This is a genomic window from Sphingomonas sp. (genome assembly GCF_035714405.1).
Classification (GTDB): domain Bacteria; phylum Pseudomonadota; class Alphaproteobacteria; order Sphingomonadales; family Sphingomonadaceae; genus Sphingomonas.
In genome coordinates, this window is record NZ_DASTMA010000007.1 from 1 (window position 1) to 48,563 (window position 48,563).

The following is a 48,563-nucleotide window of genomic DNA, read 5'->3' on the forward strand; positions in this document are numbered from 1 at the left end:
CGAATCCAAGAAGCTGTACTGCGTATATGTCGCGGTCGGCCAGAAGCGCTCGACCGTCGCGCAGCTCGTCAAGACGCTCGAAGAGAATGGCGCGATGGATTATTCCATCGTCGTCGCCGCGACCGCGTCCGAGCCGGCGCCGCTGCAGTTCCTCGCGCCCTATACCGGCACCGCGATGAGCGAGTATTTCCGTGACAACGGCATGCACGCGCTGATCGTGTTCGACGATCTGTCGAAGCAGGCCGTCGCCTATCGCCAGATGTCCTTGCTGCTCCGCCGTCCCCCGGGCCGTGAAGCGTATCCCGGCGACGTGTTCTATCTCCACTCGCGCCTGCTGGAGCGTGCGGCCAAGATGTCGGACGCGAACGGCGGCGGATCGCTCACCGCCCTGCCGATCATCGAGACGCAGGCGGGCGACGTGTCGGCCTACATCCCGACCAACGTGATCTCCATCACCGACGGCCAGATCTTCCTCGAGACCGACCTGTTCTTCGCGGGCATCCGCCCGGCGATCAACGTCGGGCTGTCGGTGAGCCGCGTCGGTTCGGCGGCGCAGACCAAGGCGATGAAGAAGGTGTCGGGCTCGATCAAGCTCGAGCTGGCGCAGTATCGCGAGATGGCGGCGTTCGCGCAGTTCGGCTCCGACCTCGACGCCTCGACCCAGCGCCTGCTGGCGCGCGGCGCGCGACTGACCGAGCTGTTGAAGCAGCCGCAGTTCAACCCGCTGCCGTTCGAGGAGCAGACCGCGTCGATCTTCGCCGGCACCAACGGCTATCTGGATGCGGTGCCGGTGCAGGACGTGACCCGCTATGAAGCGGCGATGCTCGCCGACCTGCGCGCGAACCATGCCGACGTGCTGACCGCGATCCGCGACAGCCGCGACCTGGGCGACGAGCCGAAGGGCAAGCTGAAGTCCGCGCTGGACAGCTTCGCGAAGACGTTTGCGTAAACACCTCCGTCACCCCGGCCTTGAGCCGGGGTCCAACTCTCTCAGGCGCAACGCTCGCGGTGAGATGGATGCCGGCTCAAGGCCGGCATGACGGAATAAGGAACAGGAATGGCATCCCTCAAGGCCCTCAAGATCCGCATCGGCTCGGTGAAGTCGACGCAGAAGATCACCAAGGCGATGAAGATGGTCGCCGCCGCCAAGCTGCGCCGTGCGCAGGACGCGGCGGTCGCCGGGCGCCCCTATGCCGAGCGGCTGGAAGGGGTCGTGTCGTCGCTCGCTTCGCGCGTGACGGTGAGCGAGAGCAGCCCCAAGCTGCTGGCCGGCACCGGCCGTGATCAGGTTCACCTGCTCGTCGTCGCCACCTCCGAGCGTGGCCTCGCGGGCGCGTTCAACACCAACATCGTCCGCGCCGCGCGCCGCCGTGCCGAGGAGCTGATCGGCCAGGGCAAGACGGTGAAGTTCTACCTCGCCGGCAAGAAGGGCCGCGTACTGCGCCGCTTCTACCCGAACGGCATCCTCCACGATGCCGACCAGTCCGGGATCAAGACCCCCGGCTTCGCCGACGCGCGCACGGTCGCCGAGGATCTCGTCCGCCGCTATGAAGCGGGCGAGTTCGACGTCGCGCAGCTGTTCTACGGCAAGTTCGTCTCGGCGCTTGTGCAGGAGCCGACCAGCCAGCAGATCATGCCGGTCGCGGTCGGCGCCGGCGGTGCGACCCCCGCGGCGGCCAACGACGCCGCGGTCGAGTACGAGCCCGACGAGGAGCAGATCCTGGCCGATCTCTTGCCCCGCAACGTCGCCATCCAGCTGTTCCGCGCGATGCAGGAGAACCAGGCGAGCTTCTTCGGCGCCCAGATGAACGCGATGGACAACGCCACCCGCAACGCCGGCGACATGATCAAGCGCCTCTCCATCCAGTACAACCGCACCCGCCAGGCCGCGATCACGACCGAGCTGGTCGAAATCATCTCGGGCGCCGAAGCGCTCTAAAGACACCGAAAGCAGGAAGCAGAACATGGCAACCCTCGCCGACGACATCCGCCCGGTCCAGGACACGGGCCGCACCAACAATATCGGCCGCATCGCGCAGGTGATCGGCGCGGTGGTGGACGTGCATTTCGACCAGAATCTGCCGGCGATCCTGTCGGCGCTCGAGACCGACAACAACGGCAACAAGCTGGTGCTGGAGGTCGCGCAGCATCTGGGCGAGAACACCGTGCGCACGATTGCGATGGACGCGACGGACGGGCTGACTCGCGGTCAGACGGTGCGCGACACCGGGTCGCAGATCACCGTGCCGGTCGGGCCGATGACGCTGGGCCGCATCCTCAACGTCGTCGGCGAGCCGATCGACGAACGCGGGCCGGTCAACACCACCCTGCGCGCGCCGATCCACGCGCAGGCGCCGGCGTTCATCGACCAGTCGACCGAGAGCGCGATCCTGGTCACCGGCATCAAGGTGATCGACCTGCTGGCGCCCTATGCGCGCGGCGGCAAGATCGGCCTGTTCGGCGGTGCCGGCGTCGGCAAGACGGTGCTGATCCAGGAGCTGATCAACAACATCGCAAAGGGCCATGGCGGCGTGTCGGTGTTCGCCGGCGTCGGCGAGCGCACCCGCGAGGGCAACGACCTGTATCACGAGTTCCTCGACGCAGGCGTCATCGCCAAAGACGCCGACGGCAACGCGACGCCGGAGGGCTCCAAGGTGGCGCTGGTGTTCGGCCAGATGAACGAGCCGCCCGGCGCGCGCGCCCGCGTCGCGCTGTCCGGCCTGACCATCGCGGAATATTTCCGCGATACCGAAGGTCAGGACGTGCTGTTCTTCGTCGACAACATCTTCCGCTTCACGCAGGCCGGCGCGGAAGTGTCGGCGCTGCTCGGCCGCATCCCATCGGCGGTGGGCTATCAGCCGACGCTGTCGACCGACATGGGTCAGTTGCAGGAGCGGATCACGTCGACCAACAAGGGTTCGATCACCTCGGTGCAGGCGATCTACGTCCCCGCCGACGATCTCACCGACCCGGCACCGGCGACTTCGTTCGCCCATCTGGACGCGACGACGACGCTGAGCCGCGCGATTTCGGAGCTGGGCATCTATCCGGCCGTCGACCCGCTCGATTCCACCAGCCGCGTGCTGGAGCCGCGCACGGTCGGCCAGGAGCATTACGAGACCGCGCGCGCGGTGCAGCAGACGTTGCAGCGTTACAAGTCGCTGCAGGACATCATCGCGATCCTGGGGATGGACGAGCTGTCCGAGGAGGACAAGCTGACCGTTACCCGCGCCCGCAAGATCCAGCGCTTCCTTAGCCAGCCCTTCCACGTCGCGGAGGTCTTCACCGGCATCCCCGGCAAGTTCGTGCAGATCGAGGACACGATCCGCTCGTTCAAGGCGGTGGTCAACGGCGAATACGACCACCTGCCCGAGAGCGCCTTCTACATGGTCGGCGGCATCGACGAGGCGGTCGCCAAGGCCGAGAAGATGGCGCAGGAGGCGTAGTTGCCTGCCTTCTCCCCTTGCGGGAGAAGGATAGCGTAGCTTGCCAGCTCGCTGGCTAGCGAAGCTTGGATGAGGGGTGGCAAGCCTTGGCTCGCGCGGCGCATCGCGCCGCACCCCTCACCCTTCCGCCGACTGCGTCGGCTCCCTCCCTCTCCCGCAAGGGGAGAGGGGAAGAGGAAAAAGAGATGCTCCACTTCGAACTCGTCACTCCCGAACGCCTGGTCCGCTCGGAAGAGGTGTACATGGTCACCGTGCCGGGCGCCGAAGGTGACTTCGGTGTGCTGGAGGGGCATGCGCCCGTCATGTCGACGATTCGTGACGGCGAGCTGCTCGTGTTCCGCACGCAAGGGTCCGCGCCCGATGCGGTGGCAATCCGGGGCGGCTTCGCGGAAGTTTCCGCGCGTGGCCTGACGGTGCTGGCCGAACAGGTCGGCTGAGCGTCCCCCTCCCGCTTGCGGGAGGGGCTAGGGGAGGGGTTGTTCCCCCGCCACTAAACTCGGGACATGCCTTCCGCCCACCCTTCCCGCAAGCGGGAGGGGAGTTCACCGTTGACTCGACTCCGCACCCTCGCCAAGGCTCACCCGCGTCGATGCGGGCTTGCCCGTATGGGCTTGCGCGGGAGAGTGCTCCTTTCAGGAGCCGCCGAAGGAGCAACCACCCCGGAATCTCTCAGGCACCAGGGACCGCGCCGGTCAACGACACTCTGGAAAGCGTCCGCCCGCGAGGGCAGGCCACCGAAGGTGTAAGCCCCGGCCTTTGGCCCGGGTCAAAGCTCTCAGGTTCCGTGACAGAGGGGGTTATCGGTCTGCAGCGGAACTTCGCCGCGGGCCGCCCTTTGGAGTGTGGCGATGAGCGAAGCGGTTCACAACGGTGCCAGCGACGATACCCACGCCCGTGGGCAGCATTTCCGCAACGATCCGGAGGAGGAGGGCGCAGAGCCCGCGATCCAGCAGCTGCCGCTCGACGCCTGGCACCGGGCGCGCGGCGGCCGCATGGTCGCGTTCGCCGGCTATGAGATGCCCGTCCAATATGAAGGCATCATGGCCGAGCATCTGTGGTGCCGCGAGCATGCCGGCCTGTTCGACGTCAGTCACATGGGCCAGCTGGTCTTCACCGGCGAGGAGGCGGACACCGCGCTGGAAGCGGTGCTGCCGGGCGACGTGAAGGGGCTCGCCGACGGCCGGATGCGCTATTCGCTGCTGTTGGGCGAGGGTGGAGGCATCCTCGACGACCTGATGGTCACCCGGCGCGGGGAGGAGCTGTACATGGTCGTCAACGGCGCGACCAAGTACGACGACATCGGCCACTTGCTCGACGCGCTGCCCGACAGCGTGACGATGAACCTCCAGGACGAGCAGGCGCTGCTGGCTTTGCAGGGACCAAAAGCGGTCGATGCGCTGTCCCGCCTCGTGCCCGGCGTCGCGGGCCTCGTGTTCATGACCGCCGGCGCGTTCGAGTGGAACGGCGCGCCGCTGTGGATCAGCCGCTCCGGCTATACCGGCGAGGACGGGTTCGAGATCTCGCTGCCCGCCGAGCACGCCGTTGCTTTCGCCGACGCACTGGCCGCCGAGTCGGAGGTCAAACCGATCGGGCTGGGCGCGCGCGACTCGCTGCGGCTGGAGGCGGGGCTGCCGCTGTACGGCCACGACCTCGACCCGGAGACGACGCCAGTGATGGCCGACCTCGGCTTCGCGCTCGCCAAGCGGCGGCGCGGGGCGAAGGATTTCCCGGGCGCCGAGCGCATCGTCATGGAGCGCGAGCAGGGCCCGATCGCCAAACGCGTCGGCCTGCTGGTCGAGGGCCGCCAGCCCGTGCGCGAGGGTGCCGGGGTCATCGACGAGGACGGCAGCGAGGTCGGTAAGGTGACCAGCGGCGGCTTCGCGCCAACGCTCGGGGCACCGATCGCAATGGCCTATGTCCCGCTCGCGCTGGCCGTGCCCGGCACCCGCGTCACGCTCGCCCAGCGCGGCAAGGTCCACCACGCGACCGTGACGCCGATGCCCTTCGTTCCCCACCGCTATGTCCGTGCAGGAGCCCCGAAATGAGCCGCTATTTCACGCAAGACCATGAATGGATCGATGTCGATGGCGACACCGGCACCGTCGGCATCTCCGAATATGCGCAGAGCCAGCTCGGCGATGTCGTCTTCGTCGACGTGCCGCTGGAGGGCCGCGAGCTGACCAAGGGCGACGAGGCGGCGACGGTTGAATCCGTCAAGGCCGCGTCCGACGTCTACTCACCGGCGTCCGGGACCGTGATCGAGGGCAATGCCGCGCTCGCCGACACGCCCGACCTGGTCAACGCGGACGCAGAAGGCGACGGTTGGTTCTATCGGATCACCCTCTCGGACCCCAGCGAGCTCGAGGAACTGATGGACGAGACCGCCTATGAGGCGTTCGTCGCCAAGCTCTAATCTGCTCCCCTCCCTGCAAGGGAGGGGCTGGGGGTGGGTCGATCCACGCGAGATGGTCGGCCCAGCTTCCACCCACCCCCGACCCCTCCCTTGCAGGGAGGGGAGGAGTCCATGATGCGCTACCTGCCCCTGACCGGCCACGATCGCGAGGATATGCTCGCCACAATCGGCGTCCCCTCGATCGACGAGCTGTTCGTCGACGTGCCGGAGGCCGCGCGCCTCGACGGTCCGATCCATGGGCTGCCGCTGCACGCCAGCGAGCTTGCCGTCGAGCGCCACATGACCGCGCTCGCCCGCAAGAACATGGTCGCGGGCGAGGTCCCGTTCTTCCTCGGCTGCGGCGCGTATCGCCATCATGTCCCCGCCAGCGTCGATCACCTGATCCAGCGCGGCGAGTTCCTGACCGCCTACACGCCCTATCAGCCCGAGATCGCGCAGGGCACGCTGCAGATGCTGTTCGAGTTCCAGACGCAGGTCGCGCGCCTGCTCGGGACCGACGTGGCGAACGCCAGCATGTATGATGGCTCGACCGCTTGCTGGGAGGCGATCGGCATGGCGCGGCGGATCACGCGGCGTGGCAAGGCGATCCTGTCGTCGGGGCTGCACCCGCATTACGTCCAGGTCGCCAAGACGATGGCTAAGTACACCGGCGATCAGCTCGACACCGCGACGCCCGCGCTGACCGCTGAGACCGATCACGACCGGCTACTCGCGGCGATCGACGACGACACCAGCTGCGTCGTCGTCCAGTACCCGGACATCCTTGGCCGCTTCGCCGACCTGCAACCGCTCGCCGACGCCTGCCATGCCAAAAAGGCGCTGCTGATCGCCGTGGTAACCGAGCCGGTCGCGATGGGCGCGCTCAAGGCGCCTGGCGAGATGGACGCCGATATTGTTGTCGGCGAGGGCCAGTCGATCGGCGTCGGACTGCAGTTCGGCGGCCCCTATGTCGGGCTGTTCGGTTGCAAGGAGAAGTACGTCCGTCAGATGCCCGGCCGGCTATGCGGGCAGACAGTGGACGCCGACGGGCGGCGCGGCTTCGTGCTGACGCTGTCCACCCGCGAGCAGCATATCCGCCGCGAGAAGGCGACCAGCAACATCTGCACCAACTCCGGCCTGTGTGCGCTGGCCTTCAGCATCCACATGACGCTGCTGGGAGAGGCGGGGCTGCGCCGGCTCGCCGGGCTGAACCATGCCGGCGCGGTGAGCGCGGCGGACCGGCTGGCGCAAGTGCCCGGCGTACGGCTGGTCAACGACACCTTCTTCAACGAATTCACGCTCGACCTGGGCCGCGAGGCACGGCCGATCGTGCGCGAGCTCGCCGACAAGGGCGTGTTAGCGGGCGTGTCGCTGGGGCGACTCTATCCGGGCGAGACGGCGCTGGAGAACGGGCTGGTGGTGGCGGTGACCGAGACCACCACGCCGGAGGATGTCGAGGCGCTGGCGACGGCGCTCGAGGAGGCGCTGGCGTGATGTGCCATTCCTCAGCCCCGGCTCCTGCATCTTCCCCGGCGAACGCCGGGGCCCAGTTGCCGCGCACCATCCAGCAGGGCGCAGACCTCTCCAACGCAGCAGCCCGAAACTGGGCCCCGGCGTTCGCCGGGGAAGACGTAATTCTGCAGGGAATTCACTGATGGCCATCAATCAGAGCGGCTGGCGCCCGGAGCGCCTCTCCACCGGCGACACGGCCGCCCCCACCTTCACCGGCAACAAGGCGCTGATGCTCGAGGAGCCGCTGATCTTCGAGATCGGCACCGAACGCACCACCGGCGTCGACTTCGCCGAGGGCGACGTCCACCACGACCGGCTCGGCGGCCTGACCCGCAAGACCCCGATCGGCCTGCCCGGCCTGTCGGAGCCGGAGACGGTGCGCCACTATACGCGCCTCAGCCGCGAAAATTATGCCATCGACCTCGGCCTGTTCCCGCTCGGCTCGTGCACCATGAAGCACAACCCCCGGCTCAACGAGCGCATGGCACGGCTGCCCGGCTTTGCCGACGTCCACCCGCTGCAGCCGGTCGATACCGTGCAGGGCGCGCTCGGCGTCATCAACGAGCTCGCGCATTGGCTGATCGCGCTGACCGGCATGCACGGCGTCGCGATGAGCCCCAAGGCGGGCGCGCATGGCGAGCTGTGCGGCATCCTGGCGATCAAGGCGGCGCTGGAGGCGCGCGGCGAGGGCCACCGCAAGGTCATCCTCGTCCCCGAGTCCGCGCACGGCACCAACCCCGCGACCGCCGCCTTCGCCGGCTTCAGCGTCGAGGACATTCCCGCGACGAAGGACGGCCGCGTCGACACCGACGCGCTGAAGGCGCGGCTCGGCCCGGATGTGGCGGGGGTGATGATCACCAATCCCAACACCTGCGGGCTGTTCGAGCGCGACATGAAGGCGATCAGCGACGCCGTCCACGCGGTCGGCGGCTATGTCTATTGCGACGGCGCCAACTTCAACGCCATCGTCGGCCGTGTGCGCCCGGGCGATCTCGGCATCGATGCGATGCACATCAACCTGCACAAGACCTTTTCCACCCCGCATGGCGGCGGCGGCCCCGGTTCCGGCCCGGTGGTGATGTCCGAGGCGCTGAGCCCGTTCGCGCCGCTCCCCTATACCGCGCGCACTCCGGACGGGCACATCCACCTGATCGAGGAGGAACGAGCCGAGGCGTTCTCGGAGGAGCACTTCGGCGGGGCGCTGCAAAGCTTCGGCCGCATGACCGCGTTTCACGGCCAGATGGGGATGTTCACCCGCGCGTTGACCTACATCCTCAGCCACGGCGCGGACGGCCTGCGGCAGGTGGCGGAGGACGCGGTGCTCAACGCCAATTACGTCCTGCGCTCGCTGGAGGATGTGCTCGACGCGCCGTTCGGCCATGCCGGGCCGTGCATGCACGAGGCGCTGTTCTCCGATGACGGCCTGCCGAACGGCTTCTCGACGATCGACATCGCCAAGGGGCTGATCGATGAGGGCTTTCACCCGATGACGGTGTATTTCCCGCTCGTCGTCCACGGCGCGATGCTGGTGGAGCCGACCGAGACCGAGTCCAAGGCGGCACTCGACCAGTTCATCGGCGCGCTCCGCTCTGTCGCGGAACGCGCCAAGGCGGGCGACGCCAGCCTGAAGACCGCACCGCACTTCGCGCCCAGGAGCCGCCTGGACGAGACGCTCGCGGCGCGTAAGCCGGTGCTGGTGTGGAAGGAGCCGGTGCCGGTGGCCGAGGCGGCGGAATAGCGCGATGTGGGACCAGCTGTTCGGCGTGACCAACCTGGCCGCGCTGGTCGGCTGGGCGGTGTTGCTGTTCGGCCCTGTGCGCTGGCGGCCGGTGATCCGCTACGCCGTCGTCGGCTTCCTGTGCGCCGTGTACGTCCTGCTGTTCACGGGGCTGCTGAGCGGCTGGCTCGATCCGGTGCGCGATGCACCCTCCCAGCCGTTCGTGTATTCGGTTGCTGGCCTGCGCGATCAGTTCGCCAGCGACGGCGGCATCGTCGTCGGCTGGACGCACTATCTGGCGTTCGACCTGTTCGTCGGCTGCTGGATCGCCGACAAGGCGGACGCGCGGGGGGTTGGACGGCTGGCGCAGGCGCCCGTGCTGCTGGCGACGTTCTTGGCCGGGCCGTTGGGGCTGCTGCTGTGGTTCGTGATCCAGCGAGCCCGGCCTGAACCTCGGGGCTGAATGTCCGCTAATGGTGGAAGCGGACGTTCGTTTAAGGTACCTGCATGCGCTCAATCGGATGAGAGGACCGCGTCAACCGCTCGACGCCACTCAGGCCACGTTTCCGGGTCGATCGGCATGCCCGAAGACCAACCTGTTCGGTCTAGATCAACTAGCAGATCGGTAATGCTCGCGCCGCTTGATCGTGACCGCCCCTCCAGGAAGGCGCGCACCGCGTCAAAAGCGGTAAGTTCATCGAGCGTACGAAGGTTCAAGCCGACCCAATCTGCTGCTGGATCTGCACCACGGGCGGCGTGAAGCCGCGCATGATCTGTGGTTTCGATCATACGTCGCCACGCGTTCAGGACGTCCTGCAGAAGACCGGCGACAACTTCGACCGGCACCAGTCCCTTGCCTTTTACCAGCCCCAGCGCGACGTGCGGACGCTTCTCCACGTCGGTGGTGATGTCCAGAATAATCCGATCGTCCGCAATCACCTCAATCGTGGAGTAAGGCCGATCAATGTCACCAAACAGCTGCAAGGAGAGCGGTCCCATAGGCTGCTCTTCCTAGAGCGCTGACGAACATTCGCAATGGGTCCGGCGAACGTTCGTTATTGGGCGTTAGCGGGCATTTGGCGGTGTTCTGCAACGCCAAAGCCGTGCCCGACCCCTGCCTTTTGAAGCAGGGCGGCCGCGCCTCACCCCACGCTCAACCCCACGTCGAGATTACCCCGCGTCGCGTTCGAATACGGGCACACCTCGTGTGCCGCCTGCATCAGCTTCTCGGCGTCGGCGCGGTCGACCCCGGGCAGCATCGCGGTCAGGTTGGCGGTGATGCCATAGCCGCCTTCTTCGCGCGGGCCGAAGCCGACCTCCGCCGTCACCGTCGCGTCGGCGGGCACCTTGACGCCGACCTTGCCGCTGACCGCCTTCATCGCGCCCAGGAAGCAGGCGGAATAGCCGGCCGCGAACAGCTTCTCCGGATTGGCGCCCGTGCCGCCGGGGCCGCCCATCTCCTTGGGCACCACCAGCTTGACGTCGACCGAGCCGTCGTCGGAGCGCGCCGCGCCGTCGCGCCCGCCGGTCGCGGTGGCGGTCGTCCTGTAGATCACGTTCACTGCCATGGGTCTTCTCCTGTCACTTCGCCGCCGGCGCTTCCTCCAGCAGCGGCCACTTGATGCCGAGCTGCTCGAGATAGGTGCCGTATTTGGCCGGGTCGTAATAGTAACGCGCTAGCGCCGGCTTGTGCCGCGCCATGATCTCGGCGTTGATCTCGGTCGCGGGGCGATCCGTCGCGGCGATCATCGGCACATATTTCTGCGTCTTCGTCTGCACGTCGGTGAAATAGGCCTTTGCCGCCGTGCGCAGCTGCGGCTTGGTGAAGAGGTCGAGCGTCGTCATCGCCACCACCTTGGCGCCCGCGACCACGCCCTTGTGCGCGATCGGCGTCGCCATCGCGATCGCGTTGGACCAGTTGTGGCCGGGCAGCTCGGGGATGTTGGCGGGATAGCCGATCGTGATCGTCGGCACGACCCAGCTCACGTCGCCGATATCGTCCGACCCGCCGCTCTTGGGCTCGTCGAGCGGCGCGGTCAGCTCCGACAGCTTGACCGCCAGGCCCTCGCGCTTCTCCGCGCCGACATTCCTCTGGACGATCTTCGCGAAGGCCTGCTCGTCCGCCGTCCACTTCGGCAGGCCGACGGCGCGGATGTTGGCGTAAGCCGCTTCCGCCATCGGCCGGTTAAAATGGCGCGGTGCCGCGGTGCCGAGGATGCGGCGGCTGACGGTGGTGCCGGTCATCGCCGCCGCGCCTTCGGCCATGCGGTTGCCGAGCGCGAAATTGTCGGCGATCCGCTTGAAGTCCTGCTCGCGGAAATAATACCAAACGGCGGCCTCGGACGGGACGACGTTGGGTTGGTCGCCGCCATCGGTGATGACATAGTGCGAACGCTGTTCGGTGCGCAGATGCTCGCGCTGCATGTTCCAGCCGGTGTTCATCAGCTCCACTGCGTCGAGCGCCGACTTGCCCCGCCACGGCGCGCCGGCGGAATGCGCGCTTTCGCCCTTGAAGCGATATTCGACCGAGACGAGCCCGGTGCCGGACGGGCGGCCCCAGCTGGTGCCGAGATTGTCGCCGACATGGGTGAAGATCACCGCGTCCACGTCCTTGAACACGCCGTCGCGGACCATGAACGCCTTGCCCGCGACCAGCTCCTCCGCAACGCCGGGCCAGAGCAGGATGGTGCCCGCGATGCCGGCGCGCTGCATCTGCTCCTTGACCGCGAGTGCGGCGACGATGTTGACCGCCTGGCCGCTGTTATGCCCCTCGCCATGACCAGGCCCGCCTTCGACCATCGGTTTGCGATAGGGGACGCCCGGCATCTGCGACGCTTTGGGGATGCCGTCGATGTCGCTGCCCAGCGCCACCACCGGTCCGCCCGTCTTGTTGGTCCAGCGCGCGGTCCAGCCGGTCGGCAGGCCGGCGACGTTGCGCTCGACGGTGAAGCCCTCGCGCTCCAGCAGCGCCGTCAGGTAGCGCGCGGTCTCATGCTCCTGAAAGCCGAGTTCGGCGAAGGAAAACAGGCTGTCGTTGATCTCCTGCGCCAGCTTGGCGCGCGCGTCGACGCCCGCGACGGCGCGGCCCTTCACGTCCTGAGCCGCCGCAGCCCCCGCCAGCAGCAGCGCCGCCAGTCCGATGATCCTTCGCATGATGCTCCCCCTATGAGTCGGCCGGATAAGGCGACTTACCGCCCTCCGAAATGAAGCGGTCGATCCGCGCGTCGAGCACCGGCAGCGGCACCGAGCCGAGGCTGAGCACGGTATCGTGGAAGGCACGGATGTCGAACTTCGCACCCAGCGCGCGTTCCGCCTTCACGCGGGCACGCTGGATCGCGAGCTGGCCAAGATAGTAGCTGAGCGCCTGGCCGGGCCAGCCGATATAGCGATCGACCTCGGTCTCGATCTCGTGCGCGCTCAGTGCGGTATTGTCGTGGAAGTATCGCTGAGCTCGCTCCCGGCTCCAGCCCTGCGCGTGGATGCCGGTGTCGATCACCAGCCGCGCCGCGCGCCACATCTGATAGCTGAGCATGCCGAACCGCTCGTAGGGGTCACGGTAATAGCCCATCTCGTCGCCGAGCCGCTCGGTGTAGAGTGCCCAGCCTTCTCCGTATGCCGAGATGTAGCTATTCCGCCGGAACGCGGGCAGCTCCCGGTTCTCGGCCGCGAGCGGGATCTGGAAGGCGTGGCCGGGCGCGCTCTCGTGCAGCGTCAGCGCCGGCAGCTGGAACAACGGCCGCGACGGCAGGTCATAGGTGTTGACGAGATATTGCCCCGGCCCGCCGCGCCCGGCGGTGTAATAGGGCGCGATCTCCGGCGGCACCGGGACCACCGCGAAGCGCTGGCGGGGCAGGCGGCCGAACCAGCGTGGGGCGAGTTCGTCGAAGCGTTTGGACAGCCAGGCCGCTTCCTTGAGCAGCGCGTCGGGTGTCTTCGCATAGAAGCGCGAGTCCGTGCGCAGGAACCTCAGGAACGCCGGCAGGTCGCCCTTGAAGCCCGCGTCCGCCTTGGCCCGCTCCATCTCGGCGCGGATCTTTGCCACCTCGGACAGGCCGAGCCTGTGGATCTGCGCGGGCGTCAGGTCAGTGGTCGTGTAGACGCGGATGCGGCTCTGATAATAGGCGTTGCCGTCGGGATAGCTGCTCGCGTCGAGCCGGGTGCGCAGACCGGGGAAGTAGGTCGAGCGCAGGAAGGCGAGCAGCCGCCGGTGTGCGGGGATGACCGTGGCGGCGATCACGCGATTCGCCTCTGCTTGCAAAGCTGCTCGGGTCGCGGGCGACAGCGTCGACGGCAGCTTGGCAAAGGGTTGGTAGTAGACCGTCGCCATCGGCTCGGTGGCGTCGGCGATCGCCGCGACCGGCTTGTCGCGCCCCCGCATGACGATGGCCGGGGGCACGAAGCCGCGCGCGAGGCCGGCGCGCAGGTTGGCGATCTGCTGGTCGATATAGCGGCCCTGCTCGCCCAGTTGACTCAGATAGGCGCCGTAATCCGCCTCGCCGGTCGCGAACGAGCCCCGCGCGGCATATTGCAGGTCCGACCAGAAGGCGCTGTCGCCGTTGACCGGCTTCTCCCACTCGCGAAAGCGCTGGTCGTCCAACAGCGCGGCGATCTGCTGGCGATAGACCAGCACGTTCTCGCGCGCCTGTGGCGACAACGACGCCGGGCGGATCGCGTCGAGCTGCCGCAGCACCGCCGTCCAGCGCGCGGTGCGCCGATCCTGCGCGGCGGCCGACACGTCGGGCAGGTGCGCGTCGACCTTGCGCGCGCCGTCATCTGCCAGCCCCTCCGCCACGCGCCACTGCCATTCGGCGCGCCAGATCGCGTCGAAGCGCGCGTCCTCGGCCGGCGCGGCGGCGACCAGGACCAGTGCAGCGAGCGGCAGGAGGGGGCGCATGAGGGGCAGCGTAGCGGGCCGGAGCAGGGGCGGCTAGACGATGCCGTCGGCGCTGGCCTGACGGACCTCCTCGCGACGACGGCGATGCTCGCGCCAGACGATGAACAGGCCCGAGCCGACGATCAGCGGCGCGCCGACGAGCGTGGCTGCGACCGGCAGCGTTCCATAAGCCGCCCAGCCGAGCAGCATCGCCCACAGCAGCGAGGTATAGTCCATCGGCACCACGACGGAGACGGGTCCGCGCGCGAGACTGCCGGTCATCGCCAGCTGCGCCACGCCGCCCAAAGCGCCGATCCCAGCAAGGATCGCCCAGGTCAGCGGCGGATGGAGGTCGGCATTGGCCAGGTAGAAGGGCAGCAGCACGGCGCTGGACAGGGCCGAGAACCAGAACACCGTCGTCTTCGGCGCCTCGGTGCGGCCGATCTGGCGTAGCAGGATCGTGACCAGGGCGGTGCAGAAGGCGGCGGTCAGCCCCAGCGCCGCGCCCGCGAGCGGCATGTGATCCCCCGAAGGCTGCGCCACGATCAAGACGCCCGCAAATCCGATCCCGACCGCCGCCCAGCGCCGCCAGCCGGTCGGCTCGCGCAGCACAAGTGCGCCCAGCACGGTGGCGAAGATCGGCATGGAGAAGCCGATCGTCGTCGACTCGGCTAGCGGCAGCATGAGGATGGCCGAGAAGGTTAGCGCCATTGCGACCAACCCCACCACACAGCGTAGCAGATGCGCTGGCATCCGTTCCGTCCGGAGACTCGCAAAGCCAGGGCCTGCCGCCACCACGCCGGCAACCAGCACCGCCGCGCCGAACTGCCGCGCGAAAAGGATCTCGGCGAACGCCGCGCCGCCCTGCTCGGCCAGCTTGATGAACAGGTTCATCAGCGAGAACAAGGCCGCCGCCGTGAGCCTGAGCGCGATGGCAGGAAGGAGGCGGTCTTCGTTCAAACGGCCTCCGTCATGCTGAACTTGTTTCAGCATCCATGCGGACCGCGGGCGTCACGCTCGACGCTGATGGACGCGCATGGACCCTGAAACAAGTTCAGGGTGACGAAGGAGGGAACAAGCGACTATCCGACACCCATGATCAAACGCGCACTTCCCGTCACCCGCGAACAGGATTTCGCTGCCTGGTATCAGGCCGTCATTGCCGAGGGTGACCTCGCCGAGGAATCGGGCGTACGCGGCTGCATGGTCATCCGGCCGTGGGGCTATGGCATCTGGGAGCGCATCCAGCGCCTGCTAGACGACCGCATCAAGGCGACCGGGCACGAGAATTGCTATTTCCCGCTCTTCATCCCGCTCTCCTATTTCGAGAAGGAAGCCGAGCATGTCGAGGGATTCGCGAAGGAAATGGCGGTTGTCACCCATCATCGGCTGATTGGTGACGGCAAGGGCGGGCTGGTGCCCGATCCGAGCGCCAAGCTGGAGGAGCCGCTGGTCGTGCGTCCGACCTCCGAAACCGTGATCGGCGCCGCGTTCGCGCGCTGGGTACAGTCGTGGCGGGACCTGCCGGTTCTGATCAACCAATGGGCCAATGTCGTCCGCTGGGAGATGCGCACCCGCATGTTTCTGCGCACGTCCGAATTCCTTTGGCAGGAGGGGCATACCGCGCACGCTTCCGCCGAAGAGGCGCGAGAAGAAACGCTCAAGATGCTGGAAGTGTACCGTTCCTTTGCGGAGGACTGCCTGGCGCTGCACGTCATAGCCGGCGAGAAGCCGGAGAATGAGCGGTTTCCGGGCGCGGTCGCGACCTACTCGATCGAGGCGATGATGGGCGACGGCAAGGCGCTGCAGGCGGGCACCTCGCACTTCCTGGGCACCAACTTCGCATCGGCGCAGAACATCCGCTTCCAGAATGCGGAAGGCGGCCTGGAAGTGGCCAACACGACCAGCTGGGGCGTGTCGACGCGCATGATCGGTGGCGTCATCATGGTCCATGGCGACGACGACGGCTTACGCTGCCCGCCCGCGATCGCGCCGTGGCAGGCGGTGATCGTGCCGATGCTGCGCGACCAGCCGGAGGACGCGGCGATCGTCAGCTATTGCAGGGCTTTGCAGGCAGAACTTGCCGCCGCCTTCGCACTCGGCGAGCCGATCCGCGCGCTACTCGATCTGAAGCCCGCAAAGGCCGCGACCAAGCGGTGGGGCTGGGTCAAGAAGGGCGCGCCGATTATCGTCGAGGTCGGCGGCCGCGACGTGGCGGGCGGCAACGTCTCGGTCGTGCGCCGCGACGAACTCTACCGCCCCGACGGCAAGCTCGACAGCCGTGTGCAGCCCCGTGCCGATTTCGTGGCCGGTGCAGGCGCGCTGCTGGAGGCGATCCAGGCGGCGCTGCACGCGCAGTCGGTCGAGAATGTCCGCGCCAACATCGTACCGCTCAGCGACTGGGCGGCGGTGGAGGCGAGCTTCGCCGAGGACCAGAAGAACCCCGGCTGGGTCGATGTCGCCTGGTCCAGGCCGACCGGCGCGGCGCTCGACGCGGTGGTCGAACGGCTGAAGGCGCTCAAGCTCACCATCCGCAACGCGCCGCGCGGGCAGACCGGGCAGCCGGACGCGCCGTGCATCTTCACCGGCGAGACGGCCGTGGAGCGGGTGCTGATCGGGCGCGCCTATTGATGCGCCGGCAGGCGCCCGGGGGAGACGCGCCGCGCTTCTTCCGGCGCGGGCGGCTGAGCGTCCGCGCGACGCTGCTGCTGCGCATCCTCGGCGTGCTGCTGTTGGTCGGGGTCGCGCTCGGCGGCCACTGGTTCGACCGCGCGGGGCTGCGCGACAATAGCGACGGCCATGTCTCCTTCCTCGACGTGGTGTATTTCACCACCATCACCGTGACGACGGTCGGGTATGGCGACATCGTGCCGGTGTCCGATCGGGCGCGGATGTTCGACACCTTTGTCGTCACGCCGATCCGCATCTTCGTGTTTCTGATCTTTCTGGGCTCGGCCTATAGCTTCATGCTGCGGCAAGGATTGGAGCGGTGGCGGATGAGCCATGTTCAGCGACGTTTGCAGGGCCACACGATCGTCTGCGGCTATGGCGCGACGGGAGAGGCTGCGGTCGGCGAACTGCTCGCGCGCGGCACCTCCCCCGACTGCATCGTCGTGGTCGATCGGGACCCTCAGCGGCTGCGGGTCGTCGAGGGGCTGGGGGTCGCAACGGTCGAGGGCGACGCGACCCACAATGCGGTGCTGGAGAGCGCCGGTGTCCGCAACGCCGCCGCCGCGATCGTCACCGCCGGACGCGACGACACGGCGGTGCTGGTCATGCTGACGGTCCGGCGGCTGGCGCCGGCGGTGCGGGTGAGCTGTGCCATCGCCGAGGTCGAGAACGAGATCATCGCGCGCGATGCTGGGGCGGACGTGATCGTCAACCCGATCTCCTTTGGCGGGCAGCTGCTCGCGGGCTCCACCAAGGGGCCGCATCTAGCCGACTATGTCGCCGATCTGGTAACGCGCGGCGGCCGCGCCGACCTTCACGAGCGCCCCGTCGCGCCGCACGAGGTCGGCCGCTCGCCCGCCGAGGTGACGACTGGACAGGTGCTGCGCCTGTATCGCGACGACGAATGCGTGATGCTGGACGATCCGGCGGCTGCGAAGCTGGAGCCCGGCGACGTGCTGATCGAGGTGGTCGGGGTGCGGCGCTAGGAAGGAGGAAAGCTTTCGCTCCACCAACGGGCGAAAGCCTCGCGCTCCGCCGCCGTCATCTTCAGCCCCAGCTTCGATCGCCGTTGCAGCGGGTCGTCGACCGTCCGCGCCCACTCGCGGTCGTGCATCCACCGCGCCTCGACTTCGGTCAGCCCAGCGCCGAACGCCTGACCCATGTCCGCCTCGCAGCGCACATCGGCCAGCATGGCGTGCAATGCAGAACCATAGGCGTGCGCCATCCGCGCCGATCGGGCCTGGCCAAGGAACGGCCACCGTGTCCGCACGCTCGCCAAGAACGAGTCGAACGCCTCGATGTCTCCGCCCGGGAAAGGGCGCTTGCGGGTCAGGTGTCGGGCCTCCAGCCCTAACGATGGGCCGAGCCGCCCGACCGTCTCCTCCGCCAGATGCCGCGCGGTGGTGATCTTGCCCCCGAACACGCTCAGCAACGCCGGGCCGTTCTCGTCCAGCTCCAGCACATAGTCGCGGCTGATCACCTGCGCCGCGCTCGCGCCATCGTCGTACAACGGGCGCACCCCGGACCAGGTCGCGACCACGTCGTCCGGCCCGATCTGCCGCACGAAATGCCGGTTCGCCGCGTCGCAGAGATAGGCGATCTCGCCGGCGTCGATCACCGCCTCCTCCGGCCGGTCTACGGCCACGTCGGTCGTGCCGATCTCCGTCATCCCCTGCCACGGAATGGCGAAGACGATGCGCTTGTCGGGCTGTTGCAGCATATAGGCGTGGTCGCCCGCATACAGCGGGGGCACGACGATATGGCTGCCCTTGACCAGCCGCACATGGCCCGCCGCGTTGACGCCGAGCCTGCCGAGCGCCTCGCCGACCCACGGCCCCCCCGCGTTGACCAGCGCCCGCGCCGTCACCGTCCGGCCGTCGGACAGATGCGCGCGCCACAGCCCGCTCTCGCGCCTTGCGCTCTCCAGCGTGGTGTAGGTCGCGATCTCCGCGCCGCCGGCCGCCGCGTCGATCGCGTTGGCGAGCGTCAGCCGGGCGTCGTCGACCTGCGCGTCCGAATAGACGAAACCCCGCGCACCACCCTTCAACGGGTCGGTGAACGCCGTGTCCGTGGCGCGCAGCCCCCGCGAACGTGGCAGCGTCATGCGGCCCGCGAGCAGATCGTAGAGCAGCAGCCCGGCACGAACCATCCACCAGGGGCGTACCGCATGTTCGTGCGGCAGCACGAACAGCATCGGCCGGATCAGGTGGGGTGCGGCCTTGAGCAACCGCTCCCGCTCGCGCAACGCCTCCGCCACCAGCCGGAAGTCGTACTGCTCCAGGTATCGTAGGCCGCCGTGGATCAGCCCGGTGGACGCGGACGAGGTGTGCTGCCCGAGATCGTCGCGCTCGACCAGCAGCACGGACAGCCCGTTCAGCGCCGCCTCACGCGCGATCGCGCAGCCATTAATACCGCCGCCGATGATGATGAGGTCGGTCATATCCGGCATCTAGCCAAAACTTCTTCCCCGGCGAAGGCCGGGGCCCAGCTGCCACGGTCAATGTTGGCACGGGCAGCGCTCACCGTGATCGTCTCGCAACTGGACCCCGGCCTTCGCCGGCGAAGATGATGCATCGGGGTGACGATGGGGTAGTAAGTGCCTACCTGTCCTCCGTGCCAAAGAAACCGACCCCCGGCCTCCCGAGCCGCCAGCAGATCCTCGACTTCATCGCCACGTCCGACGTGCCCGCCGGCAAGCGCGAGATCGCGCGCGCGTTCGGATTGCATGCGCAGGACAAGATCGCGCTCAAGGCCTTGCTGCACGACATGGCGGACGAGGGGCTGATCGACTCCGCCCCGGGCCGCGCCTTTCACAAGATGGGCGGCATCCCCAAGGTGACGGTGCTGAGGGTCGTCGATGTCGACGAGGGCGCCAACGTCTGGGCGGTGCCCGAGCGCTGGGAGGCCGAGACGCCGCCGCCCCGCCTCCGGGTCCGCGAGCGCAAGCGGGGCGCGCTGGGCGTCGGCGAGCGCATCCTCGCGCGCACCGAAGAGGCAGGGCAGGGGTGGATTGCGCATCCGATGAAGACGCTGGCGCCCGCGTCCGAGCAGATGCTCGGCGTGTTGCGGCGGGAAGGTGACCAGCTTTGGCTAAGCGGCGTCGAGAAGAAGGACCGCCGTGAGGTGATCGTCTCTGACGCCGGCGGCGCGCAGCCGGGCGACTTGGTGCTGGCCGAAAAGGCCGGACGCCCGCCGCGCATCACCGCGCGCGTCGTGCAGCGGCTGGGCGATCCCTTCGCGCCGCGCTCGTTCAGCCTGATCGCGATCCACAAGCTCGGCATTCCCGACGCCTTCAGCCAGGAAGCGCTGGACGAGGCGGAGCGTGTCGCGGGCCAGCCGCTCGGGGACGATCGCGAAGACCTGACCCACCTGCCGATCGTCGCGATCGACCCGGCCGACGCGCGCGATCATGACGACGCGGTGTGGGCGGAGGCCGACGACGACCCCGCCAATGAGGGCGGCTGGCGCGCGATCGTCGCGATCGCCGATGTCAGCTTCTACGTCCGCCCCGGATCCGCACTCGATCGCGGCGCGCGGGAGCGCGGGAACAGCGTCTATTTCCCCGACCGCGTCGTGCCGATGCTGCCCGAGATCCTGTCCGCGCACGTCTGTTCGCTCAAGGAAGGCGAGGACCGCGCGGCGCTTGCCTGTCACCTGCAGGTGACGAAGGCGGGCGCGCTGAAGAGCTGGCGTTTCTCGCGCGCGGTGGTGCGGCTGGTGGCGAACATCGCGTACGAGGACGCACAGGCGATCCGCGACGCTGCATCTCCCCTCCCGCTTGCGGGAGGGGACGGGGGAGGGGCTGTCGATCCGGGAACACCGCCTGTGGACATGCCCTCCCCCAGCCCCTCCCGCAAGCGGGAGGGGAGCTTAGAAGGCCCCTCCCACGAGATGGAGGGGGACTTGCTGCCGATCCTCCAACCCCTCTGGGCCTGCTGGCGCGCCCTGCTCACCGCCCGCGAAGCCCGTGGCCCGCTCGAACTCGATCTCCCCGAGCGCCGTGTCGTCCTCGACGAGAAAGGCCGCATCCTGTCGGTCGCACCCCGCGAGCGGCTCGATTCCATGCGGCTGATCGAGGACTATATGATCGCCGCCAATGTCGCCGCCGCCAAGGCGCTGGAGGCGAAGAAGGCGCCCGTCATGTACCGCATCCACGAACCGCCGGCGCGCGAGAAGCTGGTGGCGCTCAAGGACTATCTGGAGACTTTCGGTGTGCCGTTCGCGCTCGGTCAGGTGATCCGACCCGCGACCTTCAACCACCTGCTCGAGCGGGTCGGGGAGGTCGATTTCCGGCCGCAGATCATGGAGCAGGTGCTCCGCACCCAGACCCAGGCCTATTATGGCCCCGCCAATCACGGCCATTTCGGGCTGGCGCTCGGCAGCTACGGCCACTTCACCTCGCCCATCCGGCGCTATGCCGATCTGATGGTCCATCGCGCGCTGGTCAGCGCCTACGGGTTGGGCCCCGGCGGCCTGTCGGGCAACGAGGATTTCGAGGTGGTGGGCGAGAGCATCAGCCGGCTCGAACGCCGCGCGATGGAGGCTGAGCGCGATACCATCGACCGCTATGTCGCCGCGTTTCTGGCCGAGCGGGTCGGCGAGGAGGTCGATGCGCGGATCACCGGCGTCGCCAATTTCGGCTTTTTCGCGACCGTCGAGGGCGTGGGTGGCGATGGTCTCGTTGCCGTGCGCGATCTCGGCCGCGAATATTTCCGCTTCGACGAGGCGGCTCGGACGCTGACCGGCGAGGAGAGCGGCGACCAGTACAGCCTCGGCCAGCGGCTGCGGCTGCGGCTGGCTGAGGCCAACCCGATCTCGGGCGGGCTGCGCTTCGAGCTGCCGAGCGGGACCACGAAGCTGTCCGCCGGCGACCGCGGGCGCGGCGCGCCGCGCGTGTTCAAGCGGCGCGGCCGGCCTGGCAATATCCGGCACCAGGGCAAGCGGCGGTAGAGCTCACGGATCGCCGGCGAGGGGAGAAACCGCCGTCCTACAAGCCGGGAATCATGCCAGCCCGGGTTCGATCTTTCTCATGATTGAACCCGAACCCGCTCGCGGCCAGCGTTGGCCGTTCGCCCTGAGCGAAGTCGAAGGACCAATCCGGCGCCGTGGGACGGCGCGCCAGGTCTCATGATCGTTCGCGCTGAGCGAAGTCGAAGGGCACTCTCGGCTGATGTGCCTCCCAAGCACACGCGTTTGACCCTAAACCTTCCCCAAACTTCCGAGCCGAAGTGGAAGCTTTTGACCCTAAACTTTCCCTCAACTTCCAAACTAGGCCGCAAGCGCGCGACCCTCAACTTTTCCTCAACTTCCGATCAACCGGCGGTGAAGGTCAGCCCCGCCTTGGCCTTCAGCCGGTCCCGCAACGCGGCTCCCATCAGCGCGCCGGGCGTCCAGACCCCGCCATCGCCCGTCACGTCCTCGACCAGGCACAAGGCGGACTCCGCGATCATCCTGCTGGTCGAGCCATAGCCTGGATCACGGTCGCCGGTGACCACCGCGTCGAGCCGCGATCCGTCCGGCATCTCGCCGATAAACAACAGATCGTAGAAGCCGCTGTCGCGCGCCTCCTTGCTCGGCCCTTTGCCCGGCTTCGGCCCCTTGTCCGATGCGAACGGGTTGAGCTTGCTGATTGCCTCGGCCGCCGCCTTGCCGACGTCGCCAAGCCCGGCGACCATCATCTCGTCGTAGCGAAAGTCCTCGCCCCAGGGATGGCCGAGTAGAAAGTTGGTGCGGTGGACGTTCTTGGTGTTGATCGGCGCCATGATGAACGGCGCGACCCAGGCGCCGAGCGTGGCATCGTATTCCGGGATCAGCCCGGTCGGCTGGTGCGGGCCGCTGAAGCCGGGGGTGAGCGCGAACGAGCTGGCGAGCAGCTTGAGTAGGCTCGGCTCCCGCGCTGCGGCGGCCAGCGTCGCCTTGAGGCTGGCGGCGGTACCGCCGGAAAAGCCGCCCTGCATCTTGCGCACCCGGCCCTTTATACGCGGGGCGGGCGCCCCGAACCGCTCGCGCGCCGCATCTTGCAGCGTCATCACGCCGAGGTCGAAGGGAATCGAATCGAAACCGCAGGAGAAAACGATGCGCGCGCCCGTGCGCTTCGCCTCCTCGTGGTACGCGTCAATCATCTGCCGCATCCAGGCGGGCTCGCCGCACAGGTCGACATAGGCGGTGCCCGCCGCCGCGCAGGCGCCGACCAGCCCGGAGCCATAGAGCTGATAGGGGCCAACGGTGGTCAGCACCACGGCGGTGCGCTCCGCCATCGCCCTGATCGAAGCGGGATCGTCCGCGTCCGCCACCACCAGCGGCGTGTCCGCCGTCGCGCCGATCAGGTCGCGAACTTCGGCCAGCTTCGCCGCCGACCGCCCCGCCATCGCCCAGCGGCCGCGGCCCGGATAGGCCTGGACCAGATACTCCGCGACCAGCCGCCCGGTGAACCCGGTCGCGCCGTACACGATGATGTCGAAGTCGCGCATATTCCCCTCCCGCTTGCGGGAGGGGCTAGGGGAGGGGATGTCCGCCTGCCGTCCACGCGTGGTCAGACATGCCCTCCTCCAATCGCTCCGGCAAGCGGGAGGGGAGCTTCAGGCCGCCTCGCTGAACTGCAGGCTCGCCAGCCGCGCATAGAGGCCGGAGCGCGCGATCAGCTGGGCGTGGGTGCCCTGTTCGAGGATGCGGCCCGCGTCCATCACGACGATGCGATCGGCGGCGCGGACGGTCGCGAGCCGGTGCGCGATGACCAGCGTCGTGCGGTTCGCCATCAACCGCTCCAGTGCTGCCTGCACCAGCCGCTCGCTTTCGGCGTCGAGCGCGCTGGTCGCCTCGTCGAGCAGCAGGATGGGCGCGTCGCGGAGCAGCGCGCGGGCAATGGTCAGCCGTTGCCGCTGACCACCCGACAGCCGCGCGCCGCCCTCGCCCATGAAGGTGTCCAGCCCGTCCGGCAGCGCGCGCAGGAACTCGGCCGCGTTCGCCGCCGCCGCGGCCGCCCAAAGCTCCTCGTCCGACGCGCCCCAGCGGCCATAGCGCAGGTTGTCGCGCGCGGAGGCGGCGAAGATCACCGTCTCCTGCGGCACCATCGCGATCCGCGCCCGCACCGCCGCCGGATCGGCGTCGCGGAGATCGACACCGTCGATCGTGACGCGGCCGCCCTCGGGATCGTAGAAGCGCTCGGCGAGCTGGAAGAGCGTGGTCTTGCCCGCCCCCGACGGGCCGACCACCGCCACCGTCTCGCCGGGCGCGACGCTGAGCGACAGCTGGTTGAGCGCGGAGACCTCCGGCCTGGTCGGGTAACGGAAGGTCACGTCCTCGAACGCCAGCGACCCCTTGGCTGGCTCAGGCAGCGGGACGGGATTGGCGGGCGCGGCGATCTCCGGCACCTCCGCCAACAGCTCGGCAAGGCGGTCGGCGGCGCCGGCGGCGCGCAGCAGGTCGCCATAGACTTCGGTCAGCGCGCCGAACGCGCCGCCGACGAGCAGCGCCGTGATCACGAATGCGCCCAGCGATCCGCCCGACAGCCGTCCCGCCGCGACGTCACTGACCGTGAACCACAGCAGCATGACGATCGAGCCGAACAAGAGCCCGATGACCAGCGCGGTCATCGCCGCACGGATGCCGATCCGGCGCTTGGCTGCCGCGAAGCTGCGGTCGACCGCTGCGGCGAAGCGGCCCTGCTCGCGCGTTTCCTGCCCGAACGCCTGCACCACCTTCATCGCCGACAACGTCTCGACCGCCATCGCGCCGATGTCGGCGATCCGGTCTTGGCTCGACCGCGAGTGGCTGCGCACCCGCTGGCCGAGCAGCACCATCGGCAGCACGATCAGCGGGATGCCCAGGATCAGCATGCCGGCGAGCTTCGGCGCCAGCAGGAACAGCGACACGATGCCGCCGATTCCCATGATGACGTTGCGCAGCGCGACGGAGACGGTGGTGCCGACCGCCATCTCGATCTGCGCGGTGTCGGACGTCAGCCGCGACGCGACCTCCGACGGGCGGTTCTCCTCGAACCAGCGCGGGGCGAGGCGCAGCAGATTGGCCTGCACCGCCATGCGGACATCGGCGACGGTGCGCTCGCCGAGCCAGGACACGAAGTAGAAGCGCAGCGCAGTCGCCACCGCCAGCACCGCTACCAGCGCGAACAGGCTGTAGAAGGCGCGGTCGATATGATCGGTGTTGGCGCCGTCCGCGAAGCCCTTGTCGATCACCGAGCGGAACGTCCAGGGGATCGCCAGCGTGGCGCCGGACGTGATCACCAGCGCCACCAGCGCCACCGCCAATTGGCCCGGATAGCGCGAGGCATAGCGCCAGACGATCGCCAGGCTGCCGAGTTTCCGACGGCTGTCGCGGGGTGGGGTGGAGGCGACGATATCGGGCATCAGGGCCGCGTAGCAGGCGGGCGGCGGGCCCTCAACGTCGCTCGGGGCGTTGTTCCCCGGCCGAAACTCGTTACGGCGGTAGCAAGCTGTTCGCGGCTATGGGAATCCCGATGCTTTACAATGCCTACGAAATGCAACGCTCGATGCTCGCCGGTGCTGGGGCGTGGGCGAGTTGGGGGGCGGAGATGCTGGGCAACCCCGCCAATCCCTTCGCGTACCTGGGGGGCGGCAGCGTCATGGCGTCGGCCATGGAGGTTTTCGCCCATGCTGCCGCGTCGCGTGGCAAGCCGGCGTTCGGCCTCGATCATACGACGGTGGATGGTCGCGAGATTTCGGTGAACGAAGAGATCCTCGTCGCCAAGCCATATGGGAGCCTCAAGCGTTTCCGCCGCAAGGGCGTCGAGGGCGGGCCCAAGCTGCTGATCGTTGCGCCGATGTCGGGTCATTACGCGACGCTGCTGCGTGGCACGGTGGAGCGGATGCTGCCGACCGCCGACGTCCACATCACCGATTGGGCGGATGCCAAGCTGGTGCCGCTGTCGGCCGGACGCTTCGATCTCGACGACTATATCGACTATCTCGTCGAGTTCCTAGAAGCGATGGGGCCGGAGAGCCACATGCTGGCGGTCTGCCAGCCGTCGGTGCCCTGCTACGCGGCGGTCGCGCTGATGAGCGCGGACCAGCATCCCTGCCGGCCGAAGACGCTGACCATGATGGGCGGGCCGGTCGACACGCGCGAGGCGCCGACGGCGGTCAACACGCTGGCGACGCAGCGGCCGCACAGCTGGTTCGAGCAGAACGTGATCGCGACAGTGCCGATGACCTACCCCGGCGCCGGTCGGCGGGTCTATCCCGGTTTCCTGCAACTCGCCGGCTTTATGTCGATGAACCTGGGCGACCACATGGTCAGCCACTGGGAAATGTTCAAACATCTCGTCCGCGGCGACGAAGACAGCGCCGACCTGACCAAGGACTTCTACGAGGAATATCGCTCGGTCTGCGATATGACGGCCGAGTTCTACCTGCAGACGGTGGACCTGGTGTTCCAGACCCACGCACTGCCGAACGGCACCATGACGCATCGCGGTCGACCGGTGGATCCGGGAGCGATCACCGACGTCGCGGTGCTGGCGATCGAAGGCGAGCGCGACGACATCTCGGGGCTCGGCCAGACCAAGGCGGCGCTGTCACTCGCGACCGCGCTGCCGGCCGAGATGAAGCGCTATTACATGGCCGAGGGCGCCGGGCATTACGGCATCTTCAACGGCTCCAAGTGGCGTGATCGGATCGCGCCGGTGGTCGAGGAGTGGATCGCAATCCACTCCTGACCGGACGTTCGCTCAGGCGACCGAATCCACCACCGCATGGCTGGAGGATTCGCTCGGCTTGATCGTGCCGCCGAACAACATCTTGAGGCGACCGGCAATCGATACGTCGGTCTCCCACAGCTCGGCGGAACTGATGTCAAAGCGGTTGAGCCGCGCGTCCGCCTTGCCGTTCGGGAACCAGGCCTCGACGCGGTTGTCCCACAGCTTGTCGAACGTGGCCTGATTGGTCTCCTGGCTGACTTCGCCGGCAAGGCAGGCGAAGAAATCATGCCCCTTGCCCACGAACTGCGCCATCGCGTCGCCGCCGGTGGCGATGCGGTTGTCGTGGCCCGAGAAGATGAACAGCGCGTTGGGCTGATCCTCGTCCAGCTTGACGTTCATCGGCTCCGAATGCTCGCCGTCGGTTAGCCCGATCATGATGAACGGACTCTCAGCGAGCTTGGCGAGGAACTTGGCGGCGACTTCCTGCGGAGCGTCCTTGTTGTCGGCCATATGCATGCGTCTCCTGTAATCGGTTCGGCAGGAGAACGATGCGGACGGGGGAGCGTTCCCCGCCCGCGATCGCCGATCACAGCACCTCAAACAGCCCGGCCGCGCCCATGCCGCCGCCGACGCACATCGTCACCACGACGTACTTCGCACCACGGCGCTTGCCTTCGATCAGGGCGTGGCCGGTGCAGCGGGCGCCGGTCATGCCATAGGGGTGACCGACCGAGATCGAGCCGCCGTTGACGTTGAGCAGCTCGTCCGGAATGCCGAGCTTGTCGCGGCAGTAGAGCACTTGCACCGCGAACGCCTCGTTCAGCTCCCACAGGCCGATGTCGTCCATCTTCAGGCCGTTGCGCTCGAGCAGCTTTGGGATGGCGAAGACGGGGCCGATGCCCATCTCGTCGGGCTCGGTGCCCGCGACCGCCATGCCGACATAGCGGCCGAGCGGGGTGAGGCCGCGGCTGACGGCGAGCTTCTCCTCCATCAGCACGCTCGCCGATGCGCCATCGGACAGCTGCGAGGCGTTGCCGGCGGTGACGGTGCCACCCTCGAGAACGGTCTTGAGGCCCTGCAGCCCCTCCAGCGTGGTGTCGGCGCGGTTGCCCTCGTCCTTGGTGAGCGTCACCTCTTTGTGGGTGACCTCCTTGGTCTCCTTGTTGACGATCGCCATCGTCGCGGTGACGGGCACGATCTCGTCGTCGAACCGACCTGCGGCCTGGGCGGCGGCGGTGCGCTGCTGGGACTGAAGTGCGTAGGCGTCGCAGACGTCGCGGCCGATGTTGTAGCGCTTGGCGACCACCTCCGCCGTCTGGAGCATCGGCATGTACACGTCCTTGTGCATCGCCAGCAGCTCGTCGTCGCGCCCGACGCGCATCTGCGGAGTCTGGACCATCGAGATGCTCTCGACGCCGCCGCCGATCGCCACGTCCATGCCGTCGACCATGACCTGCTTGGCCGCGGTGGCGATCGCCATCAGCCCGGACGCGCACTGGCGGTCGAGCGACATGCCTGAGACCGTGGTCGGCAGGCCGGCGCGGAGCAGCGCCAGGCGCGCGATGTTGCCGCCCTGCACGCCCTGCTGGAGGGCCGCGCCCATCACCACGTCCTGGACCTCGGCGCCGTCGATCCTGGCTCGCTCGACGGCGGCCTTGATCGCGTGGCTGGCGAGGGTGGGCGAGGGGAGGTTGTTGAAGGCGCCGCGATAGGCGCGGCCGATGGGGGTGCGGGCAGTGGAGACGATGACGGCGGAGCGCATGGAACTTCCCTTTCTTCGCCCAAAGAATAGGCGGGAGGATTAGTTAAGTAGTTGACATTAAACGAATATCTGGCTGATCCATTCGGCGATCATGGCGGGCTTCGGCGCGCCTTCGATCTCGACCGTGAACTCGTTGGTCTGCTGGAACTGGCCGGGCCGCTTTTCGTCGAACTCGACGAGCTTGAAGCGGCCGCGCACCTTGGAGCCCGAACGAACGGGGGTGAGGAAGCGCACTTTGTTGCCGCCATAGTTGACGCCCATCTTCACGCCCTCGAGCCGCGGCGCGTCGGCGACCTTGGACGACAGCAGCGGCATCAGCGACAGCGTCAGGAAGCCATGCGCGATGGTGCCGCCGAACGGGGTCATCGCCGCCATTTCAGGGTTCACATGAATGAACTGGTGATCGCCCGTGGCGTCGGCGAACTTGTCGATCATCTCCTGCGTCACCTCGACCCAGTCGCTGACCGTCTCGGTGCCGATACGGGTCTTCATCTCCTCGACTGTGATGGTCGTCACATGGTTCCCCTTCAGAAGGCAAAGCGGCTAAGCGCGTGCGCGTCTCTAGGCACGTCAAATCCTTCCTCGCAAGCCTCAACCAACCGGATCTTCCAACATGGCCCTTGCCAACCCGCTCTCCACCATGGCTATGCTCCACCGCGCGCCCGAACCCGATGTTCTAAAGCCGCTGTTGGACAGGGCGCAGCTTTCGCCCGAATCGCGCGAGCGGGTGCTGGGTACCGCGTCGGAGCTGCTCGCCGACCTGCGCGCCGCGCAGGGGCGGGGCTGGGTCAACCAGTTCCTGCAGGAGTATCGGCTCAACACCTCGGAAGGCGTGGCGCTGCTCAGCCTCGCCGAGGCGTTCCTGCGTGTGCCGGACCCGGAGACCGCGGACCTGCTGATCGCCGACAAGCTGGGCGAGGCGGACTGGGGCGCGCATCGCGGCAAGTCGAGCTCGCTGCTGGTCAACTCGGCGACCTGGGGGCTGGTGGTCGGCCGCGCGGTGGTCGGTGAGGGCGGCGGGGCGCTGAAGCGGCTGATCGGCCGCGCGGGCGAGCCGTTCGTGCGCCAGGCGGTGGGCGCGGCGATGAAGATGATGGGCGAGATCTTCGTCATGGGGCGCACCATCGACGAGGCGGCGCGGCGGATGGCGCGCACGGAGCACAAGGGCTTCACCGCGAGCTTCGACATGCTGGGGGAAGCGGCGCGGACGCACGAGGACGCCCAACGCTATTTTCGCAGCTACACCGATGCGGTGGACGCAGTCGGGCGGGATGCGCGGGCCGGGCACTCGATATCCGTAAAACTGTCGGCGCTGCACCCGCGTTACGAGGTCGCGCGCTGGAGCGAGTGCGTGCCGGCGCTCACCGAAATGCTGGAGGCGCTCGCCGTGCAGGCGGCGGGCAAGGGGATCGCGCTGACGGTCGATGCGGAGGAGAGCGAGCGGCTGGAGATGTCGCTCGACATTATCGGCCGTGTCGCCGGCTTGCCGAGCCTCACGGGCTGGGACGGGTTCGGGATGGCGGTGCAGGCCTATGGCAAGCGCGCGGCGCCGGTGGTCGCCTGGGCGAACGGGCTCGGGCGGCTGATGAACGTGCGGCTGGTCAAGGGTGCCTATTGGGATTCGGAGATCAAGCGGACGCAGATCGAGGGGCTGGCGGACTATCCGCTGTTTACGCGCAAGGCGGCGACAGATGTATCGTATCTGGCGGTAGCGCGCGACATGCTGGAGGCGAAGAACATCCGCCCGGCCTTCGCGTCGCACAACGCGCTGACGGTGGCGACGATCGTCGAATGGGCGGGCAATTCGCGCGACTTCGAGTTCCAGCGGCTGCACGGCATGGGCGAGGGGCTGTACGAGCGGCTGGTGCGCGAGCGCGGCTATCATGCCCGCGTCTATGCACCGGTGGGGGGGCATCGCGACCTGCTGGCGTATCTTGTGCGGCGGCTGCTGGAGAATGGGGCGAACTCCAGCTTCGTGCATCAGCTAGCTGACGCGCGGCTGACCGAGGCGGAGATCCTGGCCGATCCGGTGGCGAAGATCGCTGCAGTCGGCGGGGCGCGGCATCCGGCTATACCGCTGCCGCTGGATTTGTTCGGGGTGCGACGGAACTCGGCGGGCCTGGATTTGAGTGATCGCGCGGTGCTGGCGTGGACGGTGGCGGCTGTGAAGGCTCCCCTCCCTGCAAGGGAGCAGCCCGGGGTGGGTGGACCCACGCTAGACAATCGCCAGGAACCGACCCACCCCCAACCCCTCCCTTCTAGGGAGGGGAGTGCTGTTGGCGAGGCTGTAGCAAGAGCGCAGGCGGCGCTCACGGGCTGGTCGGCTACACCAGTCGAACACCGGGCGGCGGTGCTCGAGCGGCTCGCCGACCTGCTGGAAGCGCGTCGCGACGAGCTGATGGCGCTGTGCGTTCAGGAGGCCGGCAAGACCATCGCGGACGCGATCGGCGAGGTGCGCGAGGCGGCGGACTTCTGTCGCTACTATGCGCAACAGGCGCGCGAGGTCATGCGACCGCACGAGCTGCCGGGGCCGACGGGCGAGCGCAACGTGCTGCGCCTCGAGGGCCGGGGCGTCTGGGCGACTGTCGCGCCTTGGAACTTCCCGCTGGCGATCTTCCTCGGCCAGTGCGCCGCGGCGCTGGTCACCGGCAACACGGTGGTCGCGAAGCCCGCGCCGCAGACGCCGCGGATCGCCGCGCGGGCGGTGGAGCTGGCGTACGAGGCGGGGGTGCCGCGCGACGTGTTGATCCTCGCGCCCGGCGGGCCGGAGGTCGGCGCGGCGCTGGTCGCCGATGCGCGCGTCGCGGGGGTGGCGTTCACCGGCTCCACCACGACGGCGAAGAAGATCGCGCGTGCGCTGGTTGAGGATGACGATCGCCCGATCGTGCCGCTGATCGCCGAAACCGGCGGGGTCAACGCGATGATCGTCGACTCCACCGCGCTGCCCGAGCAGGTGGTGGCCGATGTGGTCGCCAGCGCCTTCCGCTCGGCCGGGCAGCGCTGCTCCGCGCTCAGGCTGCTGCTGTTGCAGGAGGAGATCGCCGACGGCGTTATCGCGATGCTGAAGGGCGCGATGGAGACGCTGGTGCTGGGTGATCCCGGCGATCCGGCGACCGATGTCGGGCCGGTGATCGACCGGGCGGCGTATGACCATCTGATGGGCTATCGGGAGCGGGCGAAGGGTCAGTGGCTGAAGACGCTGGAGGCGCCGGCGGCTGGGTTGTTCGTGCCGCCGACACTGATCCGGCTGGATCGAGTGGATGACCTGGATCGCGAGTGGTTCGGGCCGTTGCTGCATGTGGCGACCTGGCCGGCGGGCGAGCTGGCGGAGACGATCCGCCGCGTCAACGCCAAGGGGTTCGGTCTGACGATGGGGCTGCACAGCCGCATCGCCCGGGCCGCCGAGATCGCGGAGGCCGAAGCCGCGGTGGGCAACCTGTACATCAACCGCTCGATGATCGGCGCGGTGGTGGGCTCGCAGCCCTTCGGAGGCGAGGGGCTGTCCGGGACCGGGCCGAAGGCGGGCGGCCCGCTCTATCTCCAGCGCTTCTGCGTGGAACGGCATGTCTCGACGGATACCACGAGCGCGGGGGGGAATGCGACGTTGTTGAGCCTTGACGAAGGAGGGATTTGAGACGGAGGATCAGAGTTCGGACTGCGAAGCCAACCGCCTGACCCGGCGCATATCTCAGCCCCGGCAGGCGCGGAGTTCGAGCACGGGGCCGGCCTGGCGGGCTCGATTGACCATCACCAGAACCACACCTACGCTTCAAGTTTCCGCAAGCGGAGTTGAACCGATGGGTCATGTCACGCGCGACACCGACTGGTGCGTGATCGACATCAACACCGAGAGCGGACAGGTTCTGTTTCGACAGCGTTGGTTTTATCACTGGCTCGCCCCCGCCGGGCAGACCGCCTGGACGCAAGCCGAACGCGAGCGGTACCACCGCCGATCCGACCGGATGGTGTGGCGCATCTGGAGCAACCGCGCGACCTTCAACGTCCGAGGTCAATCGCTTTTTCGCCCGCCATTTCGAGGCACGTGCCCTGCCGGTCAATTTCGACCCGCAATGGGTTCTCGCGAAACCTCACTGGAATGTGTTCGTGACCAAGGTGCCCGATGGCTTCATGGGTCATCCCAGCCGCATCGAATGGACGCAGCGGACGATCCATCTTTGCACTGAGGACTTCGAGACCAACCGTCATGCCGGCGGCATCGTCGCGCATGAATTCGGCCATTCGGCCGGCAACACCGGGGTGCTGGGTCGCGGCGACGAGTATCGTCCCACTTCGCCCCACCACGCTGATTCGGGCAGCGTGATGAACACCGGACGGGCGTTGCGCGAACGGCATTTCCGTACCTTGGTCGAAGAGATGAATCGCATGATCCCAGATGCTGTCTTCAGTGTGAGGTCCGTCGGATGAGCAAGCCTCCGCGCGGCGTCGCTGCGGCGTCGCTGCTTCTGGCATCCTGCGGTGGCGGCATCGCACCGGCCATCGGCAACGCCAGCGCGGAGTCGGCGGCCACTGCCAGAGCTACGGCCCCGGCGCAGGTCGGCCGCTCTGGGATCGAGCGCTGGGACGCCACGCGGTGCGGCGACGACGATTATCGCAACGCGCGTATGGAACGGCATCCCGCGCTGATGGGTCGAGCGCCCGAGGCGCTGGAAGCGGCTTTCGGACCGGTCGGAACGCGTGAGAGCTTTCGGGTCGGTGGACCTGCCGGCACTTTCTATGGCGAGTTGGGCCGACGGCGATCGGGACCGCCGCGCCGGCACGACGGCGCAAGAGCGCAAGTGCTGACCTGGACACGACAAGCCTGCAACTTCAGCGTCTTCTTCGTCGAGAAGGACGGCGCGTGGCGCGCGGTCAATGCCTTTGAATGGGCGGTCGGTGCCGACTTCTGAGCTTTGCTCCGCCCTTCGCTAGGGGACGCGGGCGCGGCTCCCCTCGGCAGCGCCGCTCGAATTTGTGGTGGGCAGCGCCGCGCCGGGCCGATCTGCGTCCTCGGGTGCGTTGAACCGGGTCAGGGTCGGATAGGCGAGCGCGATGCCTTCGTCGTCGAGGCGCTTGATGATCGCCAGGCCGACCTGGTGACGGGCGTCGAAAAAGGGCTGGAACGCCGCTTCCGGGGAGTCGAACTCCACGTCGAAATCGTAGGATGACGTGTTGAATGTCATGAAGCCGGCGCGCACGAAGGTCTTGCCGCACGCCTCCACCACCTCCTTCAGCATCTCGGGCAGGCGTTCCATCTGCTCGACCGGAGTCCATTGGACGAGGCCGAGCACGAACTTGACCCGGCGATAATCGCGCCGCGTCAGGTTCTGGACTTCCTTGTCGAGGAGGTTCTTGTTGGAGATGATCCGCTCCTCGCCTGTCGCCGAGCGGATGCGAGTGGATTTGAGGCCGATCGACTCCACCGTGCCCGTGGTCTGGTCGTAGTTGATCGTGTCGCCACGCCGGAAGGGCTTGTCGAAGATGATCGCCAGTGCCGCGAACAGATCGTCGAAGATGCCTTTCGCCGCCAAGCCGATAGCGATCCCGCCGACGCCCAGGCCGGCGACCAGACCGGTGACGTTGACGCCGAGGTTGTCGAGCACCACCACCAGCGCGATCGCGAACAGCGCGAAGGTGACGAGCAGGCGGATCAGACCCATCGCGCTCGCCAGCGCCTCGCCGTGATAGGTCTCGGCCGAAGTGCGGTGCTCAATCCCGCCCAGGATCAGCTCGCGCACCCAGATCGCGACCTGGAAGGCAGCGGCGACCGTCCACAGGAAGCTAATCGTGTCCGCCACCTCCTTGGGGGGCGCGGCGAAGGCGAAGGTGTCGCCGACCAGCTTGGCGGCGAGCATGACGATGAAGAAATTGTTGGTGCGCACGGCGGCGCGGCCGATCACGACGCGCCAGTCGACCGCACCGGGGCTGCGCTCGCACAGCCGTCGCGCCCAGCGGCGACCGAGATGCAAGCCGAGCACGATCAGCGTGGCGATGCCGGTGGCGATCAGGATCTGCAGCCAGTGGCTGGTCAGCCAGGCCGCGCTGGTGGCGAGGAACGCTTCGGCCTGCTGGCTGACATCGTTGGCGCTGAAGATCGGCTTTTTCTCGGCGGCGGCTAGCGCCGCGGTGTTGGTCGTGCTCATCAATCCACTTCGGTTACGCCGCGAGGACGGCTTCCTGGGCTTCGGCCTTGGCCTCCGGGATCACGTCGCGTTCCAGAAAGGCGATCAGCCCGCGTTCCTCGCGGGAAAGCTGGCCGGCGGCGCGGGGCAGTCGCATCGCGCGCCTGAACACAGCCTGATCGCGCTTCACGAGGTCGATCAGGTCCGGATGGACGTAGGATTTGCGCGCGATCGCGGGCGTGTTGCCGAGCTTCTGGGTGACAGGCTCGAGCAATTGTTTCAGCGTCAGGTCCTTGTCGGCGGCGATCAGCGCCTCGAACGCGATCAGGCTGGCGCCCCAGGTGCGGAAGTTCTTGGCGGTGAAATCGCCGCCGGTCCCGTCCTTGATATAGGCGTTGACGTCCGACGAGGAGACCGGGTGCGGCTCGCCGGCGGCGTCGACCCAGGCGAAGAGGTGCTGTTCATCGAGATCCTCGCACGCCTTGACGAAGCGGGCGAGGCCCTTGTCGGAAACCTTCATGTCGCAGGTCTTGCCCGACTTCGCCTTGAAGTGGAGGCGCAAGGTGCTGCCCTTCACCTCGCCATGCTCGGTACGCAGCGTGGTGGCGCCGAAGCTTTCGTTCTGGTCGGCATACTCTTCGTTGCCGACGCGGATGTGGCCGATGTCGAGCAGGCGAACGACGGCGGCGACGGCGCGGTCCTTGGTCAGGTCGCGCTTGGCGAGGTCTTCGGCGACGCGCTTGCGGAGCTTGGGGAGCGCGCGGCCGAACTCGGCGGTCTTCTCGTACTTCGCGGCCTCCTGCTGCTCGCGATAGCCGAGATGGTAGCGGTATTGCTTGCGACCCTTCTCGTCCCAGCCGACCGCCTGGATGTGGCCGTGGGGCTTCACGTTGAACCAGGCGTCGCGATAGGCAGGGGGCAGGCCGATCGCGTTCAGTCGGTCGATCTCGTCACGGTCGGTGATGCGCTCGCCGGAGGGAAGGAAATAGGCCCAGCCATTGCGGACCTTCTTGCGGGTTATGCCGGGCTTGCTGTCATCGGAGTAGACGATCTTCATGCGCGGGCAATGCGCGGGTGCTTGCATCGTTCCGCCTGGGGAACGGCCGCGCGTTGAGCCAGCGTTGCGCGGGCAGCTCAAGTCCACGGTAGAGGAGGTGCGAGGCAAGCAGCACCAGCAGCAGATAGGCGGCGATGACGATCGCCGGGGCGGGGCCGGGCGGCAGGAGGAGCTTGACGGCCTTCCAGAGCAGGAAATGCGAGAGGTAGGTGGCGTAGCTGATCTCACCCAGCCAGTGAAGCGGCCAGCCGGCGAGCGCGGCCGCCCTGCTGCGGGCAAGGGCGAGGAGGAGGGCGGCAAACCCGGCCGGCACCACCAGCGTCTCGGGCGCGCCGAGCATGGCGGTCGTGAGCAGGAGGATGGCGATCGCCAGCGGCGCACGCGCGGTGCCTCGGCGCAGATAGAGTGCGGCGAGGATCGTGCCGGTGGCGAACTCGACCAGGCAGCGCAGCAGCCCGAAGCGCGTGATGTCGTGGCCCAGCGTGCCCAGCCCCATCGCCAGTGGCAGGATCGCGAGCAGCGCGGCGGCGGCGGCGACCAGCGCGAGCGTCGACCAGCGGCGCCAGTCGACACAGCGGACCAGCAGGGGAAAGAGCAGGTAGGCGGCGAGCTCGGCGCTGATCGACCAAGCCGGGTCGTTCCAGTGAAGGTCGCTGGTGGTGCCCCATTGCTGCACCAGCAGCAGGTGGAGCGGCAACTCGCCCCATGGAAAGGCGCGGTCGGGCGTGCCCCTCAGCGTCAGCGCCACCGCCAGCAAGATTGCGAAGCCGAGCATGGCGAGGTGCAGCGGCCAGATACGCGCGATGCGTTTCTGCCAGAAGCGCCAGGTCTCGCCGCCGACGCGATCGTGCCAGGCCAGCCAGATGACGAAGCCGGAGAGCAGGAAGAAGAAGTCGACCGCGAGGTAGCCCTTGGCAAGCGCCTGGCCCACCGGCTCCGGCAGGCCGGGGATCGAGAGCCGCAGGTGGTAGAGCACCACCGCCCAGGCGGCGAGACCGCGCGCGCCGGTGAGCTGACGCAGCTCGCTCATGCGGGCGCGAGTTCCGGACGCGCGCGCCGAAAACCCCTGCGCGTCGCCTCGCTCCGCTTGCGCGCGAGATAGGTGTCGAGGCCGATCTGCGCGCCGAGCAGCATGTAGATGAAAGGCTGGAAGGCGATGGCGATGAACGCGGCGCCAAGCAGATAGACGAGGTGACCGGATTGGAGGGCGGCGGCGAGGCTGCCCGCCCAGGCGTCGGCGCCGTCCCGGTGGCGGCGGCGCAGCACCTCCATCCGCCACAGCCCGGCGAGGTGCATCAGCAGCCAGAGCGCGAGCCCGGGATAGCCCTGTTCGCCCAGCATCTCGAAATAGGCGGAGTGATAGGCGCGGCCCTGGTCGACGGCGAGCTTGGGGCCGTCGCTCACCGGGTCGCGGGCCTTGAGATCGTAGGCGATCTTGTTCTGACGATAGGCGTCGAAGCCGCCGCCGAACGGATTGGCCTTGGCGAACTCCCAGGTCCACTTCCACACCGCGACGCGGGTGGCGGCGGATTCGTCGGCCTGGTAGGTCTTTATCGTGCTCATCCGCTCGGTAAATGTCGACGGCAGGAACGGCACCGCCGCGAGCGCGAGGATGCCGAGCGCGGACACATACAACAGCTTGCGCTTGACCACCCGCAGCGCCAGCACCGCCAGCAGCGCGATGCAGAGCAGGCCGGTGCGCGTCGAGGTGCCGATCGGGATCAGCAGGCACGCGAAGCCTAGCGCGAGCGCGAAGCCCGTGGACCGCCAATCCCGCGGGAAGATCGTGCCGTATCTGGCCAACCACGCGATGATCGGAATGATCGCGATCGCCACGGTCGAGATGGTCGAGCCCTCGTAGAGGCCGGCGTTGTTGTCGACCATCAGGTTGAGCTGGCCGTAGCCGCCGCCGCTCGCCAGCGTCTTGATGCCGCCGACGATGACGATGGCGGAGGCGGACAGCACCATGATGAGCAGCAGCGCCTCGATGCGCAGCTTGGTCCGCAAAGTCAGCGGCAGGAAGGCGGCAAAGGCCAGCGCCTTCCATACCCAGTCCCATTTGTACTTGGCCTCGACCGGGAAGTCGGCGCCTAGCGTGGTCAGGCCGCAATAGACGAGCAGCAGGACGATCAGGATCTGGCGGGGCGCCACGCGGGTGTCGCGCTTGTCGTCTGCCACCATCCAGGCGCCCACCGCGAGTGCCACGGCGACGAGCGAGATCTGCAGCGCGTTGAGGAGGTAATAGGTCAGCCGCTGCGGTGCGACGATGTCGATATAGACATAGACGAGCACCAGCAGGAACGGCCGGCGAAAGCCGAGGCCGAACAGCGCGAGCAGGAAGCCGAGGAACGCGAGGTCACGCACGCGGCGGCCGCTTCCGCTTGTCGGGCGCGGGGCCTTCGCGATCGAGATCGTCGCGGCGGACGAGCAGCCAGGCGGTGAGCAGGATGAGGCCGTGGCTGACGGCGAGCGCGAAATTGTCGATCACTGGCGAGCACTCCGCATGGATCGCGCATAGCGGGACGGGGTTGCGGGGGGGTTAAGCAGGCAAGCGGCGTCGCGGAACGCCATTCCCGATCGGCCGATGCCGACAGCGCGCCAACGTCCGTTTGTCGTGGAAAGCTGACATTGCGCCATGTAACTGGGCGGCATGCACGTTGCCCTACTTGCCGCCGCCGCCTCAATCGAGGTCTGGACCGCCGCGCACGATGGTAGGACGCAGCGCTTCACAGCAGGGTATAAGGCAGAACTGTCGAAGCGCGGCCGACCGGTTACCCATGTGGTCACGCGAGCATTGATACAGGGCGTCGAGGATCGTCGAGCAAATCGCGTACGAACTCAAGTTGACCTGTCGGCCGCCGATCTGAGGCCAAAGACGGTGAGGTGTGTGGTCCCGGAGCTTCAGATGCAGCGATGCGTCGTGAAAGCGGTGGATGCCACCGTGACGTATGCTGCTAACGTCCGATAGTGGTGGTTAGCGGACGTTCGCCGGTCCGCTGCCGGATGTCCGCTATTGGTGGAAAGCGGACATTTAGCTAGCGCGCCCAGCTTCACCTTGGCAGGCTCGGTATATGAAGCATTGGCGAGCGATTCTGCTGATGGCCGTCGCGCCGTGCGCTTGTTCGAAGGAAGCTCCGAAGGCTTGCTCTCCTCCTCGCTCGGAGTGGGGGAAGCCAAGAAGCTTCGAGCTGATTGTGCTGAATAAGATTGCCCTGGATAGGACAGGCAGGACGTATTGGAACGGCAAGCAGGTGTCGCGGGAGACCCTCGATGAGTATCTGGTGCTCGGCACTAGGTTGAACCCTGAACCGTGGGTGTTCCTCGAAACGGAAATGGGGGCATCCTGCGCATCGATTGAAGCCATTCGGGACCAGGTAGAGAAGCGCGTCGACTGTGCGACAGGCTACCGCTGCAATGAAGGCATTATGACCATTTGGGAGAATATGGCGATTTCCTCGACTACGCCCGCTTCCTAGGCGGCGCATGTCCGAAACTGGGCGTTAGCGGATGTTCCCCGATCCTCTGCGCGGAACGTCCGTTTTTGGTGGTTAGCTGCCGTTCGCCTTTCGGCCTCGTGAAAGCTATGCGTCCGATAGAGGAGATCACCGTGCCGCTATTCGCCGTCACATATTAGCACCCGAATGAGGATGGTTGGAAAGAGCACGTCATGCCCCACGTCGCATGGCTTCAAGATCGGCTGAAGGACGGCTCGTTGATTGCATCAGGGCCGTTTACAGGGACCGCCGTTAAATCAGCGCTGCTGATCATGAACGCTCCAGACCGTGCAGTGCTTGATCGGCTGATTGCAAGCGACCCGTTTGCCGAGCACGAGTTGATCGAAAACATGGTCGTGAGCGAATGGGACCCGATCTTCGGTGCGTTCAACAATCAATCTACCATGCCGGGGCAGATGCAGGGCGGTTGATCACGCGCCTCCGTCATGTCCGCTATTGGGCGTTAGCGGACCTTCGCCGATCGCCAGCCCCCAACGTCCTGTTGTGGTAGTTAGCTGTCCGCCGACGAAGCGGCTTGAACCGCTTGCAACCAGTCTGACCACATTGCCGGATCAAGCGGCATCTGACCTCGTTCGGCTCGGTTCAGACCGCCGAGTAGGCTCGCAATCTCCTCCGAACTACATCCTCCCCTCTGCCAATATGCTTCTAAAAAGATGCGCATCGCTTCAAATGCCGTGTCTGTATCGAGCTTGGTGTGTGGCGCATTGGAGGCGGTCATCTCGGCAGGATGACACCCGGCACGAATGTCCGCTAGTGGGCGTTAGCGGACATTCGCCGGTTGACCCGGTATTAAGACCGGTGCGGGCAGAGCGCCCGCATGCGCATCCTGCACGTCCTCGACCATGCCTTGCCATTGCAGAGCGGGTACACGTTCCGCACACGCGCGATCCTGAAGGCCTCGCGCGAGCGCGGCTGGGACGTGGCCGCCGTCAGCGGGCCTCGGCAGAAGACTGCGGCCCAAGGCTGGGAGGAGGTGGACGGACTTCGCTTCTACCGGACGCCGGCGGTCGGTGGCGAGGTGCGGGGGCTGGCGTCGTTCGCGCGGAGCATCGCGGCGGCGATCGACAGCTTCAGGCCGGACATCCTCCATGCCCATTCGCCGGTGCTCGATGGGCTGGCAGCATTGCCGATCGCGCGGTGGCGCAAGCTGCCGCTGGTGTACGAGATCCGGGCGTTCTGGGAGGATGCGGCGGTCGGCAACGGCACGGGGACGGAAGGATCGGCGCGGTATCGGGTGACGCGGGCGCTGGAGAGCTGGGCGGTGCGGCGCGCCGACGCGGTGGCGGTGATCTGCGAGGGGTTGCGTGGCGACCTGGTCGCGCGCGGGGTGCCGCGCGAGAAGATCATGGTGTCGCCCAACGGTGTCGACCTGGCGCTGTTCGGGCAGCCGCCGGCGCGCGACGGAGCGCTGGCGCACGAGCTGGGTCTGGAGCGCGCCGAGGTGATCGGCTTCATCGGCTCCTTCTACCCCTATGAGGGCCTGGACGACCTGATCGCGGCGATGCCGGCGCTGGTCGCGGCGCGGCCGGAAGCGGCGTTGCTGTTGGTCGGTGGCGGGCCCGCGGAGGCGGCGTTGCGGGCGCAGGCGGGGGCGTCGCCGGTGGCGCACCGCATCCGCTTCGTCGGCCGTGTGCCGCACACCGAGGTCGAACGCTATTACGGGCTGACCGATGTCCTTGCCTATCCGCGCAAGGCGATGCGGCTGACCGAGCTGGTGACGCCGCTCAAGCCGCTGGAGGCGATGGCACAGGGCAAGCTGGTCGCGGCGTCCGACGTCGGCGGCCATCGCGAGCTGATCCGGGACGGCGACACCGGCACGCTGTTCGCGCCGGGCGATGCCGATGCGATCGCGCGATCGCTGGCGGGGCTGTTCGCTGACCGCAGCGGCTGGGACGCGCGCCGCGCACGGGCGCGACGTTTCGTCGAGGAGGAGCGTAACTGGTCGTCAAACATTGGCCGTTACGAACCGGTTTACCAACGGCTGGTCGAGGCCGCGAAGATGGGTCCAACATGGTTCAAGCAATCAGCCCCGGCATGATGCGGAAGCTCCCGACGATCGGCGGCGCGGCGGCGGGCGCGCTGATCGCGCTGACCTTTGTCCTGTTACCTGCAACCTGGCTCGAAGGCGCGGTGGTCGACAGCGGCATCGCGGCGCTGCTGCCCGTCGCGGAACCACCGCTGGGTACGACGGCCCGGGCGGTGCTCGCGCTGGGCGGCGGCATGGCGGTGGCGGCGGTGGTCTGGGCCGGGCTGTATCTGCTGTTCGGTCCCGGCGGGCTGATCGTCGCCAAACCGGTGCGCAAGGATGCGCCGACGGTGCGCCGCGCCGACGCGCATCCCGACGCGCCGCCGCGTTGGCCGCTGTCGGTAGCTGAACTGACCGAGCCGGCGGCGCCGCTGCCGCCGGTCGAGCAGGATCTGCCCGCCGATCTCGACGTGCCGCTGGCAGCGTTCGACCCGGCGGCGGTGCTACCGGTGCCGCATGAGCCGGTGCGACCGGTCAAGCCGTTGGCGACGCTTGCACCCGCGGCATCGCCGGTGCTGGAGCCGGGCGAGCGGCTGGAGACGTTCGCGCTCAAGGCGCCGGTCAAGGCGTCGGCTGCGCCGTCGTCGGACGAGCCGCCGAGCATCGATGCGCTGTTGCGCCGGCTGGAGCAGGGTGCGCGGCGGCGGGTCGTAGCCCGGTAGGTCTTCGATCCCCCCATTCATGGGGGGGTGGCAGCCGCTATAAGCGGCTGACGGAGCGGCCTCTCCACGTTCGGCTCGCTCGCGGCCCGGCCCGCTCCACACCTCGGCTGCGCCGAGCAGCCCCCCTCCCTGTAAACGGGAAGGATTTGAGTCGGACCCCCTTCGCCTTCGTCGCTTCTGCTGTTAGCACCCCTCCAAATCGGGAGGGTATATGGACAGCACCGCAAAGCCGGGCGTCGCGCAGGATGCGTCTGAAACACCGGCGACGCGCTACTCCTGGTATGTGCTGGGCGTGCTGGTGCTGGTCTATGTGCTCAATTTCATCGACCGGCAGATCATCACCATCCTGGCGCCGGACATCAAGCGCGACCTGGGACTGGATGACGCCGATATCGGCTTTCTGTACGGCACCGCGTTCGCGGTCTTCTATGCGCTGTTCGGCATCCCGTTGGGCCGGCTGGCCGACAGCTGGAGCCGGGTGCGGCTGTTGACCATCGGGCTGGCGCTATGGTCGGCGATGACGGCGGTGTCCGGCTTTTCGCGCAACGGCGTGTCGCTGGGGCTGGCGCGGATGGGCGTCGGCATCGGCGAGGCAACGGCGAGCCCATCGGCTTATTCGCTGATCTCCGACCTGTTCCCCAAGGGCAAGCGCGGCACGGCGCTGGCGATCTATTCGTCGGGCCTGTATCTCGGCGGCGGCATCTCGCTGATGATCGGCGGCGGCGTCGTGCAGGCGTGGAACAACGCCTATCCGGGCGGCGGGCCGCTGGGGCTAGTCGGGTGGCAGGCGGCGTTCCTGGCGGTGGGGTTGCCAGGACTGTTGCTGGCACTGTGGGTATCGACCTTGCGCGAGCCCATCCGCGGCCTGGTGGACGGCGTGCCGACGCCACCGGTGGAGCATCCGTTCCGCGACTTCGGGGCCGAGCTGTTCGCGGTGATCCCGCCCTTCACGTTCGTCGGCGCGGCCAGGCGGGGCGGCCGGGCGCTGGCGGTCAACCTGCTCGCGGCTGGCGTGCTCACGCTGGCGGCGCTGCTGCTGATCCGGCTGACCAACAGCGCGCTGCAATGGGTGTGCATCGCGTTCGGCTATTACGCGATCTTTTCCTGGGCGAGTTCACTGCGGCTGCGCGATCGACCGACATTCGCGCTGATCTGGGGGTCGCCGGCGTTCCTGGCGACGATCCTGGGCTATGGCTGCGTGGCGTTCCTGTCCTATGCCTCGACGGCGTTCGCGCCCGCTTACGCGCAGGAGGTGCTCGGCGCGTCGCCGGCGGTGACCGGCTATTGGGTCGGTGGCTTCGGCGCGTTGGGTGGGTTCCTGGGCGTCATCCTGGGCGGGCGGATGTCGGATTGGCTGCTGCGCGGCAACCCGGCGGGACGCATCCTGGTGGTGGTGTTCGGGCTGCTGGCACCGGTGATCCCGGTCTGGCTGGCGTTCTCGACGGTGTCGGCGCCGGGCGATGGCGACTTCATCCGTTTCGTGGCGCTGGCGAGCCTGGCGAACACGCTGGCGAGTTCGGCACTGGGCGCGGCGGCGGCGACCACACAGGACCTGGTACTGCCGAGGATGCGCGGGACCGCCACCGCGACCTTCTTCCTGGCGACGACGCTGGTCGGGCTGGCGCTGGGACCGTATCTGGCAGGCTATATCTCGGCGACGACGGGGAGCCTGGGGACGGGCGTCAAGTCGGTGCTGCTGATCGTGCCGATCGGGCTGGCGCTGCTGGCGACCGCTTACCGGCTGGTGCCCGCCGCCGCGGCCCGCACGGTCGAGCGGGCGCGGGCGGCGGGGGAGCCCGTTTAGACTTAAGCACCAGCGTTTCGGAATTTCCCTCCCCGACGGAAGTCGGGGCCCAGTCCGCGGCGCGGCCGACTGGGCCCCGGCTGCCGCCGGGGAAGCGGTTTTGCTAGTGGTAGCCTTCCACTTGCCTCAGACGGGAGCGAACACGCCGCAGGCGATGCGGGCGCCGCTGTTGCCGGACGGATCGGTCTGCAGGTCGTCGGCGGTGGCGTGGACCATCATCGCAGCACCATCGGCATCGAGCATGCCGTCCAGCGTCGCGCCGGCGAGCGTGATGCCGACCGTACCGCGACCGTCGCGGCCGATCTCGATGTTCGGCATGTCGCCGGCGTGTGGCCCCTGCGGGTTGAGCGTGCCGTGCTTGCTGTTCGCCGGGTTCCAATGCGGGCCGGCGCTGGCGAAATCGGGCGCGTCGCAGCGGCCGGTGGTGTGGACGTGCGCGCCGTGGGTGCCGGTGGGCAGGCTGTTGACGTCGAGCGTCACGCGCACGCCGCCCGCGACCTCCCGCAACGTCGCGCGGCCGGCCGGCGCGCCCGTGGCAGTGATGAGCTGCGCGGTGGCGAGGCGCCCATCAGGCAGCACCGCCCCGACTTCCGGCTCGGCCCGATTGCAGGCGGCGAGTGGCACGGCGAGGAGAAGCAAGGTGAGGGCGCGCATCGGGATCTCCGGGTCATGAGGGGTCGAGGGGCCAACGCATGACCGGTTCGTAGGCTGCACCGTCAGGTCCGAGATGGCTCTCGTAGAGGGTGAGGTGCTCCAGCACGAAGGGCGCGCTTGCCAGGCCGGCGGTGTCGGCGAGCCAGCGCTCGGCGGCAGCCCCGCGCGCCGCGATGCCCGAGAGACGCGCGAGCGTGATGTGGGGGAGGAAGGCGCGGCGCTCCGGCGGCAGACCGCAGCGGACGCAGGCGGCGTCGACCTTCCGGTGCAGCGCCGCAAGCGCTTGGTGCGGCGCGACGCCGGCCCATAGCGCGCCACCACGCTTGTCGAAGCGGCCGACGCCCTGCAGCCGCACCAACGGCGCGGGCGCGCGCACCTGCGCCAGTGCTGCCACGAGGTCGTCGCCGACGCGGGGCTCGACTTCGCCCACGAAACGGAGAGTCAAATGAAGTTGTTCGTCGTCTTGCCAGCGGGCGTTCGGAACGCCTTCCATGACGTCGAGCAGCTGCTCGCGGACGGCGGCGGGCGGACGCAGCGCGATGAAGAGGCGGATGGCCATGTGTAACCTTTTGTGTCTGCGCCCGCGTCGCGCAAGGGCGCCTTGAAAGCGAAGGGATTTGAGCCGATATTGCGCCTATCCGAGCATCGTTATGCTTCGGGCAAAGGAGTTTGGAATGGCTAACTGGTCTGACCCTCGGGCAAGCGCCGCGCCGTTCGCGGCGACGCAGGCCGGCACCCGCTCGGCGTCGTACGACGCGGGTCTGCGGTCCTACATGCTGTCCGTCTACAACTACATGGCTTCCGGCGTGCTGCTGACCGGCATCGTCGCGCTGCTGTTCGCGCAGAGCGGACTGGCGGCGCAGGTGCTGGCGACGCCGCTGCGCTGGGTCATCATGCTGGCGCCGCTGGCGTTCGTGATGGTGCTGAGTTTTGGCATCAACCGGCTGTCCACCGCCACCGCGCAGCTGCTGTTCTGGCTGTTCGCGGGCGTGATGGGCCTGTCGATGGCGTCGATCTTCCTGGTCTATTCGGGCCAGTCGATCGCGACGACCTTCTTCGCGACGGCCGCGGCCTTCGCCGGCCTGAGCTTGTTCGGCTACACCACCAAGCGCGACCTGTCGGGCATGGGCACGTTCCTGATCATGGGCGTGGTCGGGCTGCTGGTCGCCTCGCTGCTCAACATCTTCCTGCAGTCGACCGCGTTCCAGATGGCGATCAGCGCGATCGGTGTGCTGCTGTTCGCAGGGCTCACCGCCTATGACACGCAGCGCATCAAGGAGATGTACGCGCACGTCGCGGGCACCGACATGATGGGCAAGACGGTCATCATGGGCGCGCTGTCGCTGTACCTCGACTTCGTGAACATGTTCCAGTTCCTGCTGTCGTTCATGGGCAGCCGCGACTAACATACGAAGTTCGAACGAAAACTCGGGCCCGGTGGAGCGATCCGCCGGGCCCTTTGCTGTGGGAATGACGCATGCGGCTCGGGATCGAGGTGGAGATCGATTATGCGCTGCCCGACCCTGCCGACGTGCTGTTGCAGATCGAGGCGGCAGCGATGCCGGACCAACGGATCGAAACGGAGACGCTGACCGTCTGGTCCGACATTCCGTTGCGCGCCGCGCGCGGCGAGGACGGGATAGGGCAGCGGTGCTGGGTCCATGCGGTCGGGCGGTTCCAGGCACAGTATCACGCGACGGTGACGATCGACCGGCCAGCGGTGACGCTGGCGACGCTGGGCGCGAGCGCACCGCGCGCCGTGCCGGCGGAGTTGACCGCCTATCTGCTGCCGAGCCGCTATTGCCCGGTCGAGACGCTCTACGGCTTCGTGCGGCGCGAGTTCGCGGGGCTGGCGGGTGGACCGCTCGCCGCTGCGATCGCCGAGTGGGTGGAGCGCGAGATCGCCTATAGCTGCGACGGCGCGATCGGCGGCACGGCGCTCGATACCTTTGGCCAGCGCGCAGGCGTGTGCCGCGACTTCGCGCACCTGGTGGTGACGCTGGCGCGCGCGGGCGGCATCCCGGCCCGCTGCGTATCGGCCTATGCGCCTGGCGTCGATCCGCCGGACTTCCACGCGGTGGCGGAGCTTTGGCTCGATGGCGGCTGGCACCTGGTGGACGCCACCGGCATGGCGCGCGCGGAGGAGCTGGCGCGGGTCGCGGTGGGGCGCGATGCGACCGATATCGCGTTCATGACGATCTTCGGGCGCGCCTCGCTGATGCGGCAGGTGGTGCGCGTGGCGCGGCTGGACTAGGAACGGGCGGGCGTATCGCTCGTTCTCCTGGCGATACGATCCTCACGCAGGAGCACGTTCTCATGGCCGACACCGCAGACACCCCGCTCGACACGCTGTCCGTCGCCCCCACGGCCAGCAACCAGGAGCGTGATCCGCGCCAGGATGCGGGTCAGGACGCTTCGATCACGGCCCGGCTCGAGCGTGATCCGCAAAGCAAGGAAGCGCGGCTCGACAACGCGTTGGACGAGTCGATGGACGCCAGCGACCCGCCCGCGTCGACCCAGCCGGTGCACAATACCGGACCGGCGGCATCGTCCGGGTATGACGAGGAAGCCGAGAAGAAGCTGCAGCACGGCGGCTGACGCTCTCCGCATCAGCTCTCCCCATTCTCGGAGAACGGTCTGTCGTACGCCGCCAGGGGATTGTTGCGTCAAAGTGACAGCTGGCGATCAATACGTTCCCGCCGACTCCACTCACCGCAACGCGTGTTGCGACGCAACAGCTTTCGTGATGCCTTGGTAAACGCCGGCTGACGGTGTCGTTCAGGGGTTTGTTAACCATCTTGGCGCATCGTCTGCCGGTACCGTTGGCTTCGGGGCGGGGTGACGAAAATGAGTGCCAAGATGAAGCAGGCCGAGGGCGTCATGACCCTCGCGGAGATGAAGGAATTCGCGAGCTTCGGCGCGGCCACGCAGCGGTACGTCCGCCGCTCGCTCGATATCGGACTGGATCGCGACGATGCCATGGAACGCTGGTCGCGCGATGTCGTCGAGGCGGCGAGCATCCGGGCGCAGGCGCGGCTCTATCAGGTTCTCCCCGAGCTTCGCGAGCAGGTGCCGGACGACAGCGGTCTCGACGCGATTGAGCCGTTCCTGGCGCCGCTGATGACGCTGACCGCGTTCGACCTGGGGCAGGGGCGGCTGACGAGTTTCGCCGCCTATCGCTTCCTGTACGAGCGGCTGGTCGGCGCCGAGGTGCGGCCGTGGCTGCCGTCGGCCTTCTGCGCCGCCGCGGCGCTGCCGCATTTGCATCCCGAACTGCGCCGCAAGCTGCTCCAGTCGATCAGCGAGGCGGCGGCGACCGCATCGGGCTGGTCGAACCGGCAGCCGGCGTTCTTTCCTTACTGGGTGGAGAAGGTGGACTCGAGCGGGGCGCTGCCGGCCTGAGATACACGGCCTGGGCCGATGAGGACTGAAGCTGTTCTGACGACGGCTAACGCCGGTGGGTTCAACCGGTGGTCGCAACGCATCATTCTCGGGTGAGAGGAGCGTGAGCGATGAGGCAGCGGAAGCGGATCTACTGTTCGGCGGCGCAGTGTGCGGAGATCTGGGACCGGTGGCGACGCGGCGAGTCGATGAGTTCGATCGGTCGACGGTTCGATCGGGAGTCCTCGTCGGTGTTCTCGGTGCTATCGCCGTCGGGCGGCATCCGTCCGGCCGAGCGCAGGCGTTCGGCGCGGTCGCTGAGCCTGGCCGAGCGCGAGGAGGTGTCCAGAGGTCTGGTCGCGGGGCGTTCGCTCAGGGCGATCGCCAGCCAGTTGGGCCGGGCACCATCGACGATTAGCCGGGAAGTCGGGCGCAATGGAGGGCGAGAGCGATACCGGGCGACCCGATCCGACCAGGCGGCGTGGGAACGTGCGTTGCGCCCCAAGCCCTGCAAGCTGGCTTGCCATCCGGCCTTGCGCCGAACAGTGTCGGCCAAGCTGCGCCGCAACTGGTCGCCCGAGCAGATCGCGGGTTGGCTGGGGCGCAGCTTTGCCGACCAAGAGCGGCACCGGGTGTCACACGAGACGATCTACAAGAGCCTCTATATCCAGGCGCGCGGCGTGCTGAAGAAGGAGCTGCTCGCGCATCTGCGGGCGAAGCGCACGATCCGGCGCTCGCGCCATGCCAGCCTGAAGCGTGACGGGCTCGGCCAGATCAGGGACGCTGTCCCGATCATTGAGCGGTCGCCCTGCGTCGAGGACCGCGCCGTGCCCAGGCATTGGGAGGGCGATCTCATCTCGGGGGGCGCGGCAGCCATGTCGTGACGCCGGTCGAGCGGCAGTCGCGCTACGTGATCCTGGCCAGGTCGCGAACAAGCAGACCGCGACCGTCGTCTCGGCACTGATCGGGCAAGCGCGCAAGCTGCCCGGAGACCTCTGCCGGTCGCTGACCTGGGACCGGGGCAAGGAGCTTGCCGACCACCGGCGCTTCACCCTGGCGACCGATGTCGAGGTCTACTTCTGCGATCCGCACAGCCCGTGGCAGCGCGGTACCAACGAGAACACCAACCGCCTGCTGCGCCAGTACTTGCCCCACGGCGTCGATCTGTCGACCTTCAGTCAGGCCCAGCTCAGCACCATCGCCAGGCAACTCAACGAGAGGCCGAGAAAAACCTTGATGTACCAGACGCCAGCTGAGAAGTTCGCCCAAGCCGTTGCGACCACCGGTTGAACCCACC

43 protein-coding genes, 1 pseudogene and 1 riboswitch are annotated in these 48,563 nt (G+C 67.8%); of the genes and pseudogenes, 26 read left to right on the forward strand and 18 right to left on the reverse strand.

Annotated elements, in window-relative coordinates; all coding sequences use genetic code 11:
* From atpA to VFQ64_RS02250, 9 genes are all read left to right on the forward strand, one after another.
* Window positions 1–949 (forward strand): F0F1 ATP synthase subunit alpha (gene atpA / locus VFQ64_RS02210; RefSeq protein WP_325101670.1); only part of this gene is annotated, 949 nt, incomplete at its 5' end.
* Between the two features lie 108 nt (window positions 950–1,057).
* Window positions 1,058–1,939 carry a F0F1 ATP synthase subunit gamma gene (locus tag VFQ64_RS02215; protein ID WP_325101671.1) on the forward strand — a complete coding sequence of 294 codons (882 nt, stop codon included), beginning with the start codon at window positions 1,058–1,060 and terminating at the stop codon, window positions 1,937–1,939.
* Between the two features lie 25 nt (window positions 1,940–1,964).
* The gene (atpD, locus tag VFQ64_RS02220) at window positions 1,965–3,446 is read left to right on the forward strand and encodes a F0F1 ATP synthase subunit beta (protein WP_325101672.1); all 1,482 of its coding nucleotides are present in this window, start codon (window positions 1,965–1,967) and stop codon (window positions 3,444–3,446) included.
* A 185-nt stretch (window positions 3,447–3,631) separates the two neighbouring features.
* Window positions 3,632–3,883, forward strand: a complete 252-nt coding sequence (locus VFQ64_RS02225; RefSeq protein ID WP_325101673.1) for an ATP synthase F1 subunit epsilon — start codon at window positions 3,632–3,634, stop codon at window positions 3,881–3,883.
* Window positions 3,884–4,052: 169 nt separating this feature from the next.
* Window positions 4,053–4,142, forward strand: a riboswitch (glycine riboswitch).
* A gap of 152 nt (window positions 4,143–4,294) precedes the next feature.
* A complete protein-coding gene (gene gcvT, locus VFQ64_RS02230; RefSeq protein WP_325101674.1) occupies window positions 4,295–5,491 on the forward strand; it encodes a glycine cleavage system aminomethyltransferase GcvT in 1,197 nt (398 codons plus the stop codon).
* Window positions 5,488–5,859 carry a glycine cleavage system protein GcvH gene (gene gcvH / locus VFQ64_RS02235; protein ID WP_325101675.1) on the forward strand — a complete coding sequence of 124 codons (372 nt, stop codon included), beginning with the start codon at window positions 5,488–5,490 and terminating at the stop codon, window positions 5,857–5,859. Before gcvT ends, gcvH begins: the two co-directional genes overlap by 4 nt.
* Before the next feature lie 114 nt (window positions 5,860–5,973).
* Window positions 5,974–7,332: an aminomethyl-transferring glycine dehydrogenase subunit GcvPA gene (gcvPA, locus tag VFQ64_RS02240; protein ID WP_325101676.1), complete on the forward strand. Its 1,359-nt coding sequence runs from the start codon at window positions 5,974–5,976 to the stop codon at window positions 7,330–7,332.
* 160 nt (window positions 7,333–7,492) lie between these two features.
* On the forward strand, window positions 7,493–9,088 hold the full coding sequence (gene gcvPB / locus VFQ64_RS02245) for an aminomethyl-transferring glycine dehydrogenase subunit GcvPB (protein ID WP_325101677.1): 1,596 nt from the start codon (window positions 7,493–7,495) through the stop codon (window positions 9,086–9,088).
* 4 nt (window positions 9,089–9,092) lie between these two features.
* Window positions 9,093–9,530 carry an ABA4-like family protein gene (locus tag VFQ64_RS02250; protein WP_325101678.1) on the forward strand — a complete coding sequence of 146 codons (438 nt, stop codon included), beginning with the start codon at window positions 9,093–9,095 and terminating at the stop codon, window positions 9,528–9,530.
* 50 nt (window positions 9,531–9,580) lie between these two features.
* Here the strand turns inward: VFQ64_RS02250 and VFQ64_RS02255 are convergent, their stop codons facing one another.
* From VFQ64_RS02255 to VFQ64_RS02275, 5 genes are all read right to left on the reverse strand, one after another.
* Entirely contained in the window at window positions 9,581–10,066 is a 486-nt protein-coding gene (locus tag VFQ64_RS02255; RefSeq protein ID WP_325101679.1) for a hypothetical protein, read from the reverse strand.
* A gap of 143 nt (window positions 10,067–10,209) precedes the next feature.
* Entirely contained in the window at window positions 10,210–10,635 is a 426-nt protein-coding gene (locus VFQ64_RS02260) for an organic hydroperoxide resistance protein (protein ID WP_325101680.1), read from the reverse strand.
* A gap of 13 nt (window positions 10,636–10,648) precedes the next feature.
* Entirely contained in the window at window positions 10,649–12,220 is a 1,572-nt protein-coding gene (locus VFQ64_RS02265) for an amidohydrolase (protein WP_325101681.1), read from the reverse strand.
* Window positions 12,221–12,230: 10 nt separating this feature from the next.
* The gene (locus VFQ64_RS02270; RefSeq protein ID WP_325101682.1) at window positions 12,231–13,961 is read right to left on the reverse strand and encodes a DUF885 domain-containing protein; all 1,731 of its coding nucleotides are present in this window, start codon (window positions 13,959–13,961) and stop codon (window positions 12,231–12,233) included.
* Between the two features lie 33 nt (window positions 13,962–13,994).
* Window positions 13,995–14,900, reverse strand: coding sequence for a DMT family transporter (locus VFQ64_RS02275; RefSeq protein WP_325101683.1), 906 nt, complete (start codon window positions 14,898–14,900; stop codon window positions 13,995–13,997).
* A gap of 135 nt (window positions 14,901–15,035) precedes the next feature.
* On the opposite strand from VFQ64_RS02275, the gene VFQ64_RS02280 reads away from it, so the two are divergent.
* Window positions 15,036–16,571 (forward strand): aminoacyl--tRNA ligase-related protein, encoded by a 1,536-nt coding sequence (locus tag VFQ64_RS02280; RefSeq protein WP_325101684.1) that lies wholly within the window; start codon window positions 15,036–15,038, stop codon window positions 16,569–16,571.
* Window positions 16,571–17,596 (forward strand): potassium channel family protein, encoded by a 1,026-nt coding sequence (locus tag VFQ64_RS02285; protein ID WP_325101685.1) that lies wholly within the window; start codon window positions 16,571–16,573, stop codon window positions 17,594–17,596. Before VFQ64_RS02280 ends, VFQ64_RS02285 begins: the two co-directional genes overlap by 1 nt.
* Here VFQ64_RS02285 and glpD read toward each other — a convergent pair.
* Complete coding sequence (gene glpD / locus VFQ64_RS02290; protein ID WP_325101686.1) at window positions 17,593–19,050, reverse strand: glycerol-3-phosphate dehydrogenase; 1,458 nt, start codon at window positions 19,048–19,050, stop codon at window positions 17,593–17,595. The genes VFQ64_RS02285 and glpD overlap by 4 nt on opposite strands.
* A gap of 128 nt (window positions 19,051–19,178) precedes the next feature.
* Between glpD and VFQ64_RS02295 the strand changes: the two genes are divergently transcribed.
* A complete protein-coding gene (locus VFQ64_RS02295; RefSeq protein ID WP_414712852.1) occupies window positions 19,179–21,560 on the forward strand; it encodes a ribonuclease R family protein in 2,382 nt (793 codons plus the stop codon).
* A gap of 362 nt (window positions 21,561–21,922) precedes the next feature.
* Here the strand turns inward: VFQ64_RS02295 and VFQ64_RS02300 are convergent, their stop codons facing one another.
* Together VFQ64_RS02300 and VFQ64_RS02305 are read right to left on the reverse strand one after the other, a co-directional pair.
* Window positions 21,923–23,080: a saccharopine dehydrogenase family protein gene (locus VFQ64_RS02300; protein WP_325101688.1), complete on the reverse strand. Its 1,158-nt coding sequence runs from the start codon at window positions 23,078–23,080 to the stop codon at window positions 21,923–21,925.
* Between the two features lie 108 nt (window positions 23,081–23,188).
* Window positions 23,189–24,976 carry an ABC transporter transmembrane domain-containing protein gene (locus VFQ64_RS02305; protein WP_325101689.1) on the reverse strand — a complete coding sequence of 596 codons (1,788 nt, stop codon included), beginning with the start codon at window positions 24,974–24,976 and terminating at the stop codon, window positions 23,189–23,191.
* Between the two features lie 110 nt (window positions 24,977–25,086).
* On the opposite strand from VFQ64_RS02305, the gene VFQ64_RS02310 reads away from it, so the two are divergent.
* Entirely contained in the window at window positions 25,087–26,304 is a 1,218-nt protein-coding gene (locus VFQ64_RS02310) for a polyhydroxyalkanoate depolymerase (protein WP_325101690.1), read from the forward strand.
* Window positions 26,305–26,316: 12 nt separating this feature from the next.
* Here VFQ64_RS02310 and VFQ64_RS02315 read toward each other — a convergent pair whose 3' ends face one another.
* The 3 genes from VFQ64_RS02315 to VFQ64_RS02325 all read right to left on the reverse strand — a co-directional run bounded on the left by VFQ64_RS02315 (window position 26,317) and on the right by VFQ64_RS02325 (window position 28,540).
* Entirely contained in the window at window positions 26,317–26,796 is a 480-nt protein-coding gene (locus VFQ64_RS02315) for a pyridoxamine 5'-phosphate oxidase family protein (RefSeq protein WP_325101712.1), read from the reverse strand.
* Window positions 26,797–26,872: 76 nt separating this feature from the next.
* A complete protein-coding gene (locus VFQ64_RS02320; RefSeq protein ID WP_325101691.1) occupies window positions 26,873–28,048 on the reverse strand; it encodes an acetyl-CoA C-acyltransferase in 1,176 nt (391 codons plus the stop codon).
* Between the two features lie 57 nt (window positions 28,049–28,105).
* Complete coding sequence (locus VFQ64_RS02325) at window positions 28,106–28,540, reverse strand: MaoC family dehydratase (RefSeq protein ID WP_349256030.1); 435 nt, start codon at window positions 28,538–28,540, stop codon at window positions 28,106–28,108.
* Window positions 28,541–28,688: 148 nt separating this feature from the next.
* Between VFQ64_RS02325 and putA the strand changes: the two genes are divergently transcribed.
* The 3 genes from putA to VFQ64_RS02340 all read left to right on the forward strand — a co-directional run bounded on the left by putA (window position 28,689) and on the right by VFQ64_RS02340 (window position 32,955).
* Window positions 28,689–31,682, forward strand: a complete 2,994-nt coding sequence (gene putA, locus VFQ64_RS02330) for a bifunctional proline dehydrogenase/L-glutamate gamma-semialdehyde dehydrogenase PutA (protein ID WP_414712853.1) — start codon at window positions 28,689–28,691, stop codon at window positions 31,680–31,682.
* Window positions 31,683–32,152: 470 nt separating this feature from the next.
* Window positions 32,153–32,473, forward strand: a complete 321-nt coding sequence (locus VFQ64_RS02335; protein ID WP_325101694.1) for a hypothetical protein — start codon at window positions 32,153–32,155, stop codon at window positions 32,471–32,473.
* A complete protein-coding gene (locus tag VFQ64_RS02340) occupies window positions 32,470–32,955 on the forward strand; it encodes a hypothetical protein (RefSeq protein ID WP_325101695.1) in 486 nt (161 codons plus the stop codon). The genes VFQ64_RS02335 and VFQ64_RS02340 overlap by 4 nt, the downstream gene beginning before the upstream one ends.
* A gap of 18 nt (window positions 32,956–32,973) precedes the next feature.
* Here VFQ64_RS02340 and VFQ64_RS02345 read toward each other — a convergent pair whose 3' ends face one another.
* Genes VFQ64_RS02345 through VFQ64_RS02365 form a run of 5 tightly spaced genes read right to left on the reverse strand, consistent with a single transcriptional unit; the run spans window position 32,974 to window position 37,712 of the window.
* The gene (locus tag VFQ64_RS02345) at window positions 32,974–34,188 is read right to left on the reverse strand and encodes a mechanosensitive ion channel family protein (protein ID WP_325101696.1); all 1,215 of its coding nucleotides are present in this window, start codon (window positions 34,186–34,188) and stop codon (window positions 32,974–32,976) included.
* Window positions 34,189–34,201: 13 nt separating this feature from the next.
* Window positions 34,202–35,224, reverse strand: a complete 1,023-nt coding sequence (locus VFQ64_RS02350) for a DNA topoisomerase IB (RefSeq protein WP_325101697.1) — start codon at window positions 35,222–35,224, stop codon at window positions 34,202–34,204.
* Window positions 35,202–36,254 (reverse strand): acyltransferase, encoded by a 1,053-nt coding sequence (locus VFQ64_RS02355; protein WP_325101698.1) that lies wholly within the window; start codon window positions 36,252–36,254, stop codon window positions 35,202–35,204. The genes VFQ64_RS02350 and VFQ64_RS02355 overlap by 23 nt, the downstream gene beginning before the upstream one ends.
* The gene (locus tag VFQ64_RS02360; RefSeq protein WP_325101699.1) at window positions 36,251–37,588 is read right to left on the reverse strand and encodes a putative O-glycosylation ligase, exosortase A system-associated; all 1,338 of its coding nucleotides are present in this window, start codon (window positions 37,586–37,588) and stop codon (window positions 36,251–36,253) included. Before VFQ64_RS02360 ends, VFQ64_RS02355 begins: the two co-directional genes overlap by 4 nt.
* The gene (locus VFQ64_RS02365; protein ID WP_325101700.1) at window positions 37,581–37,712 is read right to left on the reverse strand and encodes a hypothetical protein; all 132 of its coding nucleotides are present in this window, start codon (window positions 37,710–37,712) and stop codon (window positions 37,581–37,583) included. The genes VFQ64_RS02360 and VFQ64_RS02365 overlap by 8 nt, the downstream gene beginning before the upstream one ends.
* A 583-nt stretch (window positions 37,713–38,295) precedes the next feature.
* Between VFQ64_RS02365 and VFQ64_RS02370 the strand changes: the two genes are divergently transcribed.
* The 5 genes from VFQ64_RS02370 to VFQ64_RS02390 all read left to right on the forward strand — a co-directional run bounded on the left by VFQ64_RS02370 (window position 38,296) and on the right by VFQ64_RS02390 (window position 43,231).
* Window positions 38,296–38,700 (forward strand): hypothetical protein, encoded by a 405-nt coding sequence (locus VFQ64_RS02370; RefSeq protein WP_325101701.1) that lies wholly within the window; start codon window positions 38,296–38,298, stop codon window positions 38,698–38,700.
* A gap of 191 nt (window positions 38,701–38,891) precedes the next feature.
* Window positions 38,892–39,149, forward strand: coding sequence for a YciI family protein (locus VFQ64_RS02375; protein WP_325101702.1), 258 nt, complete (start codon window positions 38,892–38,894; stop codon window positions 39,147–39,149).
* Between the two features lie 407 nt (window positions 39,150–39,556).
* Window positions 39,557–40,777, forward strand: coding sequence for a TIGR04063 family PEP-CTERM/XrtA system glycosyltransferase (locus VFQ64_RS02380; protein ID WP_325101703.1), 1,221 nt, complete (start codon window positions 39,557–39,559; stop codon window positions 40,775–40,777).
* Window positions 40,774–41,427, forward strand: coding sequence for a hypothetical protein (locus tag VFQ64_RS02385; RefSeq protein ID WP_325101704.1), 654 nt, complete (start codon window positions 40,774–40,776; stop codon window positions 41,425–41,427). The genes VFQ64_RS02380 and VFQ64_RS02385 overlap by 4 nt, the downstream gene beginning before the upstream one ends.
* Before the next feature lie 211 nt (window positions 41,428–41,638).
* On the forward strand, window positions 41,639–43,231 hold the full coding sequence (locus VFQ64_RS02390) for an MFS transporter (RefSeq protein ID WP_325101705.1): 1,593 nt from the start codon (window positions 41,639–41,641) through the stop codon (window positions 43,229–43,231).
* 126 nt (window positions 43,232–43,357) lie between these two features.
* Here the strand turns inward: VFQ64_RS02390 and VFQ64_RS02395 are convergent, their stop codons facing one another.
* Window positions 43,358–43,885, reverse strand: a complete 528-nt coding sequence (locus VFQ64_RS02395) for a superoxide dismutase family protein (RefSeq protein ID WP_325101706.1) — start codon at window positions 43,883–43,885, stop codon at window positions 43,358–43,360.
* A 13-nt stretch (window positions 43,886–43,898) separates the two neighbouring features.
* Window positions 43,899–44,444, reverse strand: a complete 546-nt coding sequence (gene thpR / locus VFQ64_RS02400) for an RNA 2',3'-cyclic phosphodiesterase (RefSeq protein WP_325101707.1) — start codon at window positions 44,442–44,444, stop codon at window positions 43,899–43,901.
* Between the two features lie 115 nt (window positions 44,445–44,559).
* On the opposite strand from thpR, the gene VFQ64_RS02405 reads away from it, so the two are divergent.
* The 5 genes and pseudogenes from VFQ64_RS02405 to VFQ64_RS02425 all read left to right on the forward strand — a co-directional run bounded on the left by VFQ64_RS02405 (window position 44,560) and on the right by VFQ64_RS02425 (window position 48,556).
* Entirely contained in the window at window positions 44,560–45,291 is a 732-nt protein-coding gene (locus VFQ64_RS02405; protein WP_325101708.1) for a Bax inhibitor-1/YccA family protein, read from the forward strand.
* Window positions 45,292–45,362: 71 nt separating this feature from the next.
* A complete protein-coding gene (locus VFQ64_RS02410) occupies window positions 45,363–46,139 on the forward strand; it encodes a transglutaminase family protein (protein WP_325101709.1) in 777 nt (258 codons plus the stop codon).
* 62 nt (window positions 46,140–46,201) lie between these two features.
* Window positions 46,202–46,483 (forward strand): hypothetical protein, encoded by a 282-nt coding sequence (locus tag VFQ64_RS02415; protein ID WP_325101710.1) that lies wholly within the window; start codon window positions 46,202–46,204, stop codon window positions 46,481–46,483.
* A gap of 261 nt (window positions 46,484–46,744) precedes the next feature.
* Window positions 46,745–47,287, forward strand: a complete 543-nt coding sequence (locus VFQ64_RS02420; RefSeq protein ID WP_325101711.1) for a hypothetical protein — start codon at window positions 46,745–46,747, stop codon at window positions 47,285–47,287.
* Window positions 47,288–47,397: 110 nt separating this feature from the next.
* Window positions 47,398–48,556, forward strand: a pseudogene (locus VFQ64_RS02425) (IS30 family transposase).
* Window positions 48,557–48,563: the final 7 nt, after the last annotated feature.

Coding starts and splice junctions, on each gene's coding strand:
- VFQ64_RS02215 (WP_325101671.1), top strand. CDS start 1,058: ATGGCATCCCTCAAGGCCCTCAAGATCCGCATCGGCTCGGTGAAGTCG.
- atpD (WP_325101672.1), top strand. CDS start 1,965: ATGGCAACCCTCGCCGACGACATCCGCCCGGTCCAGGACACGGGCCGC.
- VFQ64_RS02225 (WP_325101673.1), top strand. CDS start 3,632: ATGCTCCACTTCGAACTCGTCACTCCCGAACGCCTGGTCCGCTCGGAA.
- gcvT (WP_325101674.1), top strand. CDS start 4,295: ATGAGCGAAGCGGTTCACAACGGTGCCAGCGACGATACCCACGCCCGT.
- gcvH (WP_325101675.1), top strand. CDS start 5,488: ATGAGCCGCTATTTCACGCAAGACCATGAATGGATCGATGTCGATGGC.
- gcvPA (WP_325101676.1), top strand. CDS start 5,974: ATGCGCTACCTGCCCCTGACCGGCCACGATCGCGAGGATATGCTCGCC.
- gcvPB (WP_325101677.1), top strand. CDS start 7,493: ATGGCCATCAATCAGAGCGGCTGGCGCCCGGAGCGCCTCTCCACCGGC.
- VFQ64_RS02250 (WP_325101678.1), top strand. CDS start 9,093: ATGTGGGACCAGCTGTTCGGCGTGACCAACCTGGCCGCGCTGGTCGGC.
- VFQ64_RS02255 (WP_325101679.1), bottom strand. CDS start 10,066: ATGGGACCGCTCTCCTTGCAGCTGTTTGGTGACATTGATCGGCCTTAC.
- VFQ64_RS02260 (WP_325101680.1), bottom strand. CDS start 10,635: ATGGCAGTGAACGTGATCTACAGGACGACCGCCACCGCGACCGGCGGG.
- VFQ64_RS02265 (WP_325101681.1), bottom strand. CDS start 12,220: ATGCGAAGGATCATCGGACTGGCGGCGCTGCTGCTGGCGGGGGCTGCG.
- VFQ64_RS02270 (WP_325101682.1), bottom strand. CDS start 13,961: ATGCGCCCCCTCCTGCCGCTCGCTGCACTGGTCCTGGTCGCCGCCGCG.
- VFQ64_RS02280 (WP_325101684.1), top strand. CDS start 15,036: ATGATCAAACGCGCACTTCCCGTCACCCGCGAACAGGATTTCGCTGCC.
- VFQ64_RS02285 (WP_325101685.1), top strand. CDS start 16,571: ATGCGCCGGCAGGCGCCCGGGGGAGACGCGCCGCGCTTCTTCCGGCGC.
- glpD (WP_325101686.1), bottom strand. CDS start 19,050: ATGACCGACCTCATCATCATCGGCGGCGGTATTAATGGCTGCGCGATC.
- VFQ64_RS02295 (WP_414712852.1), top strand. CDS start 19,179: ATGCATCGGGGTGACGATGGGGTAGTAAGTGCCTACCTGTCCTCCGTG.
- VFQ64_RS02300 (WP_325101688.1), bottom strand. CDS start 23,080: ATGCGCGACTTCGACATCATCGTGTACGGCGCGACCGGGTTCACCGGG.
- VFQ64_RS02305 (WP_325101689.1), bottom strand. CDS start 24,976: ATGCCCGATATCGTCGCCTCCACCCCACCCCGCGACAGCCGTCGGAAA.
- VFQ64_RS02310 (WP_325101690.1), top strand. CDS start 25,087: ATGCTTTACAATGCCTACGAAATGCAACGCTCGATGCTCGCCGGTGCT.
- VFQ64_RS02315 (WP_325101712.1), bottom strand. CDS start 26,796: ATGGCCGACAACAAGGACGCTCCGCAGGAAGTCGCCGCCAAGTTCCTC.
- VFQ64_RS02320 (WP_325101691.1), bottom strand. CDS start 28,048: ATGCGCTCCGCCGTCATCGTCTCCACTGCCCGCACCCCCATCGGCCGC.
- VFQ64_RS02325 (WP_349256030.1), bottom strand. CDS start 28,540: ATGAAGACCCGTATCGGCACCGAGACGGTCAGCGACTGGGTCGAGGTG.
- putA (WP_414712853.1), top strand. CDS start 28,689: ATGGCTATGCTCCACCGCGCGCCCGAACCCGATGTTCTAAAGCCGCTG.
- VFQ64_RS02340 (WP_325101695.1), top strand. CDS start 32,470: ATGAGCAAGCCTCCGCGCGGCGTCGCTGCGGCGTCGCTGCTTCTGGCA.
- VFQ64_RS02345 (WP_325101696.1), bottom strand. CDS start 34,188: ATGAGCACGACCAACACCGCGGCGCTAGCCGCCGCCGAGAAAAAGCCG.
- VFQ64_RS02350 (WP_325101697.1), bottom strand. CDS start 35,224: ATGAAGATCGTCTACTCCGATGACAGCAAGCCCGGCATAACCCGCAAG.
- VFQ64_RS02355 (WP_325101698.1), bottom strand. CDS start 36,254: ATGAGCGAGCTGCGTCAGCTCACCGGCGCGCGCGGTCTCGCCGCCTGG.
- VFQ64_RS02370 (WP_325101701.1), top strand. CDS start 38,296: ATGAAGCATTGGCGAGCGATTCTGCTGATGGCCGTCGCGCCGTGCGCT.
- VFQ64_RS02375 (WP_325101702.1), top strand. CDS start 38,892: ATGCCCCACGTCGCATGGCTTCAAGATCGGCTGAAGGACGGCTCGTTG.
- VFQ64_RS02380 (WP_325101703.1), top strand. CDS start 39,557: ATGCGCATCCTGCACGTCCTCGACCATGCCTTGCCATTGCAGAGCGGG.
- VFQ64_RS02385 (WP_325101704.1), top strand. CDS start 40,774: ATGATGCGGAAGCTCCCGACGATCGGCGGCGCGGCGGCGGGCGCGCTG.
- VFQ64_RS02390 (WP_325101705.1), top strand. CDS start 41,639: ATGGACAGCACCGCAAAGCCGGGCGTCGCGCAGGATGCGTCTGAAACA.
- VFQ64_RS02395 (WP_325101706.1), bottom strand. CDS start 43,885: ATGCGCGCCCTCACCTTGCTTCTCCTCGCCGTGCCACTCGCCGCCTGC.
- thpR (WP_325101707.1), bottom strand. CDS start 44,444: ATGGCCATCCGCCTCTTCATCGCGCTGCGTCCGCCCGCCGCCGTCCGC.
- VFQ64_RS02405 (WP_325101708.1), top strand. CDS start 44,560: ATGGCTAACTGGTCTGACCCTCGGGCAAGCGCCGCGCCGTTCGCGGCG.
- VFQ64_RS02410 (WP_325101709.1), top strand. CDS start 45,363: ATGCGGCTCGGGATCGAGGTGGAGATCGATTATGCGCTGCCCGACCCT.
- VFQ64_RS02415 (WP_325101710.1), top strand. CDS start 46,202: ATGGCCGACACCGCAGACACCCCGCTCGACACGCTGTCCGTCGCCCCC.
- VFQ64_RS02420 (WP_325101711.1), top strand. CDS start 46,745: ATGAAGCAGGCCGAGGGCGTCATGACCCTCGCGGAGATGAAGGAATTC.